Source organism: Paenibacillus sp. Y280, from assembly GCF_056786335.1.
On record NZ_JBXCIW010000021.1, the window covers coordinates 1 to 57,671 of the forward strand.

The 57,671-nt window shown below is 47.7% G+C and carries 51 protein-coding genes and 2 pseudogenes (1 of these 53 running past the window's edge); 41 read left to right on the top strand and 12 right to left on the bottom strand.

Going from position 1 to position 57,671, the window contains the following annotated elements:
- The first annotated feature begins 566 nt into the window (after window positions 1–566).
- The 3 genes from AC1TPC_RS21360 to AC1TPC_RS21370 all read left to right on the top strand — a co-directional run bounded on the left by AC1TPC_RS21360 (window position 567) and on the right by AC1TPC_RS21370 (window position 2,252).
- Window positions 567–1,109 carry a hypothetical protein gene (locus tag AC1TPC_RS21360; RefSeq protein WP_482068824.1) on the top strand — a complete coding sequence of 181 codons (543 nt, stop codon included), beginning with the start codon at window positions 567–569 and terminating at the stop codon, window positions 1,107–1,109.
- Between the two features lie 200 nt (window positions 1,110–1,309).
- Window positions 1,310–1,699, top strand: a complete 390-nt coding sequence (locus tag AC1TPC_RS21365) for a Crp/Fnr family transcriptional regulator (RefSeq protein WP_482068825.1) — start codon at window positions 1,310–1,312, stop codon at window positions 1,697–1,699.
- A gap of 19 nt (window positions 1,700–1,718) precedes the next feature.
- Window positions 1,719–2,252: a hemerythrin domain-containing protein gene (locus tag AC1TPC_RS21370; protein WP_482068826.1), complete on the top strand. Its 534-nt coding sequence runs from the start codon at window positions 1,719–1,721 to the stop codon at window positions 2,250–2,252.
- A gap of 96 nt (window positions 2,253–2,348) precedes the next feature.
- Here the strand turns inward: AC1TPC_RS21370 and nrdD are convergent, their stop codons facing one another.
- The 8 genes from nrdD to AC1TPC_RS21410 all read right to left on the bottom strand — a co-directional run bounded on the left by nrdD (window position 2,349) and on the right by AC1TPC_RS21410 (window position 8,764).
- Window positions 2,349–4,301, bottom strand: coding sequence for an anaerobic ribonucleoside-triphosphate reductase (gene nrdD / locus AC1TPC_RS21375; protein WP_482068827.1), 1,953 nt, complete (start codon window positions 4,299–4,301; stop codon window positions 2,349–2,351).
- Window positions 4,302–4,332: 31 nt separating this feature from the next.
- Complete coding sequence (locus tag AC1TPC_RS21380) at window positions 4,333–5,001, bottom strand: radical SAM protein (protein WP_482068828.1); 669 nt, start codon at window positions 4,999–5,001, stop codon at window positions 4,333–4,335.
- 17 nt (window positions 5,002–5,018) lie between these two features.
- Window positions 5,019–5,324, bottom strand: a complete 306-nt coding sequence (locus AC1TPC_RS21385) for a metal-sulfur cluster assembly factor (protein ID WP_482068829.1) — start codon at window positions 5,322–5,324, stop codon at window positions 5,019–5,021.
- A gap of 26 nt (window positions 5,325–5,350) precedes the next feature.
- Complete coding sequence (locus AC1TPC_RS21390) at window positions 5,351–6,583, bottom strand: hypothetical protein (RefSeq protein ID WP_482068830.1); 1,233 nt, start codon at window positions 6,581–6,583, stop codon at window positions 5,351–5,353.
- A 13-nt stretch (window positions 6,584–6,596) separates the two neighbouring features.
- Entirely contained in the window at window positions 6,597–7,145 is a 549-nt protein-coding gene (locus tag AC1TPC_RS21395) for a DUF2249 domain-containing protein (protein ID WP_482068831.1), read from the bottom strand.
- A gap of 19 nt (window positions 7,146–7,164) precedes the next feature.
- The gene (locus tag AC1TPC_RS21400; RefSeq protein ID WP_482068832.1) at window positions 7,165–7,485 is read right to left on the bottom strand and encodes a hypothetical protein; all 321 of its coding nucleotides are present in this window, start codon (window positions 7,483–7,485) and stop codon (window positions 7,165–7,167) included.
- Between the two features lie 23 nt (window positions 7,486–7,508).
- A complete protein-coding gene (locus AC1TPC_RS21405; RefSeq protein ID WP_482068833.1) occupies window positions 7,509–7,745 on the bottom strand; it encodes a DUF2249 domain-containing protein in 237 nt (78 codons plus the stop codon).
- Between the two features lie 98 nt (window positions 7,746–7,843).
- Window positions 7,844–8,764, bottom strand: a complete 921-nt coding sequence (locus tag AC1TPC_RS21410; protein ID WP_482068834.1) for a multicopper oxidase domain-containing protein — start codon at window positions 8,762–8,764, stop codon at window positions 7,844–7,846.
- A 255-nt stretch (window positions 8,765–9,019) separates the two neighbouring features.
- Between AC1TPC_RS21410 and AC1TPC_RS21415 the strand changes: the two genes are divergently transcribed.
- The 3 genes from AC1TPC_RS21415 (at window position 9,020) to AC1TPC_RS21425 (ending at window position 13,721) form a co-directional block, all read left to right on the top strand.
- Window positions 9,020–10,132: a TIGR04053 family radical SAM/SPASM domain-containing protein gene (locus AC1TPC_RS21415; protein WP_482068835.1), complete on the top strand. Its 1,113-nt coding sequence runs from the start codon at window positions 9,020–9,022 to the stop codon at window positions 10,130–10,132.
- Window positions 10,133–10,159: 27 nt separating this feature from the next.
- Window positions 10,160–12,415 (top strand): nitric-oxide reductase large subunit, encoded by a 2,256-nt coding sequence (locus tag AC1TPC_RS21420; RefSeq protein WP_482068836.1) that lies wholly within the window; start codon window positions 10,160–10,162, stop codon window positions 12,413–12,415.
- Window positions 12,416–12,491: 76 nt separating this feature from the next.
- Window positions 12,492–13,721, top strand: coding sequence for a hypothetical protein (locus AC1TPC_RS21425; RefSeq protein WP_482068837.1), 1,230 nt, complete (start codon window positions 12,492–12,494; stop codon window positions 13,719–13,721).
- A gap of 10 nt (window positions 13,722–13,731) precedes the next feature.
- Here AC1TPC_RS21425 and AC1TPC_RS21430 read toward each other — a convergent pair whose 3' ends face one another.
- Entirely contained in the window at window positions 13,732–14,445 is a 714-nt protein-coding gene (locus tag AC1TPC_RS21430; protein WP_482068838.1) for a Crp/Fnr family transcriptional regulator, read from the bottom strand.
- Window positions 14,446–14,701: 256 nt separating this feature from the next.
- Between AC1TPC_RS21430 and gltB the strand changes: the two genes are divergently transcribed.
- The gene (gene gltB / locus AC1TPC_RS21435) at window positions 14,702–19,306 is read left to right on the top strand and encodes a glutamate synthase large subunit (protein ID WP_482068839.1); all 4,605 of its coding nucleotides are present in this window, start codon (window positions 14,702–14,704) and stop codon (window positions 19,304–19,306) included.
- Between the two features lie 26 nt (window positions 19,307–19,332).
- Window positions 19,333–20,763 (top strand): annotated as a pseudogene (hemY, locus tag AC1TPC_RS21440) (protoporphyrinogen oxidase).
- A 107-nt stretch (window positions 20,764–20,870) separates the two neighbouring features.
- On the opposite strand, the gene AC1TPC_RS21445 reads toward hemY, so the two are convergent.
- Entirely contained in the window at window positions 20,871–21,950 is a 1,080-nt protein-coding gene (locus AC1TPC_RS21445; protein ID WP_482068840.1) for an Mrp/NBP35 family ATP-binding protein, read from the bottom strand.
- A gap of 99 nt (window positions 21,951–22,049) precedes the next feature.
- Between AC1TPC_RS21445 and AC1TPC_RS21450 the strand changes: the two genes are divergently transcribed.
- The 16 genes and pseudogenes from AC1TPC_RS21450 to AC1TPC_RS21525 all read left to right on the top strand — a co-directional run bounded on the left by AC1TPC_RS21450 (window position 22,050) and on the right by AC1TPC_RS21525 (window position 35,606).
- A complete protein-coding gene (locus AC1TPC_RS21450) occupies window positions 22,050–22,349 on the top strand; it encodes a hypothetical protein (protein ID WP_482068841.1) in 300 nt (99 codons plus the stop codon).
- 218 nt (window positions 22,350–22,567) lie between these two features.
- Entirely contained in the window at window positions 22,568–23,176 is a 609-nt protein-coding gene (locus AC1TPC_RS21455; RefSeq protein ID WP_482068842.1) for an SPASM domain-containing protein, read from the top strand.
- Window positions 23,177–23,388: 212 nt separating this feature from the next.
- Window positions 23,389–24,099, top strand: coding sequence for an iron-sulfur cluster repair di-iron protein (gene ric / locus AC1TPC_RS21460; RefSeq protein ID WP_482068843.1), 711 nt, complete (start codon window positions 23,389–23,391; stop codon window positions 24,097–24,099).
- Between the two features lie 137 nt (window positions 24,100–24,236).
- A pseudogene (locus AC1TPC_RS21465) lies at window positions 24,237–25,158 on the top strand (NAD(P)H-dependent flavin oxidoreductase).
- On the top strand, window positions 25,139–25,534 hold the full coding sequence (gene lpdD, locus AC1TPC_RS21470) for a prenylated flavin chaperone LpdD (RefSeq protein WP_482068844.1): 396 nt from the start codon (window positions 25,139–25,141) through the stop codon (window positions 25,532–25,534). Before AC1TPC_RS21465 ends, lpdD begins: the two are co-directional and overlap by 20 nt.
- A gap of 67 nt (window positions 25,535–25,601) precedes the next feature.
- Window positions 25,602–25,988: a cupredoxin domain-containing protein gene (locus AC1TPC_RS21475; RefSeq protein WP_482068845.1), complete on the top strand. Its 387-nt coding sequence runs from the start codon at window positions 25,602–25,604 to the stop codon at window positions 25,986–25,988.
- 394 nt (window positions 25,989–26,382) lie between these two features.
- A complete protein-coding gene (locus AC1TPC_RS21480) occupies window positions 26,383–26,853 on the top strand; it encodes a cytochrome c oxidase subunit II (RefSeq protein ID WP_482068846.1) in 471 nt (156 codons plus the stop codon).
- A 14-nt stretch (window positions 26,854–26,867) separates the two neighbouring features.
- Window positions 26,868–28,520, top strand: a complete 1,653-nt coding sequence (locus tag AC1TPC_RS21485) for a cbb3-type cytochrome c oxidase subunit I (RefSeq protein WP_482068847.1) — start codon at window positions 26,868–26,870, stop codon at window positions 28,518–28,520.
- A gap of 175 nt (window positions 28,521–28,695) precedes the next feature.
- Complete coding sequence (locus AC1TPC_RS21490) at window positions 28,696–29,736, top strand: hypothetical protein (RefSeq protein WP_482068848.1); 1,041 nt, start codon at window positions 28,696–28,698, stop codon at window positions 29,734–29,736.
- Window positions 29,723–31,897 carry a molybdopterin oxidoreductase family protein gene (locus tag AC1TPC_RS21495; RefSeq protein WP_482068849.1) on the top strand — a complete coding sequence of 725 codons (2,175 nt, stop codon included), beginning with the start codon at window positions 29,723–29,725 and terminating at the stop codon, window positions 31,895–31,897. The genes AC1TPC_RS21490 and AC1TPC_RS21495 overlap by 14 nt, the downstream gene beginning before the upstream one ends.
- Complete coding sequence (locus AC1TPC_RS21500; RefSeq protein WP_482068850.1) at window positions 31,894–32,457, top strand: 4Fe-4S dicluster domain-containing protein; 564 nt, start codon at window positions 31,894–31,896, stop codon at window positions 32,455–32,457. The genes AC1TPC_RS21495 and AC1TPC_RS21500 overlap by 4 nt, the downstream gene beginning before the upstream one ends.
- A gap of 13 nt (window positions 32,458–32,470) precedes the next feature.
- Entirely contained in the window at window positions 32,471–33,004 is a 534-nt protein-coding gene (locus AC1TPC_RS21505) for a Rieske (2Fe-2S) protein (RefSeq protein ID WP_482068851.1), read from the top strand.
- A complete protein-coding gene (locus AC1TPC_RS21510; protein WP_482068852.1) occupies window positions 32,994–33,182 on the top strand; it encodes a hypothetical protein in 189 nt (62 codons plus the stop codon). Before AC1TPC_RS21505 ends, AC1TPC_RS21510 begins: the two co-directional genes overlap by 11 nt.
- Window positions 33,179–33,508, top strand: a complete 330-nt coding sequence (locus tag AC1TPC_RS21515) for a hypothetical protein (protein WP_482068853.1) — start codon at window positions 33,179–33,181, stop codon at window positions 33,506–33,508. The genes AC1TPC_RS21510 and AC1TPC_RS21515 overlap by 4 nt, the downstream gene beginning before the upstream one ends.
- Window positions 33,509–33,529: 21 nt before the next feature.
- Entirely contained in the window at window positions 33,530–33,841 is a 312-nt protein-coding gene (locus AC1TPC_RS21520; RefSeq protein WP_482068854.1) for a hypothetical protein, read from the top strand.
- Between the two features lie 265 nt (window positions 33,842–34,106).
- Entirely contained in the window at window positions 34,107–35,606 is a 1,500-nt protein-coding gene (locus tag AC1TPC_RS21525; protein WP_482068855.1) for a nitrate/nitrite transporter, read from the top strand.
- Between the two features lie 94 nt (window positions 35,607–35,700).
- On the opposite strand, the gene AC1TPC_RS21530 is transcribed toward AC1TPC_RS21525, so the two are convergent.
- Window positions 35,701–36,420: a Crp/Fnr family transcriptional regulator gene (locus AC1TPC_RS21530; protein ID WP_482068856.1), complete on the bottom strand. Its 720-nt coding sequence runs from the start codon at window positions 36,418–36,420 to the stop codon at window positions 35,701–35,703.
- A 180-nt stretch (window positions 36,421–36,600) separates the two neighbouring features.
- On the opposite strand from AC1TPC_RS21530, the gene mobA reads away from it, so the two are divergent.
- From mobA to nirD, 8 genes are all read left to right on the top strand, one after another.
- Window positions 36,601–37,206 carry a molybdenum cofactor guanylyltransferase gene (gene mobA, locus AC1TPC_RS21535; RefSeq protein WP_482068857.1) on the top strand — a complete coding sequence of 202 codons (606 nt, stop codon included), beginning with the start codon at window positions 36,601–36,603 and terminating at the stop codon, window positions 37,204–37,206.
- Window positions 37,207–37,457: 251 nt separating this feature from the next.
- Entirely contained in the window at window positions 37,458–40,067 is a 2,610-nt protein-coding gene (adhE, locus tag AC1TPC_RS21540; protein WP_482068858.1) for a bifunctional acetaldehyde-CoA/alcohol dehydrogenase, read from the top strand.
- Between the two features lie 27 nt (window positions 40,068–40,094).
- Window positions 40,095–42,350, top strand: coding sequence for a formate C-acetyltransferase (gene pflB, locus AC1TPC_RS21545; protein ID WP_482068859.1), 2,256 nt, complete (start codon window positions 40,095–40,097; stop codon window positions 42,348–42,350).
- Window positions 42,351–42,374: 24 nt separating this feature from the next.
- Entirely contained in the window at window positions 42,375–43,118 is a 744-nt protein-coding gene (gene pflA, locus AC1TPC_RS21550) for a pyruvate formate-lyase-activating protein (RefSeq protein WP_482068860.1), read from the top strand.
- Window positions 43,119–43,254: 136 nt separating this feature from the next.
- Window positions 43,255–44,532, top strand: a complete 1,278-nt coding sequence (locus AC1TPC_RS21555) for a molybdopterin molybdotransferase MoeA (protein WP_482068861.1) — start codon at window positions 43,255–43,257, stop codon at window positions 44,530–44,532.
- A gap of 16 nt (window positions 44,533–44,548) precedes the next feature.
- Window positions 44,549–45,577, top strand: a complete 1,029-nt coding sequence (gene moaA / locus AC1TPC_RS21560; RefSeq protein ID WP_482068862.1) for a GTP 3',8-cyclase MoaA — start codon at window positions 44,549–44,551, stop codon at window positions 45,575–45,577.
- A 199-nt stretch (window positions 45,578–45,776) separates the two neighbouring features.
- Window positions 45,777–48,218: a nitrite reductase large subunit NirB gene (gene nirB, locus AC1TPC_RS21565; RefSeq protein ID WP_482068863.1), complete on the top strand. Its 2,442-nt coding sequence runs from the start codon at window positions 45,777–45,779 to the stop codon at window positions 48,216–48,218.
- A gap of 13 nt (window positions 48,219–48,231) precedes the next feature.
- Window positions 48,232–48,585, top strand: a complete 354-nt coding sequence (nirD, locus tag AC1TPC_RS21570) for a nitrite reductase small subunit NirD (protein ID WP_482068864.1) — start codon at window positions 48,232–48,234, stop codon at window positions 48,583–48,585.
- A gap of 90 nt (window positions 48,586–48,675) precedes the next feature.
- Here nirD and AC1TPC_RS21575 read toward each other — a convergent pair whose 3' ends face one another.
- The gene (locus tag AC1TPC_RS21575) at window positions 48,676–49,422 is read right to left on the bottom strand and encodes a Crp/Fnr family transcriptional regulator (RefSeq protein ID WP_482068888.1); all 747 of its coding nucleotides are present in this window, start codon (window positions 49,420–49,422) and stop codon (window positions 48,676–48,678) included.
- A gap of 291 nt (window positions 49,423–49,713) precedes the next feature.
- On the opposite strand from AC1TPC_RS21575, the gene AC1TPC_RS21580 reads away from it, so the two are divergent.
- The 9 genes from AC1TPC_RS21580 to AC1TPC_RS21620 all read left to right on the top strand — a co-directional run.
- Window positions 49,714–50,160 (top strand): GAF domain-containing protein, encoded by a 447-nt coding sequence (locus AC1TPC_RS21580; protein ID WP_482068865.1) that lies wholly within the window; start codon window positions 49,714–49,716, stop codon window positions 50,158–50,160.
- 82 nt (window positions 50,161–50,242) lie between these two features.
- A complete protein-coding gene (locus AC1TPC_RS21585; protein ID WP_482068889.1) occupies window positions 50,243–50,896 on the top strand; it encodes a response regulator in 654 nt (217 codons plus the stop codon).
- Window positions 50,889–51,992: a PAS domain-containing sensor histidine kinase gene (locus AC1TPC_RS21590; protein ID WP_482068866.1), complete on the top strand. Its 1,104-nt coding sequence runs from the start codon at window positions 50,889–50,891 to the stop codon at window positions 51,990–51,992. Before AC1TPC_RS21585 ends, AC1TPC_RS21590 begins: the two co-directional genes overlap by 8 nt.
- A gap of 329 nt (window positions 51,993–52,321) precedes the next feature.
- Window positions 52,322–52,684, top strand: a complete 363-nt coding sequence (locus tag AC1TPC_RS21595) for a MarR family transcriptional regulator (RefSeq protein WP_482068867.1) — start codon at window positions 52,322–52,324, stop codon at window positions 52,682–52,684.
- The gene (locus AC1TPC_RS21600; protein ID WP_482068890.1) at window positions 52,684–53,643 is read left to right on the top strand and encodes a lysylphosphatidylglycerol synthase transmembrane domain-containing protein; all 960 of its coding nucleotides are present in this window, start codon (window positions 52,684–52,686) and stop codon (window positions 53,641–53,643) included. The genes AC1TPC_RS21595 and AC1TPC_RS21600 overlap by 1 nt, the downstream gene beginning before the upstream one ends.
- Window positions 53,643–55,115 (top strand): alkaline phosphatase family protein, encoded by a 1,473-nt coding sequence (locus AC1TPC_RS21605; protein ID WP_482068868.1) that lies wholly within the window; start codon window positions 53,643–53,645, stop codon window positions 55,113–55,115. Before AC1TPC_RS21600 ends, AC1TPC_RS21605 begins: the two co-directional genes overlap by 1 nt.
- A 59-nt stretch (window positions 55,116–55,174) precedes the next feature.
- Complete coding sequence (locus tag AC1TPC_RS21610; RefSeq protein WP_482068869.1) at window positions 55,175–55,948, top strand: glycosyltransferase family 2 protein; 774 nt, start codon at window positions 55,175–55,177, stop codon at window positions 55,946–55,948.
- 25 nt (window positions 55,949–55,973) lie between these two features.
- Window positions 55,974–57,539 carry a nucleoporin-interacting protein gene (locus tag AC1TPC_RS21615; RefSeq protein ID WP_482068870.1) on the top strand — a complete coding sequence of 522 codons (1,566 nt, stop codon included), beginning with the start codon at window positions 55,974–55,976 and terminating at the stop codon, window positions 57,537–57,539.
- Window positions 57,540–57,559: 20 nt separating this feature from the next.
- Window positions 57,560–57,671: the beginning of a hypothetical protein gene (locus AC1TPC_RS21620; RefSeq protein ID WP_482068871.1), read on the top strand. 986 nt of this gene lie beyond the right edge of the window; the window shows 112 of its 1,098 coding nt (coding positions 1–112); it begins with the start codon at window positions 57,560–57,562; its stop codon lies off the right edge, out of view.

Genomic DNA, 57,671 nt, shown 5'->3' on the forward strand with positions numbered 1-57,671 from the left:
AATCCATGCTTGACGACGTTGTTCTCTCGTGGTCATGTGGCAACCTCCTTCATTGGGTTGCCTTCATTTTCTCATGAATGGTTTGGACGTTGAAGGTGGGCTGGATTTGACGCTTACTTTGAACAGGATGATAAGTAAATTAAGCAAACGACATTTACAAGCAAAAATATAAGTTTATTTCTCACAATCCACCTCCGCAGGTAATTTTCTGACTACGCATAAAATTTAAGGATTAAACTATCTTCCCAATAGTTCAAAGAAATAGGGTAAGAACGTTCCTGCGCCTTCACTTGAGCTTCGTCCTCCTCAATATATTACCAAATATTAATTAAAGAACATATGAGCGTAAGGTTGTAGTGCGCTAAACGTAATTAGATTTAGATATGGCTATATATGGTGCTACAAGATGTCAAAATGTCATCGATTTAGAGATGAATGCTATCACCAGACATATTTCTGTAACAACATTTGTGAAACTAATCACATACAAATGCAGTGACGATATTTATACTTAGCTTAAACGAAGAGATAAGTATATTATCCTTATTAATTGGGAGGGAATCTTTATGAATCTGACCGCAATAACGGATTATAACGAATCAGTTCCTGCTCATCCAACAGAATTCTATGATATGGTCGAACGCTTGAAAGCAGAACGGAAGGAATTAATCGACCTTCTGACTCAAATCGAAGAAAAGGCTCAAGCAATATCCGGTATATCGAATAGAGATGACCAGCTTCAGTCATTTAGAGATTTGCTAGCGGCCAATAATTTCTTATTTAAGACGATCAAAACCTATGCGAATCAGCAGAGGAAAGAGGTATATCCATTTTTGATCCAATATTTTAACATGAGCGCGGGTCCGAGTATACGTCTCTCCTTTTGGAAGTTGGAAAAGGATCTGGGGCTGGCTGAAAACGACATGGAATCTTTTATGGACTCGATCAATTCTTTAACCTTTACGGCTGATGCCAAACCGCTCAGCGTTATTTTGGTACAGTTAGCTCAGGCGTGCCGACTCATGAGAGAGTATCTCAGAGAGGACGATTTACTGATTACTCCCTTAGCGGAAAAGGTTTTGACTGATATCGATTATTTGTATTCTTAAAAACTTTCCGATTAGAACGAGAATTTGTGAAGAGAGGAGATTGGCAATGGCAAAATTAATAAACACGATGGATATTCAAAATCTATAATACGGATGAATATGGTCATGAGAATATTGTTTCCTATTTGAAAAAAAGCGATATGTTTCCTCATACTGCATTATGCGATAATTCGTTGTACCCCTCTTCGGCAGCGTGCATTATGCAGACAGTTTTATTGATTTTGCCCATCAAGCCGCTCGAAAGCTTTCTACTCAAAAACACAACGGCTGCTTTCAAGGTGATGCGTGTCTTATGCGAGCGAATAAACGATCTGCAAAGAGAGAAACAGCAGCTCACCGGACAAGATACGCAGCATCGTGGGCAAATGTTTTTGTTAAAACTCGCAGAAAATGATGGAACGCCTTTGAATGGTGGGCTTCGAATCGGTATTCCAATGTCACGTGAATATTTTGCCGATACGATTGGTGGCACAAGAGAGACAGGGAGCCGTTTTCTGAAGGAGCTGCAAAAGGAAGGAATTGCGGATATGAATCGTTCGGGATTCGTAATTCACGATGTAGAGTCGTTAAAGCATTGGAAGGAAACCTGACGCTTGGGAGGTTATGTAATTGAAAACGCTATTAATTAAAAAAGAAAATGCAGGGAAATCGGAAGCCGATTGGCAAAATCTATCCATGGTTGGATTAATCAATAAGGTTATGTTAGGCAATCACCTTTTTCTAAGAACCGAACTTCCGCTGCTCGGTGAATTAACGAAAAAGATCATGTGTTTGCACGGAAATAAACATGAAGAATTTATTGAGCTGCATCGACTTTTCTGCTGCTTGAAGCATGAATTGGAGCAGCACCTTTTTGACGAGGAAGAATTGTTTTTTCCTTTTATTATTAAGTATGAGAAAACGAACTCAATCGATGCCCTCGAACAAGCGCAGCTATTCATTGACAAACTGGAGACAGACCACAACCTTGTGAGTAAGATTATGAAACAAATGAGACAGTTAACATCAAATTATACGTTACTGGGAGATATTTGCCGAACCAGTGCCTTAACCTTTGCTAGGTTTAACAAGCTAGAGTCGAATATAGAAGATCATATTCATATAGAGAACCGTTATTTATATCCAAGGATCAAAAATTATTGACTGTACGTATAGGCCTGGCAAAAAAAATGCCGGGTTCTTCTCCTAAACAATTAATTGGAGGAACCCGGGCTATATGGGGTGAAAGTTAGCTTTGCGTTACGATTTCACGGTAGAGGAGAGGCTGCTAATTGCCTCTTCTTTTATTCGTTTGCGTGTATTCCAGTCAAATCGCCGCGCGTTGCTCCAGAAGTTGAATTCTCCTGTATAGTAGCCTTCCTTATCAACATGCAGCTTTTTGCGGGAAATCATTTTGACGTAACCGATTACGCGGCTGAAGGTAGCGATATCATCGCTGTCGCAAACAGGGCAGGCTTCTATGTTTTTCCCATCCTCCGCAACGATTTGCTGGCCGCAGTCAAGGCAGCTTGTCAAGGTTGGAGTCAACGTAATATATTGGATCGGCTTATCGAATATTTTTTTCAAATAATCGGACAAGCGTTCAGGCGAAAGCTTGCTTTCCAGGAAATGATGCAGAATGCTGCCTGAAGTCGCGTAGGCTTGAAATTCGGCGCTATTTTCAATTTGCCGCAGGAAATCGTCTTCGCTGAACGGGAGCATGCAGCCCGATGTCAAATAAACGTTTTCTCCAGTCCCTTGAACGAAAATATCCCGATTGTTTCGACTTGCCCATTTCACATCGTGTCTGGCCAACTTAATGGCCGCGTTCTCTCCGGGAGCATATTCAATCCCGCATGCGACCTTGTCTCTGACTATGAATTCATTGATTTTGTCGGTCATAAACTGCATGATCCGATGTGCCAGCCGCTTGCCGCTCTCGTTGCTCATGCCGCCTGAGTAACCGATATTAATAAGTCCTTCATGCATGCCGGTAACGGCAAATACGTTGAAATAGTTGGATAAATCCCGATTTAAGGCAAAAAAGGTCGGATAAAGTTCTTTATTCCGTTCAATCCACGCCCGTTTCGCCATATGACCTTCCTGCATCGTATTCATCAGCTCTTCGATTTTGGAAAATAACAATTGCTCATGATGTCCGTATTCCATCAGCACCCGGTTCAGGTTCATATTCAACACCTGCACGGCACCGGTTGAACCGGTTGAGCTGCCAAATATGCCGCTGCCTAGTCTGGACAGCACAGACAAATCGATTTGAAGTCTGCAGCATAAGCTGCGGCTAACTTCCGGATCCCGAGGTTTAATATAGGGATTGAGGCGGCGATAGGTTTCATTCTGGAACGGTTCCGTTCGGAAGTTTTCGAAATAAACCCCGCCCCAGCGGTACATGCCGTCCAGCATTTCGAGAAACAGCCTGTTGTTATAATCGAAATCGTCGTCGATGGGTACGGTTAGAAGCGGGAACGTGAACGGGAGGCCGGTCCCGGTGCCCTGCTTCATCACCTCAATTACGGCCTTATTGATTCTATCGAAGTACTCGGAAGGAATATCGCGGTAACAGATGTTAAGCGGCTCTCCGCCAATCACGATAAAATCATTCTTGATTTCGTCCGATGGTTTGCCGAATTCCAGCGTAATGTTGGTGAAAGCCGATTGCGATCCGCCGCGCAAAGGCATGTTCATTTCCCAAATGAGGCTTTGGAACATTTGCTGCAGTTCTTCGGCGGTGAAACGCCGTCCTTTAAGCGTTTCCTCGAAATACAAATAGGAAGCGGATATCGTGGTCATTTGCGACAACATAACGGCACCGGATACCTGCTGCGACATCAGTACAATGATGTTGCTGAAATGTCTGAGCAGTGTTTCAAGCTTTTTGGTCGGATGGGAGGACATCATATTTTTCGCAAGCGTAGGAATCCCGCTGGTAGCGATGTCTTTGCATGCCACGCTTAGGCAATAGGGACTTAATTGTTTATCATGTATGTAGACGACGCCTTCGCGGTACAGCTCGGTCAATTTAGCCGGCAGAATGTGCTGCAGTAAATATTCTTCTTCAGCAAAGTTGGTCAGATTGTGGCGCAATAAAGGCAATGAATAAACGTAGTTGCTGTTTTCCCGTTTTAAATAATCGGCTTGCTTGGATTCAGATGCGGAAGTGAAGGTTTCAATAATATCCGTGGACTGACGAAACATGATAATCCTCCTTCAATTTTCAATGAAATTGTTACTCGGTCTGCGTTGGGTGATAGGGATTCAGGCAATAGGGGACGATGCTGTTGTGCTTGGTTTTCAAATCATTGACATACGTTGATATTTGTTCGAAATATTCATCGCTAAGCAGCGGATAGCGAACGGTTCTTACTTGACTTAATGCGCTGTTGTGAAGGATGACGGTTTCCACAGACTCGAGAATATCGAGGCAAAAGCGTTTGGAAGGGACGACGCCGATAACCGCTTCGAACACCTCCGGTTCATCCCTTGGATCCAAACAATGAAATGGCAGTTTCATATCGATATGAACGCCGTCAATTAAGTCATTGGCAAGCATGCTCTTCATTTTGCGCGGGAATGTGCCATTTGTGAACATGATGATTTTCCCTTTAAAAATATGACGCAACTCTCGAAGAAAACGCTCCATTTCAGAACTGTCGTTCACCAGAAACTCTCCTCCGCTGAACAGCACGGCGTCGAACATCCCGTCGCAGCCGGTCAAGCGGCCGAGAACCTGTTCTGCCGTTAAATGACGACCATCCGGTTTTCTCGCAATCAGTTCGGCGTCGTTATGACAGCCATAGCAGCGCATATTGCACCCGTTCCAAGCATGAATGAGCAAGGAGAGATGTCCGGGCAAATCATCGAACGTACGAATAAAACGGGGGTGAAAGGCAAGCATTCGATTCTCTCCTGTTATTAGAAATATCCGAGCTGGTCTTTGGCCTCTTCTGTCATCATACCCGGCGTCCAGGGAGGTTCCCACACCACATTGACTTCGACCTTGTTAAAGCCCATTTGACCTTGCAGGACATGCTTGACGCCCCCGGCTATCGTATCGTGCATCGGACAGCCCGGCGTGGTAAGCGTCATTCGGACCGCAACTTCATCATCCTTCCACTTCACGCCGTAGATAAGCCCGAGATCGACAATATTGATACCGAGTTCAGGATCGTAAACTTGCCGCAGCAGCCCGCGAACGCCTTCTTCCGACCTTTCATCCATCGTGCACCGCTCCTCTCTTCAAAAACTTACCGAGTAAATACAAGGGCAATTAATGAAATATATCCAAGTGAAAACAGGGAAAAGAAAATCCCTCCGATTAGAACGAAGCTCTGAAGGCTGAACGTGAAACCGGCAAATAAAATCAATAGCGAGCATGCGATTGCGCCTAAACCCGCATTTACCCCTTTCTCGCCGAGCAGATCAGCCATTGTCGGTGTACCTGGTCTTCCCACTCGAGCTCCGTACTTATGCGTCCACCATAGAAACGGTGCAATCTTGGACAAATAACATAAGATCATGAAGGCTACCCAGCCTGCCAGATAGATCCATCCGGAGACCGTTATAAATTCGGCGGTTAGAAGCTCTTGCGGGCGCAGCAACAAGTAGATCAGCATGAGGACTGCAGAAACGGCGAGAGCGCGGCAACTGTACACAGACCATAAGATACCGGCACCCGGGTGCCGCTTGTGGCGGTGCTTAAACACCTGCGAAATGAAAAGGTTATACGTAATAATGGCTAGCGTTATAAACAGCAGTGCAATCCATTTTGTCCAGAAGCCCCACCCCAGCAGAAAGGAGGCTGCGCCGGTTAGCACCCCTAGATTCCATAAGCCAAGCGTCGCATAGCTCATTCGGACAGGAAACCCATGCGCCAAATAGAACATCGGCAGCATTTTGTAGCTGAAGCCGGTAATGAGCATACCAAACCAGCCGAGGGTCCCTAACCAAATATGCGCGCCGAACAATCTCTCGTGCAGCAAGTTCCAGTCGCCTAAAGCAAAGTTTAATCCCATCGCCATTCCGGAGAGACCCGTCAGAACCAAATACAAGACGGCACAGGCTGTACTGATTGTAATCGCGTTCCATTGTGCGGCGCGAAGCAAGGTGACGGCCATGTTCCAAGCGAATAATAAGATGCCTATCAGCGTGAGCGTCGCAAAGCCCGCAATCCAGGATACATCACCTCGTATGAACCCGTACAGCAATCCGGACACGCCGAGAGTAAAGGCCGCAAAGTGGAAATAGGCGAGCGTTTCGCTGTATATTTTCGATTGTAAAATGACGTGAATGAGCTGATATACGGCACCCATGGCAATCATCGCGGCCCATCCCAAAATAATTAAATGGATGTGAAACCAGCCGGTTGGACCGCGGAGATCACCATTCATCCATCCTGCAAGAGACACAAGGGAAGAGACATGGAACAATACGAAACCAACGACTCCTGTGAATATGAACAGAAAGGGGAGACGTGACATGAGCTTCGCCCCCTTATCGTTTTTGTATAATGACCTTTGCCGAGCCGTCAGCATGATCTTCAATTTGAAAAGGATAGCCGAGGTTTTTTAATTCCTCGATCAGAAAGACAGGTACTCTGTCATTGTGAATGATGATTTCATCGCCAGGCTCGCTTTTATCAAGCGCATTTAGTGTGCGAATCATAGGCTGCGGCGGTTCAAGCCCGCGGTTATCCAGCTTTATTGTTCTTTTGTCGCGGTCCTTCGGTGCTTCCGGTTTATGCTGGAAGTCATCCTCTTCAGCCTGCCCAAACGCTTTAACGGCCTCTAAACTTTTTTTGTTGCTCTTATGAACGAAGGTAACGATCCAATGATCTGTAGTTAACTGCTCGGTCTTATTCGCATACCCTCTCATCTTCAAGACACCCAGTAATGGAGTAGGCTTAAAGGTTGCATGAAGGACGAAAATATCATTTTTTTCCAATAGCTTAACTTGATCCATGATGACTTGAAAAGGTTCCAGCTTTTGCTGCAAATAAGGCCGCACATCCAGTTCGACTGTTCGTGGAGCGTTTGGCTGCATTTCATTTCACCTCCGGCTTCTAGACATATAGCTTGGCTTCCTCGTACAATCCCGTCATTCCTCCGTATAAGGCGTAAAAGAAAGAGTCTGGCGCGTCAAGCGAGAATGAGGTGTATTCCTTTGGGTCGATTCGAAGCATTCTCTCAAACAGAGCAGCGCTGTCGTACGCATAGAAGCAAAAGTACGTGTATTCGAACTCCGGCATTTTTTCAACTATCGTTACAATGTCATGAGCGAATTCGTTAATATGCTGCCGTGCATCCTTGATCATGGCAGTCGCGTCATCCAGCTTGACGGAAATCTTAATCGTTTTCTCATTGATAATCTCTATGCCGGCCATCTAACCACTCCCAATCTAAGCTGCTACAGCTTGCCGATTTTCACTTTGAACGTTTCCGGCCCTTTCTCGAGGTATTCCCAAGTGAACTGCTCTTTGTACATAGATTCAAACTGAAAACGCAGCGGCATGGGATCATGATCGTTGATTAAAAGCATAGCCTCGGATGGCTGCAGCTTATTAAAGGTTTCAAATATGACCTTGTGCTTCAATTGAGGCGGGTATTCTGTGGCATTGACGGAAGCGGTGAATAATGGTTGCATCGTGTATTCCTCCTGTGAAAGATGATTTTGATTACACCGTTATTATATAGGGATGAGGTAATCGGCTTTGTGACGCTCATCACAAATAGAAATATTTCTTAATGACCCCTAACAGCTTTACCATTGTCATTACCGTCATTAGTTACCCTCAAGATAGCAACAGCCCCTTTGGAAGCATGATTGAATTGATGGGTTACAATCGGGTAATCCCCCTCCTCGGTGACGGTTACTTCCACGACAGCACCGCCGCTGGCAGGGAGAATCAAGGTTTGAAGACCATAGAGCACATTTTTGGGATTCCCATCCAAATAGACACGGTCCATTACGGTGCCCGCGATATGAAGCGAACTTATTTCATTTGGGCCGGCATTGTTTACATAAAATCGAACCTTGTCTCCGACTTTCGCCAGAAACGGCTTTTCTTTTAATGTAAAGTCGTCTCCATTAAATACCACGTAGGATGGCTCGTCATTTAAGAACGATTCAAAGTCGTTTTCCTTGTACCATTCGCTTTGAACAATCGTGTACTCCCGATCAATCAGCTCGTCCGAAGGATAACCGTTTGTCGGCTCAACAATAATGATCCCATACATGCCGTTCGCGATATGCGACAAAACGGGCTTTGTTCCGCAGTGGTACATGAATACGCCCGGAGTATGGACCGGATACGTAAAGTTGCCCTTCTCATTTGGCATGACATCGATAAATTTGCTGCTTGGCGCAGCATGCACGGCGTGAAAATCCATCGAATGAGGGATCGCCGGGTCAAGATTTCTAAGCGTGAAGTTAAGCGTATCTCCTTCTTTCACCCGAAGAACAGGGCCGGGCACCGTTCCGTTAAAGGTCCATGCATTGTAATTGACGCCTTTCGAGATTTCGATATCCGTGATCTGCGCAGTCATTTCAATAGAAACGATGTTTCCGTCTCGCTTCACGACGGGCATTACTGGCGGTTGATTGATTTTGTGAATAACGGGGGTTGATTCAACCGTGACGATGTTTTCAGTGCCAGCGTTCATGCATCCTCCTAGAATCAAGATGAACGCGATCCATGCAAGGAGGCGTCTATTCCGTTTCGGCATTGCAATCATCCTTCCTTATTGAATAGGTGTTAATAAGTGAAAACATTCACAATATATCTTGCAGTTGGGGAACGTTGATAAATTTAATATAGGATAAGTCAGTTGTGTTAAGTGTGATGGTACTCACAGCAACAGCTTTATTTATTCATTAAGATGGTTTCAGTTTTTAATTGCAGCGAGAGGAGGAGTAGGATGAAGACTTTAATAACCGAAAGAGACTACAAGGAGAATCCATTCATCGTGATATGGGAAGTCACTCGGGCATGCGCCTTGAAATGTCTGCACTGCCGGGCGGAAGCGCAGTATAGAGCGGATCCGCGTCAGCTGTCTTTCGAGGAAGGAAAGAAACTTATTGATGAAATTGCCGGGATGGATCATCCTTTATTCGTATTTACAGGCGGAGATCCGCTTATGCGTCCCGATTTATTCGAGCTAGCCCAGTATGCTATCGAAGAAAAGGGGCTGCCTGTTTCGATGACGCCGAGCGCTACGCCAAAGGTTACCCGCGAAGCGATACGTAAAGCCAAGGAGGTCGGATTATCGCGGTGGGCCTTTAGTCTTGACGGCTCAAGCGCAGCCATTCACGATCACTTTCGCGGCACGCGGGGATCTTATGAGCGGACGATGAAGGGCATCGAATATTTGAAGGAGCAGAAGATACCCATTCAAGTAAACACAACGGTATCGGTTTATAATCTTCACGATCTTGAGGCAATTGCGGAGAAGGTCAAGGATATGGGGGCTGTGCTTTGGAGTTTGTTTTTCCTGGTGCCGACTGGACGTGCGTTGAAGAAGGATATGATCACTGCCGATCAGCATGAAGAGGTGATGAAATGGTTGTGCCAATTGGGGCAAAAAATGCCTTATGGCGTGAAAGCGACGGAAGCGCCTCATTACAGAAGGGTATTTTTGCAGGAGAGCAAGCGGTTAGGCGAAAGGATAGCCCCAGGCGGGGAGAAACGAATGGATATGCTCGGACGCGCTCCCAAAGGCGTCAATGACGGCGACGGATTTGTTTTTATAAGCCATACCGGCGATGTGTATCCTAGCGGTTTCCTGCCCGTTGTTTGCGGCAATGTCAGAGAGCGGTCTTTAACGGAAATTTACCGGGACTCCGCGGTTATGAGGCAGCTGCGCGACAAATCGCTGTTAAAGGGCAAGTGCGGGGTGTGCGAATTCAAGGAAATATGCGGGGGTTCGAGGGCTAGAGCCTATGCGGTTACCGGAGATTACCTGGAAAGCGATCCTTATTGCGCCTATGTGCCGAAAGCATTTCAACAACAAGGCAGTTTGCAGTCGATCTAACATGAATCTGATAAGGTGGTGGAAGGCATGCAGTATAAAAAGCTTTGGTTAGCATTATTCTTGGTGTTCGCAATTTCATTCGCGGTGCTGCTGTATTACGGAGGAGAAATTATTCAGGAGAAGCCTCCGATTCCGAGTCAAGTCATATCGGAGGAGGGAGATGTCGTTTTCACAAGAGATGATATTTTGGATGGACAAAATATATGGGAGCGAATGGGCGGTCAGGAGATCGGGAGTATTTGGGGGCATGGATCCTATGTCGCACCGGACTGGACGGCAGACTGGCTGCATAGACAGCTCGTTTGGATGACTGATCAATGGTCGGAAGAAAAGTATCAAATGCCGTATGACCAGTTGTCCGAGGAACGGCAGGCTGAAATTAAAGCAACGTTAAAGAGAGAAATCAGAACGAACACTTATAATGAAGCGAAAGATGAAATTGTCATTTCCGGCCTTCGAGCGGAGTCTATCGAGGTTGTGGGTGCGTATTATTCCAAAGTATTCGGCAACGATCCGTCCATGGCGGAGTATCGCGAGCAAATTGCGCTGCCGGCAAATACGGTCGGCTCTGCGCAAGATCGGGAAAAACTGATTGCCTTCTTCTGGTGGGCCACATGGGCGACTTCCACGAATCGGATCGATTCGGATATTACGTATACTAATAACTGGCCGGGCGAGCCTCTCATCGATAATGTGCCGACGAATTCGTCCATTATGTGGTCCATATTAAGTGTCATTTTGCTAATAGCCGGAGTGGGCGCTCTTGCTTGGTATAACGCCGTTCAGAAAAGCAAGGAAACGAACGAGCATGAACATATACCGGATAAGGATCCGCTGCTCAAAGTGAAAGTAACGCCTTCCATGCGGGCGACGCTCAAATATTTCTGGATCGTAACCGGCTTGATCGTCGTTCAGGTTGGACTAGGAGCGATCACCGCTCACTATGCAGTAGAAGGAAACGGATTTTACGGCATCCCTCTGGACAAATGGTTTCCTTACAGTGTAACGCGAACCTGGCACCAGCAATTGGCGGTGTTCTGGATTGCAACTGCATGGTTAGCAACTGGTCTGTACATTGGTCCCGCCATCTCTGGACATGAACCGAAATACCAGCGTTTTGGGGTGAATTTTCTATTTGGCTGTTTGCTGCTGATCGTCGTAGGGTCCATGGTTGGAGAATGGATGGCAGTCAAGGGCTATATTACGAGTGCAACCCATAATTTTTATTTTGGCCATCAAGGGTACGAATATGTAGATTTGGGACGCGCATGGCAGATTTTCCTGACGGTTGGCTTGTTCTTATGGTTCTTCCTCATGGTTAGAGCGATATGGCCGGCCCTGAAGAAGAAAGGGGAAAGCCGACATCTGCTTGTATTATTTTTAATTGCTTCGATTGCCATTCCCGCATTTTATATTCCCGGCTTAATGTGGGGGCCGCAAACTCACTTAACGATCATTACCTACTGGCGATGGTGGGTTGTCCACTTATGGGTGGAAGGTTTTTTTGAAGTGTTCGCCACGGTTGTTATTGCGTTCCTCTTCACCAGAATGGGTTTAATTCGAACGGCGTCTGCAACGGCGACAGTGCTGTTCTCAACCGTTATTTTTCTGGCAGGCGGCATTATCGGCACGTTCCATCACTTGTACTTCGCCGGCACGCCAATCGGAGTATTGGCATTCGGGGCCTCTTTCAGCGCACTGGAGGTAGTTCCGCTGCTGCTGATTGGATTTGAAGCCTATGAGAATATGAGGCATGGTCAAGCAAAGCCATGGGTAACGCGATATAAGTGGCCTATTTACTTCTTTGTAGCCGTATCCTTCTGGAATCTTGTCGGTGCGGGCCTGTTCGGTTTTCTGATTAACCCGCCGATTGCGCTTTACTATATGCAGGGGCTGAACACAACCGCTTTGCACGCGCATGCCGCACTGTTTGGCGTATACGGCATGCTTGGGATCGGGCTGATGCTGTTCTGCTTGCGTGGATTAACCGGGGAAAATGCTTGGAAAACAAAGCTGTTGAAGTTTTCCTTCTGGTCGCTCAACATCGGACTCATGACGATGGGTCTTGCAAGTCTGCTTCCGGTCGGTATTTTGCAAACCTTGGCCAGTATGGAGCACGGAATGTGGTATGCCAGATCCGCTGAATTTCTTCATACGAGCTTGATGCAGAACCTTGTATGGCTGCGGGCTCTCGGGGACACGATCTTTGCGCTTGGGGTTCTGGGAATTGCCTGGTTTGTCATCGGCTTAAAGACAGGCAAGTCGTTGGTCGGCGGCAAGTAGTAATCTGGTTTTCCAATCCGAATAGGCTGTCCGGTTATGTGCCGGCAGCCCATTCATTCAAAGGAGGCAGATGGAAATGAAGAAAGGCTGGGCACTGCTTACTGTTTTCTACTTCCTTGTCACTGCTGTCTCAGGCAGTCTCATGAGGAGCATAGCGATCCTTCCGCTTCCTGCGGTCCGTTATGACCACCTGTTGCACGCCCATTCCCATCTAGCTTTGCTCGGTTGGGCTTATATGGCGCTGGTGCTGTTGTTTCTCGCACATTTCTTTACCTATAACGATAGAAACGGTCGGACAATAAAATGGTTATTAGGACTGACGCAGCTGACCGTCGTAGGGATGTTTGTCTCGTTCAGCTTACAAGGCTATGCCGTTTTTTCGATCGGTTTCTCGACTGTTCATATCCTTTTGTCTTACTGGTTTACTGTAATCGCTTGGAGACAATTGCGCCTGCAAGCGTCTAATATGTCCCATAATCCGACTTCTATCCTGTTTGCCAAGGGCAGCTTGATTAGCTTATCCGTATCCTCTCTTGGACCTTGGGGACTCGCTGCGCTTAGTGCAAATCAGCTTCAAGAAACTCCGCTTTATGATGCGGCTATTTATTTCTACCTGCATCTTCAATACAACGGCTGGTTCACGCTTGGCCTTATGGCGGTTTTACTGCGGATTTTCGAAGAAAAACGAATAAATTATTCCATACGGTCAGCAAAAGCAATGTTCTGGCTGTACGCCTGTTCTTTGCTGCCTTCCTTTCTATTATCCGTCATGTGGTTCAAGCCGGATAAAGGATGGTATGTCGCGGCAGCGATTGCCGCAATTGTACAGTGGATCGCCACTATCCTGTTCGGTATCGTGATGTATCAAGCGCGTTCGTCCTTGAAATCGGTCTTCGAGGGATGGGCGGGGAGATTTTTGGCTTTATCGTTGGCTGTTCTGCTCATTAAGGCGACGCTGGAGCTTGGCCCTGCCGTACCGGGATTATCGGCAATGATCTACGATTCGCGCAGTGTGGTTATCGGGTATTTGCATCTGACTTTACTTGGGTTTGTCAGTTTGATGTGCATGGCGCTTTTTATTCAGCAGGGGTGGATGGATGGGAAGCGGAAAGCGGCAAAGATCGGATATGTCGTATTCCTCGTTGGATTTGGCGTTAATGAGCTTGTATTATTTTTGCAGGGCTTGTTCGATTGGATGGGACTTGGAGCTCTTCTCTACGGTAGAGAGTGGCTATGGGCAGCGAGTTCGGCAATGGCAATAGGCATATTCCTGTTCTGGAGGAAAGGAATGGCCGCACGCGGCTAGGGCGGCTGCCCTACTTGTGCGACCATTTTTTTAAAGCCTCGTAATCAAGAATCGTATAACCGGTTCGATTCGGCTCCAAGATGCCTTCCTTGCGAAGCTGATTGATTAACCGGTTAACGGTCTCTCTTGTTGTCCCGATCGTGTTGGCGAACTCTTGGTTGGTCATTGGCGCATCCACATGGACAACACCGTCTTTGACTATGCCATAGTTTTCAACAAGCTTCAATAAAAACAGCAATCCCCGATCCTGTACGTCGTGGCCCGTAATTTCCTGCAGCTTGTCCTGCAAGTCTCTGATTTTCCTGCTCATTACTCTCATGACCTTGATAGCGATCATAGGTGTATCCATAATAAGCTTCTCAAAGGACTGTATCGGGATGGCGAGCAGCTGGGTCGGGAGGATGGCTTCTGCGGTTGCGGGGTATGGAGTCTGATTAAAGAACCCGGTATGAGGGAACATGTCGCCCGTTCTAAGGAAAGATACGATATGCTCATGACCGTTCTGATCTGTTTTGAACGTTTTGACCAGCCCGTCTTGAATGAAATAGACGGCCTCCTTATTGCTTCCTTCCGTAAATATCGCTGTTCTTTTGCGGTAGCTTCTCTGGATAGAAATATCCCATATGCGCTCCAGCTCCTCCTGCGTCAAGTCTCGAAAAAGAGGAACCAGGCGCAGCGCTTCTATTTTTTCCTTCATTTTGTTAAGCGCATTTTTATTTGTCATATCAACACCTCCAACTGCACTCATTATACCAACGGGCATTTGGAATGAATGTGATTTCGGTCACTTTAACGGGAATGAAATCGTGCTACTTTAGAAGGGATGGCTAAGCTCTGGCATTTTGTTAGGCGGCTAACCTGGAAATCTAAAGCAGCATTTTAAAAAAGTGATAGGGCTCACAGTAGTGCTGAGGAGAGCTGACTATAATTGGCGTTATGAGGGTATAGTCAATAATCACCGGATAGAGAGGTTGCAGCCTATGGTTAAGACATATAGAGGTTTACCGCCAAAGCAAGGGCTTTATGATCCGCAGTTTGAGAAAGACGCGTGCGGAATGGGCTTTGTGGCCAACATCAAGGGTAGGAGGTCGCATTCAATCATACGCCAAGCATTAACCGTGCTGGAAAATATGGAGCATCGCGGCGGTCAGGGGAGTGAACCGAATACGGGAGACGGCGCCGGCATCATGCTGCAAATTCCGCATGCCTTTTTCAAACGCGAGTTAAGCAGGCAGGGGATAGTATTGGATGAGGAAGGAGAGTATGCCGTCGGCATGCTGTTCCTGCCGCAGGATGAAGCGGCTCGCGATATGCAGGAGCAGCGGCTTGCGAGTATCATTCGCGAGGAAGGCCAGATTTTGCTCGGCTGGCGTACGGTACCCGTGAATAACGGGAAGCTTGGCGATTCGGCCAAAGCCGCAATGCCGTATATTCGGCAACTGTTCATCAGGCGTCATCCGGAGCTGAATGACGAACTCGCTTTCGAGCGCAAGTTGTATGTGATTCGCAAGCGCGCGGAGCGGGACATCAGGTACTCGGCTATGGAAGGAAAGGATATGTTCTATTTTTCGAGCCTGTCCTCCAAGAAAATCGTTTATAAAGGCATGCTCACGACCGAACAGGTGCGTTCGTTCTATTCGGAATTAAACGATGAGCTGGTGGAGACGGCCATAGCGCTAGTTCATTCCCGTTTCAGCACGAACACGTTTCCGAGCTGGGAGCGGGCGCATCCCTATCGGTATTTGATCCACAACGGAGAAATCAACACGCTGCGCGGCAACGTAAATGCGATGCATGCGCGTCAATCGTTGTTTGCAAGCGAGCTTTTTGGAGCGGATCTGGATAAGATAATGCCGGTCATTCATCCTGACGGCTCCGATACGGCCATGTTTGACAACACGCTCGAGTTTCTGTACCTAGCTGGACGCCCGCTGAGGCATGCGGCAATGATGATGATACCGGAGCCATGGGTCTATGATGAAAGCATGAGCGAGGAGAAAAAGGCTTTCTATGAATACCACAGCACGCTCATGGAACCGTGGGACGGACCGGCCGCCATGGCTTTCACGGACGGCACCCAAATAGGCGCTATGCTGGATCGGAACGGCTTGCGTCCCGCCCGTTATTATGTTACGAAGGACGACCATATCATTCTAGGTTCCGAGGCCGGGACAGTTGAAATTCCGCCGGAAAATATTTTGTATAAAGACCGCCTGAGGCCAGGTCGAATGCTGCTAGTAGACACGAGGCTGGGACGAATCATTTCTGATGAGGAGGCGAAAACGAAGATCGTGTCCGATCAGCCTTACCTCAGCTGGCTTGGCGAGCATCTTATTGATCTAGGCGAGCTGCCGGAAGCGCCGGAGGTACCTGAGCCTGAGCATCACACGATAAGGCAGCGCCAGCTTGCATTTGGCTATTCATACGAGGGGCTGCGAAAAGTGCTTGAGCCGATGGCCCGCGGCGGTGCGGAGCCGATCGGGTCGATGGGCTATGACGCTCCGCTCGCGGTACTGTCGGAACGCCCGCAAAGGCTCTATAACTACTTTAGGCAGCTGTTTGCCCAGGTTACCAATCCTCCGATTGATGCTATCCGAGAGGAAATGATTACGTCGACGTATACGACTATCGGGCCGGAGCGAAATCTGCTCAATCCGGGGCCGGAGAGCTGCAGGCATATTCGCCTGGATACACCGGTCTTATCGAATGAAGAGTTCGCTAAGCTGCGGCATGTACGAAGACAAGGCTTTAAATGTATGACTTTGCCTATTTATTTCTCTACAAGCGATGGTGAAGCGAGCTTGCGGACGGCGCTGGCGCAAATGCGCGAAGCGGCCGATCGTGTGATCGCAAAAGGCCATAATATCCTGATCCTATCCGACCGCGGAATCGATAAGGACAATGCGGCTATTCCAGCCCTGCTCGCGGTTTCTGCGCTGCATCATCATCTCATTAAGCAGGGTACCCGGACGAAGGTCAGCATTTTGCTCGAATCCGGCGAACCGCATGAGGTTCACCATTTTGCTTTGCTTCTTGGCTACGGCGTGAATGCCGTTAATCCATATCTGGCGTTCGAGACGCTGGATGATATGATCCGTCAGGGAATCCTTCATTCTATCTCTCGTGAAACGGCAGTCAAAAACTTCATTAAAGCAGTGACGAAAGGCATTATTAAAATTACATCCAAAATGGGGATTTCGACCATTCAATCGTATCGCGGAGCACAGATCTTTGAAGCGCTGGGCCTTAAGAATGAGCTTGTAGATGAATATTTCACATGGACGCCGTCCCGTATCGGCGGCATCGGCCTCGATGTAATTGCGAAGGATACGCTGAAGCAGCATCTGCACGGGTTTAGCGTACGGGAAGGCCAAGAGACGGAGCTCGACTCAAGCGGGGAATATCAGTGGCGCAAAGACGGGGAAGCCCATATGTACAATCCGCAGACCGTTCATTTGCTTCAACAATCTGCCCGCAGCAACGACTACAAGATGTACAAGGAGTTCTCCCGGCTTGTAAGAGGGGAGGACAAACAAAATATGACGCTGCGCTCGCTGCTCAGCTTTAAATCATTGCGTCCACCGATATCCATCGATGAGGTGGAACCGGCCCAGTCGATCGTGACGCGCTTTAAAACCGGAGCCATGTCATTCGGTTCTATCAGCAAGGAGGCGCATGAAAGCCTTGCGGTCGCCATGAACCGGCTCGGCGGCAAATCGAATACCGGGGAAGGCGGCGAAGATCCTGCAAGATTCGTGCGCAGCGAGAATGGTGATTCGAAGCGCAGCGCGATCAAGCAGGTTGCTTCGGGACGGTTCGGAGTCACGAGCCATTACCTGGTCAATGCGGATGAAATCCAAATCAAAATGGCGCAGGGCGCAAAGCCCGGGGAAGGCGGACAGCTGCCCGGCAGCAAAGTGTATCCATGGGTCGCGGAGGTGCGCGGCTCAACTCCGGGCGTTGGACTTATTTCACCGCCGCCGCATCATGACATTTATTCTATCGAAGACTTGGCGGAGCTCATCCACGATCTGAAAAATGCTAACCCTCGCGCCCGCCTTAACGTCAAGCTCGTATCCGAGGTTGGCGTAGGCACGATAGCGGCGGGTGTTGCCAAAGGCCGTGCGGATGTTATTGTGATCAGCGGAAGCGACGGCGGAACAGGCGCCTCCCCGATGGCTTCCATCCGTCATGCAGGTCTGCCATGGGAGCTTGGGCTGGCTGAAACGCATCAGACGCTTATGCTGAATAAGCTTCGCGACCGGGTTACGATTGAAACGGACGGTAAAATGCTGACCGGCTATGATGTAGCGATTGCGGCCTTATTGGGGGCCGAAGAGTATGGCTTCTCAACGGCTCCGCTTGTCGTTCTTGGCTGCGTCATGATGAGGGTTTGCCATCTCAATACTTGTCCGGTGGGCATTGCAACGCAAAATCCCGAGCTCCGAAAAAACTTTAAAGGAGATCCGGCTCATGTTGTCCATTACATGCGGTTTCTGGCAGAGGAATTACGGGAGATTATGGCCGAGCTCGGATTCCGTACGGTCAACGAAATGGTAGGACGGGTAGAGCAGCTCGAGACCAAAAATCTCATTCATCATTATAAAGCAAAAGGCATTGATTTGAACGGGCTGCTATATGAGCCAAAGGTACACGAAGATGCTAAGCGCTACTGTATCCAAGAACAAAATCACGGTCTTGATCAATCGTTGGATATGCAGCGGCTGCTGCCGCTGGCCGAGCCCGCTCTGGAAAGAGGGGAAAGAGTTAGGGAAATGCTGCCCATTCATAATGTGAATCGCGTGGTCGGTACGATCCTGGGCAGCGAGGTGACCAGGCGTTACGGACTGCAAGGATTGCCGGAGGATACGATTCGATTCGACTTTGCCGGTTCCGCGGGACAAAGCTTTGGCGCATTCGTTCCGAGCGGGATTACCTTGTCGGTTGAAGGCGATGCGAATGATTATATCGGAAAGGGACTATGCGGCGGTAAAATCATAGTCGCGCCATCCAGCAAGGCAACATTTTCTGCCGAGCAAAATGTCATTATCGGAAATACGGCTTTTTATGGCGCTACTAGCGGCGAAGCTTATATTCGAGGAATTGCGGGCGAACGCTTCGCCGTCCGCAACAGCGGCTCGAAGATTGTCGTGGAAGGCGTGGGAGATCACGGCTGCGAATATATGACAGGCGGTTGCGTTGTCGTGCTAGGCGGCACCGGCCGAAATTTCGCGGCGGGCATGTCAGGCGGGATTGCCTATATCCTAGACGAATCCCGCGATTTTTATAAGCGCTGCAATCTGGAGATGGTGCTGCTAGAGCGTCTTGAGGACGAGAGGGACGTCGCTGATTTGCGCACCCTGATCGAACGTCATGTGATGTATACCAACAGCGAGCTGGGCTCGCGAGTTCTTGAGAAGTGGGATTCATCGCTGGATGCTTTCGTCAAAGTGATCCCGAAGGACTACAAACGGATGCTTGAGCAAATTCGCAAGGCAGAGCAATCCGGCTTAAGTGGAGATGACGCTCTTTTGGCCGCTTTTGAAGCGAATGCTAGAGAGCTCGCCCGTTCCAGGGGCAATTAACAGCATAAATAAGGGAGGGAAGCTGTATGGGGTGCATACGTAAAAAAGTCGTCATTGTCGGCGGAGGCATAACGGGATTGAGTGCTGCCTACTATGTTAAAAAACTGTTCGAGGAACATCATATGCCCTTTGATCTTACGCTCGTTGAGAAAAGCGACCAGCTGGGAGGAAAGATACGAACACGGCACCGGGATGGCTTTGTAATCGAGCAAGGACCCGATTCCTTTATGTCGCGGAAGCTTCCGATCATTGCGTTAACAAGAGAGCTTGGGCTTGAGGATGAATTAACGGCAACGAATCCTAAAGCAAAGACCAATTATATTTTGCATAAGAGCCGGCTCCACCGCATGCCGCCGGGGCTTATACTCGGCGTCCCTACAGAAGTGGCTCCCTTTATAAAAACGGGTTTAATATCCCCGATCGGCAAAGCTCGTGCCGCCCTCGATTTGCTGCTGCCGAGGAAAAAGGGGGGGAATGATGAATCGCTTGGCGCCTTCATAGAGCGGAGATTGGGAAAAGAGGTGCTAGAGCATATTACGTAGCCGCTTCTGGCTGGTATTTATGCAGGGGATACGGGGGCTTTAAGCCTCAAAGCGACATTTCCGCAGTTTCATGAGCTGGAACAAAAGCATAGAAGCCTCATATTAGGGATGCTGTCAGGAAAAAAAAGGAATCCTTCTCTGAACGAGCTGCCGGATATAGCAAGAAAAAGCATGTTTCTGACCTATAAGGGAGGATTGGAAACGTTAGTCAATCGCCTGATCGAGGTATTGCAGCCTTCGCAGCTTATTACGGGACAAAGGGTTGTCGGAATTGACAGAGATGAAGAACGGGGGTATCGCGTAAGACTTGAGCAAGGTCTGGAAATGAAGACGGACGGCTTGATTATGGCATCGCCCGCTTATCATACGTCAGAGCTGCTGCCGAATCTTCCGGCATTGAAGTGGCTGAAACAAATTCCTTATGTATCGGTAGCCAATATCGTTCTGGCCTTTAACCGCGAAGATATCGGTTTCCCGCTAAACGGCTCCGGATTTGTCGTGCCGCGCAGTGAAGGCCGCACGATTACGGCTTGTACGTGGACCTCTTCGAAATGGCTTCATACCGCGCCAAAAGGGAAAGTGCTTATAAGAACCTATGTCGGCCGTGCCGGAGCACAGGAATGGGTCCAGCTTACGGACGGACAGCTGCTGGAAAAGGTGCGCAGCGATCTGAAAGATATGATGAGCATAAAGGCAGAGCCTATTTTTCATGAAATAACGAGATTAATGCAATCGATGCCCCAGTACCCGTTAAGCCATCTTGAGCAATTGAAGAGAGTAAGGCATGGGCTCGAATGCGAGCTGCCGGGAATATTCCTTTGCGGAGCGGGGTATGAGGGCGTTGGCATTCCCGATTGTATCCGGCAGGGCAAGCAGGCAGCTGAGCAGATGTTCAACTATATGAAATCGCTGTAAGAAGCGATGCCGGTCGCAGGGCCAATTGTATGACGAGGCTGTCGAGGAGAACCCAGGCGCAGCGCTTCTAGGTTCTCCTTCATCATACCACTCCCATTGGGATTACATTATTCCATAATTTGATCGGCGATATCCAAATAGATTCGCCCGATCGAGCTATCTTCTTTATAAACGGACGGCGCATCTTTCGGTTCGTAAGAGCGGCCGCCTTGTACACCCAGCGGGATTTGCGCAAGCAGTTTGGTTTTCAGTTGGCTGGCAAGGTCCGCTCCGCCGCCTTGACCAAAAGGATACTCCTTGATTCCACACTTTCCGCACTCCATATAAGCCATATTTTCGATGACTCCCAAAATCTCATGGTTTGTTTTATTCGCCATCATTCCTGCTCTCGCTGCAACATGAGCAGCGGTAGCGTTAGGCGTAGTAACAATAATCTCTTTACTTTCGGGCAGCATTTGGTGAATGTCGAGAGCGATATCGCCAGTGCCAGGCGGTAAATCCAATAAGATAAAATCAATTTCCCCCCAGACCACGTCGGTAAAGAAATGTTCAAGCATTTTGCCAAGCATCGGCCCCCGCCAAATTACCGGGGAGTTATTCTCCACAAAGAAGCCCATGGACATGACTTTGACACCGCAACGTTCCACTGGAAGTATGGTGTTATCCACGGTCTTTGGCCGTTCTTTGATCCCCATCATATTCGGGATGCTGAATCCGTAAATATCGGCATCAATGACGCCGACCTTTTTCCCTCTTCTGGTGAGAGCTATGGCCAAGTTTACGGTCGCCGTTGACTTTCCTACACCGCCTTTGCCGCTTGCGATAGTGATAAACTGAACATCTTTTCTCTTATTCAGCGCTTGATCTTTCTCTTCTTGGACTGTTGCTTCCGCTGGTTCACGGCTTGAACCTAATTTCATTTCGATTTCTGAGCATTCCAATTGTGACATTATGCGAAATCGAATATGGACGCTCAGATCGCTAAATGGTTTTATAGCTTCAGAGATTTCGTTTTGGTAAATGGCCTTGATCTTTGGCGGGGTATCTTCAGGAATAATAACGGTTAGCATAACCCTATCTTCACGAATCATAATATCACGGATCAAGCTTAAGTCGAGCATGTTCCTATCCCATTTGCGATCTTTCAAATACTGTATGGCGTCCAAAACTTCATCTTTTGTTATCAATATCGCACCTCCCGTTTCACTCATTATATCAACAGGAATTTACAATGAATGTGATTTCTGTCACTTATTTAGAGCTGGAATTGTGCTACTTTAGAATGGTTGGCTCAGCCCAACCAATCTAATAGAGGAAGGAGAGCTGAACATATTATTAATATGAATGGACAGGTAGCAGACCTTAAGAGATGGGTTCCTTCGCGATTCAATGTGATTACATATTCAGATTGTAAGGAACTAATTGTTTACAATAGCTATACAGGTGGAATAGCAACTTTTTCAGATGAAGAAATACCTGTGGTTCTTGCAGCATTAAGAGCTTCAGGAGTAGAAGGGGAGTTGCCAGAGAAGCGTGCAATTTCAGATGTACATATTGCTATGAGTCATTCCTCAGAGGAAATATGACGGATGCGGCTAAATCCGGCTTGCAAAACTATGTGGAAAAACAGGCCGCTCATTACTATCTTACACAGCAAGTATTTCAACAGTTATTGAGCTGGAGTATAAAGAGATTTATGATCACGATTGATGGGCCCGAGGCTACACATGATGCCAGAAGGTTTCTGCGTAATGGAGGAAAGACCTTTTCGCGCATATTCGGTAATTTAAAGGCAATCCGCTAGTTGAGCGATGAGTTTGAAATCCACATCAGAATCAATTTTGATCAGAGCAATTTAGATGAAATAAAGGAGCTTGTGCGGATCATAAGCCAGTTATTTTCCGGGGACAAACGATTTGAAGTTTTTTTTCGGCCTGTCGGGCGATGGGGCGGCAACCATGTTGAACACTTGCCTGTCTGCGATCCAAAAAAGGCGAACTTAAAGATGTGGGAGTTTGCTGCATTTGGATTGGATCACAAACTGGCAATGAGTTCTTTTATTGAAAGCTCCCTGATGCCCGGCGGCTCGGTTTGTTATGCGGCTAAACCGCACTCCCTCGTCGTTGGTTCTAGTGGAAAGCTGTATAAATGTACCGTGGCTCTAGAGGAAGATTCGAATCAAATCGGTCATTTGCATTCCGATGGAACCGCTTACCTGGATTACGATAAGCTGGCGCTGTGGACTACCTCAGGTGAAGAGCAGGATGAACATTGCCGCAGTTGCTTTTACCGACCCGCTTGCCAAGGGAATCATTGTCCTTTGTACAGAATGAGGACAGGATCGCGACCGTGCCCTTTCGAAAAAAGACAAATCAAAAAAGTGTTAAAGCTAATCTGGGAAAATCATCGATAAGGGTTAGGAGGTTTAAACATGCGCGTTATTCGCCCTGCAATTTCTCCGGTTGGAGCAAAAAATACGGGAATACTGACTAAATCTGTACCGGGAAATTTAACCGTATAAGATGTGATGCCTATCACAGAGTCGATACATAGATCAGGCTATAATCAGAATATAAGCGAACGCTTAACAGGAATTTAGTTTTTGAACTCATTTGGAGGTGTGCGATGCTAACATCATTTAATGGTACTGAGAAGATCGGTGATATTGTAACAAGTTTCCCTGGTGCCAGTAACTTGTTTAAGGAGTACAACATTGACTTTTGCTGCGGTGGAAATCGTTCATTGTTAGAAGTGCTTCGACAACAGGATACGAAGGAAGATCTATTTCTTGAAAAGCTTAATCAGAATTACCGTGAGGCAAATCAAAACAAAGATCGCAGCGTGGATTGGCGCGAAAAGTCTTCTAGCGAATTAATGGAGTATGTGATAAATACGCATCATGCCTATCTGCAAAAAGAACTTCCGTTGTTAAGCGAATTTACGACCAAGATTCTTCGTGTTCATGGCTCTACACAGGGAGATGTGCTTTCCAGATTGCACAGACTCTTCCATGAAATGAAAATGGAGCTTGAGCAGCATTTAATTGCAGAGGAGGAGGTTGTATTCCCTCTAATCAGGCAATATGAAGAAAGTCCATCCGGGGATCTTCAAGAGCAAGCGGTCCAAGCTATTCATGATCTTGAGGCTGATCACAGCGGCGTTGGTAATATTCTGAAGGAAATGAGAGAAATAACAAATCAATATGAGCTGCCGGCTGAGGCATGCCGAACCTATACGCTAGCCTTCCAAAAGCTGAAGGAGCTCGAATTGGATTTGTTTGAGCATATCCATTTGGAGAATAACATCTTATTTCCTCGTTTGGAAAAAAATATATAAATGGAATAGAGCCGATCAATGGGTCGGCTCTATTCCATTTTTATCAATAAGGAATATATGGGAGGTAAAGGCAATTGAACATTCCACAAATGCAAATTGCACATATGAGACCAAAATTTCCGATTATCCAAGGGGGAATGGGGGTACGTATCTCCTTAAGCGGATTGGCATCGGCTGTAGCAAATGCTGGAGGAATCGGTATTATTTCTGGAACAGCAATTCCTATCGAGGAATTGAGAAACCATATCCGTAAAGCAAGGGAACTTACAAATGGCAACGGTTATAGGAGTTAACGTGTTGTTTGCGATGAATGATTTTGCAGAAACGATAAAAGCTGCCATGGAAGAAAAGGTGGATTTTATTATTTCCGGAGCCGGATTTTCCCGAGATATGTATGCATGGGGGAGGGATTATAATGTACCCATCATATCTATTGTGTCGTCAGCCAAATTGGCAAAGCTAGCTGAAAAATTAGGTGCCTCTGCTGTAGTCGTAGAAGGCTGTGAAGCGGGTGGACATTTGGGGACGGACAGGCCTTTGTTTGATATTCTTCCAGAAGTGGTAGAGGCCGTGAATATTCCTGTTATCGCTGCCGGAGGCATACTTTATGGACAGGATGTAGCCAAAGCCATTCAAATGGGTGCTGCCGGAGTACAGATCGGAACCCGTTTTGTCGCGAGCATCGAATGCGATGCGCATCAGTCAGTGAAGCAAAAGTATGTAGATTGTAATGAGGGTGATACCGTACTCGTGAAAACTACGGTTGGTTTGCAAGGTCGGGCGATTAAAAATCAATTTACGGCATTGATCAGCGGAGGTAAAAAGTTAAAGATTGCTAAGTGCTATGACTGCCTTAAACATTGTTCCTATCAATTTTGCACATTGGATTCCCTCATAAAGACGACCTTAGGGGATACGGATACCGGGCTGGTTTTTGCCGGCGCTAGAGTTCACGAAATAAAAGATATATTACCTGTACAAGTCATAGTTGATAATATTATAAAAGAATATGAGTTGGCTATTCATGGAGGACTCGAGAATGTTTGCCCAACAGCTTAGCTCGAAACGATCGGATACGATTGAAATCAAATTATCTGCTATGGGACAGGATATCGTGTTTCTTGTTACAGGGGGTGCAGCCCACATCGGAGCAGTAGCAACAGCGTATGTATCGGATGATAAGCATACCATTGTAAATGTTCTTTCGCTTCCCGGCCATCGTGAGGGGGACCTGGCGTCCGAATTGGCAGAGACGGCGGCTCTTGCCATAGGCCATACAGTTGCTGTATTGGTCGGTATCCATTTGGATTCTCCCGCAAGGGGGGACATTGAGGCCATCGTTGAAGAAGCTAGAGCGAAGATGAAGCAACTGCTTGATTGTAGTGAGTGGCAGTGTGATAAAGATCATAGTGAGAAGCGAGTCGTTTACTTATAATGAGGTTAATTCACAGACCAAGAAGGGCTATAAGCCTTCTTAGCTTAAATTACAGGAGGAGAACAGGATGAAGAAGTGGATGTTGGCTATGTGTCTAATCGTAGCAGTCGTATTGATTGTGTCAGCATGCGGCAAAGCGGAGGAGAGCAAGGGAGAAACGAATACAAATGCAAATGCTAACGTAAGCGGAGCGGTGAAGGAGTTTACGATCGATGCCAAAAATTTCGAATTCGATCTAAAAGAAATCAAGGTAAACAAAGGCGATACAGTAAAGCTGACCCTAAAAAACTCGCAAGGTAATCACGCCGTTGTAGTGGAAGGCTATAAGAAAGAAGTGCAAGGCAATAAAACCATTTCGTTTGTTGCCGACAAAACCGGAGAGTTTGCTTACATATGTTCGATTTTCTGCGGGGCGGGCCATAATAAAATGACCGGTAAATTAATTGTTGAATAAATAGCGTTGAAAGTGAGGACGCCGCCTTCCTGCATGTTTTGCCGCTTGCATGCCGATTTTTTAACAACAATAGCTGCTGTATACGTCTGCCCTCATCATGTTCGCGTGGTGGGGGCTGTTTTTTGACGGCAATCGCAATAAAAAAGACACAAACAATTGAGAGCATTTGTGATCATTATCACAGATACCGAGACATCGTTGAACGTACAATAATTACAACGAAAAAAAGTTGGAAACGGGGGTATACAGGATGGGAAAGAAACCGAAGCCATTGCAATCTCACGAAGAACATTCACTTAAGGGAACGTTTGTATCCGTAATGCTTTTGGGAGGTTTTCTTATCGTCACATGGCTTAGCGTATTTATATTATTTTTATATAGGGGGTAATGAAACATGCATATTCATCGGTTGGAGAAAATTTGGATCATGTTTGGGATCACGATGCTCATTGTGTTCCTTGGAGTAATAGGGGTAGGCGCATTTGCGATGGGCATGCAGCCACCGACCGGACATCACCATTCGATCGATCCGGAGAAAGTGGATGAAACGGCTCCTTTCGATAACCCTGGCTTAGAGAGGATCGGAGAGAACGAGTATAACGCCTACATGGTGGCGTTTGCATTCGGGTACAAGCCGGAAAAGCTGGAAGTGCCTGCAGGAGCGACAATTCATTTTCAAATTACGAGCAGCGATGTCGTTCATGGCTTTCAAATTCCGGGGACAAATGTGAATATGATGGTTGTTCCGGGCGAGGTCAACCATTTGAGCTATACCTTTGACAAACCGGGCGAATATTTGATCCTTTGCAATGAGTATTGCGGAGCCGGACACGAATATATGTCCACAACGATTATAGTGAAATAGAAGGGATGATCAAGATGCTTCAACAGAGTCTTACAGGCTTTGACCGCAGAGATTCGAATATTGTTCTCGCGCATCTCATTGTGGCGTTCAGCGCACTGCTTCTAGGAGGCATAGCCGGGGTGCTGCAGGGGTTAGTACGAGGCGGCATGATTACGCTTCCTGCCGGAATTGGCTACTACCAGCTGCTTACTGCGCATGGCGTTTTAATGGCGTTAATTTTCACGACTTTTTTCATTATTGGATTTTTGTATTCGGGTGTGGCTAAGACTCTGGGTGGAAAGCTTCTCCCTCTAGCGAGACGGCTCGGCTGGGCGGGTTTTCTACTCATGACGATAGGAACGGCGATCGCTACGATTGTAATCCTGCTCAACAAAGCGACGGTGCTCTATACTTTTTATGCTCCGATGAAGGCTTCTCCGTATTTTTATATTGCGCTAGCTCTCGTTGTGGTGGGCAGCTGGCTGAGCGGCTTCGGTATCTTTTATCAATATCGCTGCTGGAGAAAGAAACATCAGGGGAAACTGTCTCCCTTGTTTTCATTCATGGCCGTTGTAACGATGCTAATGTGGCTTGTTGCGACGATTGGTGTAGCGGCCACGGTGCTCCTGCAATTTATTCCTTGGTCGTTCGGATGGGTAGATAAAATAGATGTGATGGTCAGCCGCACCTTGTTCTGGTATTTTGGACATCCTTTAGTTTATTTCTGGCTGCTGCCCGCCTATATTTACTGGTATGTCATTATTCCTAAAATAATTGGAGGCAAAATTTTCAGTGATGCGCTTGCAAGGCTCTCTTTTTTGCTGTTATTGCTGTTTTCGATTCCCGTCGGTTTTCATCATCAGCTCATGGAGCCCGGCATTTCACCGCTTTGGAAATACATTCAGGTCGTACTGACTTTTATGGTTGTCGTCCCTTCGCTCATGACCGCATTCTCATTATTCGCGACATTCGAGCTGAACGGCAGGTCAAAAGGAACAAAAGGCTTGTTTGGTTGGCTTAAGGTACTGCCTTGGAAGGATGTGCGCTTCTTTGCTCCTTTTATGGGGATGCTGATCTTTATTCCGGCAGGCGCAGGCGGGATCATCAACGCAAGCAATCAGATGAACGGAGTCGTGCATAATACGCTTTGGGTCACGGGCCATTTCCATTTGACGGTTGCAACCAGTGTGGCGCTTACCTTCTTCGGTATTGCTTACTGGCTAATTCCAGCGATTACCAATCGGGTGCTTACGCCGGGAATGAATCGCTTAGGTATCATTCAAACGATACTCTGGCTCGCAGGCATGTTCTTCATGTCCGGCTCGATGCATACGGTTGGGCTATTCGGATCACCGCGGCGTACCGCGTATACGACGTATCAGGATCACCCCGACGCTTTATTGTGGATGCCTTATCACGTTGTGATGGCTATTGGAGGTACAATCTTATTTATTGCCGTTTTACTCATGATCTATAACGTGGTTGCCCTTTTGCGAGCTCCTAAAGGTTTTACGGAGTACCCGATCGGCGAGGCAATGGAAACCGCAGAGCAAACCCCAAAATTATTTGAACGGTGGCGGGTATGGATGGGATTGCTGATTATCTTGATCTTATTCGCGTATGCGATCCCGTTTATTGATATGTTGAACAGCTCGGGACCAGGCTCGAAGCCGTGGATCACCTGGTAGGAAGACAACAGGATCATGATCATCTATATATACAATTTCTTCTGATAGCTGAGGAGAAATTGTTTTTTTTTTTGAACACTAATCACGGATCGGCCTTGATGTGATAAACGTCACAGCGATCAAGGTGCGACGGTGGTTTAATGAGAATAGAAAATAAAGACGAGGAGAATTTGCTATGAAAATTGCCTTTGCAACAAAATTCGCGAAAATGTACTTTCTGACAATAGTTTCACTTCTTGTCCTAGTTTATAGCGGAACTCGGTTTTTCACGCATATCGATCTGGCGCTATATGGATATATGGTCGGTACAATCGTATTTATTGGCGGTTTCTTCTATCGTTTTATTGCCTGGGCGGAGAGGCCTCCAACCAAATTAATCATTAAGAAGGGCATCAAGCTGTTATTTCGTAAAAGCACTCCGCAAACCTCGGTCGAGCATTTGGCTACCTATCGTTTCATTTGGAATCGCGGTGTGTATCGTTGGACGCAGCATGTGCTGCTAGGCTGGGGCTGCATTCTCTCGGCATTCGTCACTTTTCCTCTGGTCTTCGGATGGATGTATTTCACGATGGATGACAACGGCATGTATACGGTTGTCGGTTTCGGACTCGATTTAATGAGGGTGAAGGCCGACGGGTGGATTGCCTTTCTCTTTTACAATGCTTTAAATATTACAGCGTTTATGGTCATTGCCGGCGTATGCATGGCGTTGTACCGCCGCATCAAAAATATGCAGGCAAGAGCGGAACAAACATTCGTTTACGACTTTCTTCCGCTATACTTGCTTCTGTTTATCAGTATTACCGGTTTAATGCTGACCGGCAGCAATATCTTCCTTCATGGATGGGGGCATCCGGTCATCACCTTGATTCACCAGTGGTCTGTCATCCTGACCCTGATTTATTTGCCTTTCGGCAAGCTGGCGCATATTCCAATCCGTCCACTCAGCGTGTTCGCTAAAAACTATCGCGAGCATTATGGCAAGCAGCAGATGAAGGCATGCAAGGTGTGCGGTACCGGCTTCGTTTCTGCGGAGCAATCGAGCGATGTCATTCAAGTGCTGAAGCAAAATGATATCGAGTTTGCCATGAAGGACGGTTTTCACCTGGCTGAGCTGTGCCTTCCTTGCAGACGCAAATACCGCATGTCGAGATTCGCTGGAGTCCCAACCCACCAGATCAAGGTCAAGGAGGCCAACCAGAATGCTAAAGGATAAATTTTACAAAGAAATACCAAACATCCATCATCCTAAAGAAAAATTAGTTCCGACTCACTGCTCATATTGCGGCATGCAATGCGGTATGAATTTAAGAGTAGATACAGATAAAAACACCATCATCGGTGTGGAGCCCAGATATGACTGGCCGGTGACACTGGGCAAAATGTGTCCCAAAGGCGTTACGGCTTATCAGCAGACGAACCATGATGACCGCTTGCTGCGGCCATTGATCCGGGATGACGCGTCGAAGAAAGGAACGAAGGAAGGGTTTCGGGAAGCAAGCTGGGAAGAGGCTTACGATCTGATCGTGCATAAATTTAAAGCGCTGCAGGCTCAGTATGGCAAAGATTCGTTATCTGTCTACAGCGGAGTGTCGATGACGAATGAAAAGTGCTATCTAACCGGAAAGTTTGCAAGGGTCGCCTTGCAGACACGCTACATTGATTATAACGGCCGTTTCTGCATGTCGAGCGCAGCGGCAGGATTTCTTAGAAGCTTTGGTGTAGACCGCGGTTCTACACTGCCTTGGACGGATATTCACGAAACGGATTGCTTGTTTATCGCGGGCAGCAACACGGCGGAATGTCATCCTACATCCATGTTTCGGGTTTGGGAGGTGCAAAATCGCGGAGGCTACCTGATTGTTGTAGACCCGAGGGAAACGCCGCTCGCGAGGCGGGCTGACATTCATTTGGATCTTAAGCCGGGAACCGATCTGGCTCTGGCGAACTGTATGGTTAATCTTCTCATTCAGAATGGTTATGCGGATGAAACGTTCGTTCAGGCCCATACGAACGGCTTCGAAGAAACAAAGGAGCTCGTCAGCAAGTTTACGCCGGAATATACGAGTGAAATAACAGGCGTAGCGCCTGACAAATTGATTCGCGCGGCAGAGATTTACGGAAAGGCGCCGAATGCGATCGTTATGTTTGCCCGCGGAATCGAGCAGCAGACCAGAGGATCGGATAATGTATCGGCCTACACCAATATGTGCTTGGTTACGGGGAAGATCGGTCGTCCTAAATCGGGCGTTGCTACGCTAACAGGACAAGGAAACGGCCAAGGGGGGCGCGAGCATGGCCAGAAGGCGGATGCGCTGCCGGGCTACCGCAAGATAACGAATCCGAAGCATGTTAGAGAGGTATGCAACGTATGGGGGATTGAGCCGGAAGAAATGCCGCAGCCTGGGGTATCTGCCTATGAAATGTTTGATTTAATGCAAAATAAAACGATCAGAGGCCTGTACCTGCTCTGTTCGAATCCCGCGGTATCGGCGCCTAATTTAAATTATGTCAAAGCGGCATTGAAAAATTTGGACTTTATGGTTTGTGCGGACATATTCTTATCCGAATCGGCCGAATTCGCCGATGTTGTGCTTCCTTCCGTCACATGGTCGGAGGATGAAGGAACGGTAACCAATTTGGAAGGCAGAATTATTAAAATCAACAAAGCCCAGGAGCCAATTGGCGAATCGAAGCCGGACTGGTTAATTGAGGTCGAGCTTGCGGAACGGCTGGGCCGTGGCAAATACTTCTCTCATCTAACGTCGGCCGAAAAGGTGGCGGAGGAATTCCGATTAGCCTCCAAAGGCGGATATGCGGATTACTACGGCGCGACATGGGATAAAATCGAGAAGCAAAATGGTGTTTTCTGGCCCTGCAAGGATAAAGACGATATGGGAACGCCATATATGTTCCTTGATCAGCAATATTACCATTCGGATGGAAAAGCCCTGATTTGCGCGCTTCCCTACCGTCCCCCGGCCGAGGAGCCTTGCGAGCAATATCCGCTTCGCTTAACGACGGGAAGGGTAGTCTATCACTATCTATCCGGGAATCAGACACGAAGAATACAATTCCTGCATGATATGTGTCCGGAGCCTTATGTGGAGGTTCATCCGGAAACAGCAAGGCAGTACGGCATCGAGCATGATGAAGTCGTGCGATTGTTCACGCGGCGCGGAGAGGCGCATTTTAAGGTGATGATAATAGAAGCGATCCGTAAGGACACTGTTTTCGTTCCATACCATTTCGGTCACGAGCAGTCGATTAATTTATTGACCATTCCTGCTCTGGATCCGATGTCCCGTATGCCTGAGTTTAAAGTTTGTGCGGCTCAAATTGAAAAAATCGCAGTTGGAGGGGAGGCAGTACGATGAAGAAATTACTTTATATCGAAATGGACAACTGTATTGGCTGCCGGAGCTGTCTGGCGGCATGCACGCAGTGCGGCGGCCATGATGAGCGCAACCGCAATTATGTATATGATGTCAATCCGCTGGTGAATCGGCAAACGATACCGCTTATGTGCCTGCACTGCGTTAATCCTGCGTGTGCCAGAAGCTGTCCGGCGCAAGCCATACAGATTACACCGGAAGGCGCCGTATTGTCCGCGATGGTAGAGAAATGCATCGGCTGCCAGAACTGTACGATTGCTTGTCCGTACGGTATCCCGAAATTTGACGAAGAGCAGAATTTGATGTACAAGTGCGACCTCTGCTATGACCGGACCAAAGAAGGAATACCTCCTATGTGCGCATCCGTGTGTCCGACAAATACGCTGCAATGGATCACAGAGGATGAACTGGCGATGAAACAAGAGCAGCACCGTCTTGGAAAATGGCTCTCCAGCCATCAGCCTTTCGATCCGCTGGAAGGAGAGACGAATGTGAAGATCAGTCTCCCCGGTATTTTGCAAGGTAAACAAAAGCTATTTTAAGGGGGATTAGCAAATGGAAAAGGATAAAGGCAAAAATAATAAGATTCCGTTTGATGAAGATAATTACACCCATAACATCCATAAACAGAATGAACGGCTTCTGGATCGGCGCGGGTTTATGAAGACGATGGTTGGCGCAGCGGGCGTATTCGCGGTTTCCACCCTGCCTTGGGGCGGATTGGCGGCCAAAGAACTGATGGGACTTAGCACAAAAAGCCATGCGAAAAAGAAGATTGTCGATATTGCTTCCTTGCCAATAGGCGAAGCGGTTGAATTTTCGTATCCGAGCGAACATGAATCCGCTTTGCTCATTCGATTGGGAGAAAACGAGTACAAGGCGTATCAGAATGCTTGTACGCATTTGAAATGCCCCGTCTTCTGGAGCGGCGAGGAAGAGAAAATGGTCTGCCCTTGTCATCATGGTTACTTTGATCCGAAATCGGGCAAGCCGACGGCAGGCCCGCCTAGAAGGCCGCTTCCCGAAATTGTTACAGCTGTAGAAAACGACGCCGTATTTGCAACGGGAGTGAAACGCTATGAAGCGTAGCTACAGAGGCGTCATATTGTTGTGTATGATCCTATTTTTAAATATCGTCTGTACCCAATATGTGGTCAATCATTATTTCCATCAAAAATACGAGCTGGTTATTTTGTTTTCGGTATTGAATATTGTTCTGTTCCCTATTGCTTTATACATTTATAAGAAGGAAGGTAAAGCAAAATGAACGCGGAGTTCTTTTTGGATTTATGCTTTATACGCGAACATGAACCGGAACCGGAACACCATTTCGAGCAGGCCGTTCAGCAGCAATTAGATCGTCTTTTTTCCGGCATGGGAAGCTGGTATACGGAAGGGAAGCAAGAAAATGATCAAGTAGATATTGTTGTAGCGGAAGTTAAAGGTATGGCGAAGTGGCAGTGTGAGGAGGATATCGTTGCTTATTTAGAAGCGAATGCAGGGCCGCAATTCATGGCCTGGCTGCAAGGCTACCGGATTCAGCTCGATATCAAAGAAGCTCATGAAAGCTGCAGCCATTGCGGCAAAAATTGAAATGGAATCAGAGGGATCATTATGGAATGGGAATGGGAAAAAGGCTTATCCTCGTATTTGGGACGTCCAATAGAGGTGTGGATTGAAGATCATTCGGGAGAAGAGCAAACGAAACCAAAGCCGTATCCATCCTTGTTTGAAGCGAGGGTATCAGACGACCGAAATTTCGTGCAGTTTTATTTGAAGCCTTCGCAGTTCTTAGCCGTCCCTGTATTCGATGAAAACGCAACAAAGCTGGAACAAAGCGGCGACGGAAGACATCATTTTGTTTCTCATGATCTCAAAGGCAAGCTAACCTATTGGATATTTTTTGAGGACGCTTCAGTAGAGTAACTCATTGGACTAGCTCAAGATTATATGGTCAAGCGCATCATCCAGGGGGAATTATTTAATTTCTCCTTTTTTGTCATTGCCAATTCCATTATTAGTTCATGCGACTAAAGATCGATCGTCTTCATTCTGGGCTAAATGGCAGGTTTCCGATTCAGCCATTCCCGTGTGATAAAGGTCACTGCGGCTTATGCGCTTTGGATGGTTTAATAAGCTTACAAGTCAGGTAAACAAAATTCGCATCTGCACAGAAGGGAAGGGATTAACCATGAACGGTAATAAACTTCAATTATCAGTTCAGACACTCAGTCTTATTCTAGGTTTTATGGTTTGGGTCATACTGTCTTCTTTGATCTCATTTATTAAAGAGGACATTTCATTAAGTGCCGGTCAGTTGGCCTGGGTTACAGCCACACCCATACTGTTTGGTTCCTTGTTGCGTATTCCGGTGGGTTATTGGACCAATCGGTACGGCGCTCGCAAGTTGTTCGTCATTAGTTTTCTGCTGCTGCTGGCACCGATATACTGGCTTAGCATAGCGGACTCCTTCATAGACCTGATTATGGGGGGGATGGTTCTAGGAATTGGCGGAGCGGTATTTTCCGTTGGGGTTACCTCTCTGCCGAAGTACTACCCGAAAGAGAAGCATGGGCTTGTGAACGGGATCTATGGGATAGGAAATTTGGGCACCGCGATAACCGCTTTCTCAGCGCCGGTGGTCGCAAATTATATCGGCTGGGAAAAGACAGTCCTTATGTATGGCTTGCTTCTTGGTATCTTTATAGCCATTAACTTTATCTTGGGGGATAAGAAGGAGCCTAAAATCGTCACTTCTTTGTCGGACCAGATTAAAGGGGTTTACCGAAACGAAAGATTATGGCTATTATGCTTATTTTACTTCATTACCTTCGGCTCGTTTGTCGCATTTACCGTCTATTTGCCTAACTTTCTAGTTACCCATTTCGAATTAACCAAAGTAGATGCAGGCATCCGCACAGCCGGATTCATTGTTCTGGCTACCATAATGAGACCTGTTGGCGGCTGGATGGGAGACAGATGGAACCCATTCAAAATCCTGATGATTGTTTTTGGTGGATTAACCCTGTCGGCCGTTATCTTATCATTTGCTCCGTCAATTGAAATCTATACGGTAGGATGTTTAACAATAGCACTGTGCGCGGGAACAGGGAACGGCACCATTTTCAAGCTTGTTCCGCTGTACTTCTCGAAGCAAGCGGGAATTGCGAATGGACTTATTTCGGCTATGGGAGGCTTAGGCGGGTTTTTTCCACCGCTAATCTTATCGGCGATCTTCAAATTGACCGGGCATTATGCGATCGGATTTATGGCGTTGTCCGAGGTGGCTCTGGCAAGCTTAATTCTTGTGATCTGGATGTTCTATCAGGAGAAGATGAGTTTAACCTTAAGCATTTTGGATCAAACATCCCAAGGAATAATGGTCACTGATGCTAAAGGCGTTATTCAATCTGTAAACGGCCCATTTACCGAAGTTACCGGATACATGGCTGAGGAGGCTGTTGGTAAATCGCCGAGCTTACTGAAATCGGGTAAGCAGGATGCTGCTTTTTACACGGGCATGTGGGCATCTTTGACAAATACCGGAAGCTGGCAGGGGGAAATATGGAACCGGCGCAAAAATGGAGAAGTATATCTAGAATGGCTAACCATTAATAGTATCCGTAACGATGCAGGTGAAATCAAATGCTTTGCCGCCATGTTCAGCGATATGACTAAAACAAGAAGATAGCCATAGGTGTGTGAAAACATCCCTTGCTTTATGCGCAACAGCGCATGGGGCAGGGGATGTTTTTGGAAGGGTGACTAACGTTTAGATGCGGTTATTACATTCTGCAAATATCCTTAGGGCATCCCTCGCAGTGACATATGTCGCGCAAGTATGAAAGGTCTTTTACAACAATGTGACCATTCTCAATCGCAATCGCATTTTCTCTACGCAATTCACTCAGGATCCGATTCACACTCTCCCGGGTAGCCCCGATCATATCGGCGAATTCGGTGTTTGTGTGAGTCTTTGATATCCAAATGTGGTTCTCATGTTCAACACCGTAGGTATTGGCCAGTCTGATCAGCAATGAACAGAGTGCGCCTTGCTTGCCGAACATCATTAAATCACGGAATTTAGTCTGGGTCATACGATGAACAAGCCCCATCCATTTCATGAATTCCACTGCAAGGTCCCCGTTTTGCCACAGCAGTACTTCCAAATCTTTCTGAAGGATAACTCCAACTATACTATCTTCGATAATGACTGCGTTAAACACATGGGAAGACTTGCGAAATGGATCTATTTGTCCGAACATGTCACCTTCCTGATACATATATAAGATGAATTGTCTGCCTTCATCCGAAGATTTTGTCATTTTAATTCTCCCGCTTTTAATAAAATACAACTTGTCGGCAGGGTCGCCTTCCCAAAATAAATGCGAACCGCTAACAGCTTTGGTCTCGTACATAATTTGCTGCAATTTCATGAGGTTGTCAGCAGAAAAACATTCCGTGTTCCGGACATTGGATTCAGTTGAACTGTTCGATATATTCATTGGCATGATCGCTCCGTTCCTAAATCATTAATAGTTAATATAGTATATCCATCTTTCCTATCTATCGATGTGATTTACATCACAATCACATTTGTCGGCAGTGTGACATTCTTCACTTACACAGTCCATTATTTTGTCTAATGTGAAACTATACGAATCAGAAAAGGAGAAGTGATGGCGATGCTTTCAGGAGTTGTTTTGGCAGGTGGAACAAATCGTCAAATGAAGGGAGAGCTGAAGGCACTCCTTCCTTTTGGCGGAAAACCAATGATTGCGAGGCAATTGGATCGTATGCGGGATTTATGTGACGAATTGATTGTTGTTACCCATGATCCTAAGCCTTTTTTAAATATAGTTAATCGATCGGTACGAATTATTACCGACTTTTATGAAGGTCATGGCCCTCTTGGAGGGCTGCACGCTGCATTGTCTCTTGCGAAGCACGCTTCTGTGTGGGTAGTTGGGTGCGATATGCCATTCATTTCCAGTAAAGCGGCGGAGTTAATGCTGGAAAGGAAGCGTGATGGTTTTGAAGCTGTAGTGCCTTTGATCGCTGGGGAGATTTATCCTTTACACGCCGTTTATGATCGGATGTGCGCCTCGCATATCGTTCCGCTTCTTCATCAGGGGGAAACGCAGATCTCTGCTTTGCTGAAGCATGTCTTTTGGAGCGAACAGGATGACCGGTTTTTGTACGAGAACGGTGTCGACTTGAATTTTGTGTCCAGTATAAAGTCGATTGAGGATTTTGAGGCAATGAGCCGGTGGGAAGCTTCGAAGCAGTAACAAGTGATTCGGTGCTTTTTTGGGTAAAAGCGGCGGCAGGATTGATAACTCAATCTGTCGCCCATCCTGGATAAGCCTCGTTAGAGGATTTCTCATCAATTATATTGTGAAAATATTCACAAATTGTTCATGAAGAACGGTTTCCAACTGTGACTTTAATCATAGTTTGGGATTTCGATTCGGCTTAAGCTAAAAGCATAACAACAAAGCATGGCAGCACATTTTTGACAATATAAAGGAGTGGATGGCGTTTGGCAACGAAAGAAGCGAAAGCAACCGAAAAAATCTCGGCCGGGGAAGAAGTCAATCAACTGGTGGCTCGAGCTAAACAAGCTCAGCAGCAATTTCTGAAGCTGGATCAAGCGCAAGTCGATCACATTGTTCAACAGATGGCGCTGGCCGGCGTCGATCGGCATATGGCACTCGCAAAGCTGGCTGTGGAGGAAACGGGACGCGGCGTCTACGAAGACAAGATTACGAAAAATCTGTTCGCTACGGAATACATTTATCACAGCATTAAAAACAATAAAACGGTAGGCGTTATTGAAGAAAACTCGTACGAGAACTATCAGATGGTTGCTGAACCGGTTGGGGTTATCGCTGGGGTAACGCCTGTCACGAACCCGACATCAACGACCATGTTCAAGTCGTTAATCGCGACGAAAACCCGGAATCCTATCATTTTCGCCTTTCACCCCTCGGCTCAACAATCAAGCGCTGCGGCAGCAGCAACATTGCTTGATGCGGCTGTGAAAGCTGGTGCGCCTGAGCATTGCATGCAATGGGTTGTACATCCATCCGTAGAGGCTACGCAGCTCCTGATGAACCACCCGGATGTTGCCCTGGTGCTTGCCACGGGGGGATCATCCATGGTAAAGGCGGCTTACAGTACCGGCAAACCGGCTCTGGGGGTAGGACCAGGCAATGTGCCGTGTTTCATTGAAAAATCGGCCAATTTGCAGCAGGCTGTCAACGATTTGATCCTTTCCAAAACGTTCGACAACGGCATGATTTGCGCATCGGAGCAGGCCGTTATTATTGAAGAATCGATATTTGTGGATACCAAAAAGCTGATGACTGAGCAAGGTTGCTATTTTTTGAACAAAGAAGAAACGGAAGCTGTCTCGGGGCTGGTGATTAACACTGAAAAATGTGCGGTTAACGCGATTATCGTAGGCCAATCCGCTGTGAAAATCGCCGAAATGGCGGGCATCAACGTTCCATCGGCAACCAAAATATTAGTGGCTGAATTAGCGGGCGTAGGCGAGGCCTTCCCATTATCGGCCGAGAAGTTAAGTCCTGTACTCGCTTGCTACAAAGTGAAGAATGCAGAGCAAGGCATTGAGAGGGCCGTAGAGATCGTCAAGTTTGGCGGAATGGGACATTCATCGGTCATTCATTCGCAGAATGAAAAAGTCATCGGGGCCTTCTCCGATAAACTGCAAACAGGACGCATTATTGTGAATTCGCCTTCCACGCACGGAGCGATCGGCGATATTTACAACACGAACCTGCCTTCTCTGACACTGGGCTGCGGTTCTTATGGACATAACTCCACGACTTCTAACGTCAGTGCGGTTAATTTGATTAACTTGAAGCGGGTCGCTTACCGGACCGTCAATATGCAGTGGTTTAAAATACCGCCAAAAATTTATTTTGAAAAAGGAGCAACGCAGTATCTGGAGAAAATGCCGGACATTACGCGGGTCATGATTGTTACGGATCCAATGATGGTGAAGCTCGGCTACGTAGAGCGGGTGGAGTATTATCTTCGCAAACGCCAGCTCCCGGTTTACATCGAAGTATTCTCGGATGTGGAGCCCGATCCGTCGGTAGAAACGGTTGAACGGGGCCGGGCGCAGATGGCCAGCTTTAACCCGGATTGCATTATCGCACTGGGCGGCGGGTCACCGATGGATGCTGCCAAAGCGATGTGGCTGTTCTATGAATATCCGGATACGAGCTTTGATGCACTGAAGCAGAAATTCATGGATATCCGGAAACGGGTTTACAAATATCCGCGGCTGGGGCGCAAGGCGAAGTTCGTCGCGATTCCAACGACATCGGGCACGGGCTCGGAAGTCACTTCTTTCGCTGTCATCACAGATAAGGAAAAAGGGAACACGAAGTATCCGCTTGCCGATTATGAGCTGACGCCGGATGTAGCGATCATAGATCCGGATTATGTATACAGCCTTCCGAAAACAGCGGTAGCCGATACGGGCATGGACGTCCTTACCCATGCGATAGAAGCTTACGTATCGGTCATGGCTAACGATTACTCGGACGGCTTGGCGATGAAGGCGATTGAGCTGGTGTTCCAGAACCTGGAGAAGTCCTTTGCGACTGGAGATCCGATCGCCCGCGAGAAGATGCATAACGCATCGACGATTGCCGGAATGGCATTCGCTAACGCTTTCCTTGGGATCAATCATAGCTTGGCCCATAAATGGGGCGGTGAATACCACACGGCGCATGGACGCACGAATGCGATTCTAATGCCGCATGTCATACGCTACAATGCTAAGAAACCGACGAAGTTTACTTCGTTCCCTAAATACGATCACTTTATTGCAGATCGGCGATATGCCGAGATTGCCCGTATGCTGGGGCTTCCTGCGAAGACGACGGAGGAAGGCGTGAACAGCCTGATCGAAGCGGTTCGCAAGTTGAACAAAACGCTTGGCATTCCCGAGAAGTTTCAGGACTTGGGCTTCCAGGCCGAGCAGTTCGAATCGCGTGTAGATTATTTGGCGGACCGGGCGTTCGAGGATCAATGCACAACCGCCAATCCGCGGATGCCGTTAGTCATAGAACTGGCGGACGTATACCGGAACGCTTTTTACGGGAAATTTGATTAAGTTCAAGTACATTCAGGAGGTGTCATCATGGCCATACAAGAAACTGCTGTTAAGATGGAAAGCTGGAGAGGCTTTGTCGGTGGCGAGTGGAGCAAGAGCATTGACGTTAAGGACTTTATCGATAAAAACATCACGGTCTATACAGATGATCATGCATTCCTTGCAGGACCTACGGAGGCGACGGCAGAGCTTTGGCGTATGATCAGCGTTCTCACCACTAAAGAACGGGAAAATGGCGGCGTGCTGGACGTCGATGTCGATACCGTATCCACGATTACATCGCACGCCCCCGGCTATATTGCCAAGGAGATGGAGAAGATCGTAGGACTGCAAACGGATGCCCCGCTGAAGCGTTCCGTTCAGCCCTACGGAGGAATCCGCATGGTGATCGATGCTTGCGATGCGTATGGATTCAAGCTTCCGCAAGAAATGATACAGGTGTTTACCGATATTCGCAAAACGCATAACCAGGGCGTGTTCGATGCCTACACGACGGAGATGAAGACGGCGCGTAAAGCGGCTATCATTACAGGGCTGCCGGATGCTTACGGCCGCGGGCGCATTATCGGCGACTACAGACGCGTAGCCCTCTATGGGGTCAATTGTCTGATCGAGGCGAAGCAGAAGGAGCTCCTTCAACTGGAGGTCGATTCGATAACCGAAGATATCATTCGGCTGCGCGAAGAGATTTCCGAACAGATTCGCAGCCTAGATGAGCTGAAGCAAATGGCCAAAACGTATGGCTGCGATATATCGGAGCCGGCTGTGAATGCCGCCGAAGCCGTACAATGGTTATACTTTGCCTATTTGGCGGCGACTAAGGAGCAGAATGGCGCGGCAATGAGCTTGGGACGCGTATCGAGCTTTCTCGATATTTACATGGAGCGGGATTTACGGGAGGGTACGCTTACTGAAGAAGCGGCACAGGAGCTGATCGACCATTTTGTCATGAAGCTTCGAATCGTTAAATTCCTTCGTACGCCGGACTATAACGAGCTGTTCAGCGGAGACCCTACATGGGTGACGGAGTCCATTGGGGGAATGGGGCTGGACGGCCGGGCGCGCGTAACGAAGAACTCGTTCCGCTTCCTGCACACCTTGTACAATCTGGGACCTGCTCCAGAGCCGAATCTGACTGTGCTGTGGTCGACAGCGCTGCCGGAAGGATTTAAAAAGTACTGCGCGAAGGTGTCGGCGGAGACCAGCTCGATCCAGTACGAAAACGATGACCTAATGCGCCCGTACTACGGGGATGATTACGGAATCGCCTGCTGCGTATCCGCGATGCGGATCGGCAAGCAGATGCAGTTCTTTGGTGCTCGCGCCAACTTGGCCAAAGCGCTGCTCTATGCGATCAACGGCGGGGTAGATGAGAAGCTTGGATTGCAGGTTGGACCGGAGCTTGCGCCGATTACATCCGAGGTGCTCGATTACGAAGAAGTCGCCGAGAAATTCGACATCATTATGGAATGGCTGGCGAAGCTGTATGTGAACACTTTGAACGTCATTCACTACATGCATGATAAGTACTGCTATGAACGTCTGGAAATGGCGCTTCATGACCGTGAAATTGTTCGTACGATGGCTACGGGCATTGCAGGACTTTCGGTGGTCGCCGACTCGCTAAGCGCGATCAAATATGCGAAGGTCCGTCCAATTCGCAATGACAAAGGAATCGCCATCGATTTTGAAATTAAAGGCGAATATCCGCAGTACGGCAACAATGACGATCGTGTAGACGCTATCGCCGTTCAATTGACCGAAACGTTCATGAACAAGATTCGCAAGCATAAGATGTATCGCGAATCCGTGCCGACGATGTCTGTATTGACCATCACCTCGAACGTTGTGTATGGCAAGAAAACAGGCAGCACACCGGATGGCCGCAAAGCCGGCGAACCCTTCGCGCCAGGCGCCAATCCCATGCATGGACGCGACCGGAAAGGAGCGCTTGCATCGCTCGCCACCGTAGCTAAGATTCCTTACGAGCATTGCCTGGACGGTATATCCAATACGTTCTCCATCGTGCCTAAAGCTTTGGGACGCGAGGAAGAGGCTCGCATCACGAATCTGGTATCGCTGCTCGATGGCTATATGGCGAATCAAGGTCATCATCTAAATATTAATGTATTCGACCGTGCACAGCTTCTGGATGCCATGGAACATCCGGAACAGTATCCGCAGCTTACGATTCGGGTGTCGGGCTACGCCGTAAACTTTATCAAGCTGACCCGTGAACAGCAGCTTGATGTGATCCATCGTACGTTCCACGGCACGATGTAAATGAATGAGAGGGGGTGCAGACCGATGAAAGGACGCATACATTCCTTCGATACGTTTGGCACCGTTGACGGTCCGGGCATCCGCTTTGTCCTTTTCATGCAGGGCTGCGCGCTGAAGTGCCATTACTGCCATAATCCGGATTCATGGGAAATGAATGCCGGCAGGCAGATGGATGTCGATGAGATTCTCCGGGAGGTGGAGCCGTTCCTGGAGTACTATCGCCGTTCAGGCGGGGGCATTACGGTAACGGGAGGAGAGCCAACGCTGCAGGCTCCCTTCGTGGCCCGCTTGTTTGCCGAGTGCAAACGGCGCTGGGGACTCCATACCGTGCTGGATTCGAACGGTTTCTGCGAACCTAGTCATGCGGAGGAGCTATTAAGTGCAACCGATTTGGTGCTGCTGGATCTGAAGCAGATCAATCCGGAAAAGCACATCGCGCTTACGGCGCAGCCAAATGACCGTATTAGGCGATTCGCGACTTTTTTAAATGAAAGGAAGAAGCCTGTCTGGATTCGCCACGTGCTAGTTCCCGGTTGGACGGATGACTATAAGGATTTATTTGAACTCGGGGAGTTCATCGGGGCACTTAGCAATGTGAGGAAAATGGAACTGCTGCCTTATCACAGAATGGGCGTTTATAAATGGCAGCAGATGGGGAAGGAATATCCGCTTGATCGGTGTCCGGAGCCGACAGACCGAGAGGCAGCCAGAGCTAGAATGATTATAGATCAAGGCATTGAAGCGGGGCGAAAAGCACTGGCCCAGTAAATAAAATACCACCTAAGCCGTAGAGCCGAGGTGGTATTTTTGCGCGTGCTTATAAATGTGACTAATGTCACATCTGTCTATGGCATAATGATTTATGATTCAACTAATAAGGGCTGGATGAAAGGATTGTTAAGCAATGAAAAACCGCAGCCAGAAATATGTCCGCAGAGCAGTAAAAGTTGATTACGCACAGCATGTAGTCAGTCAGCATATCCGGCAAATGAACAGCGAGTATACATCGATAGATTCATGTTTGCATAGAACAATATCGGAAACTTTGTTTTCGAAGGAAGATATGCCTCATTTCCCCAGGTCGGGGTTGGACGGCTATGCCGTTTTGAGTGAAGAGGCCGAGTTTGCATCTCCACAAGATCCAGCATATCTTAGGGTGATCGATGAAGTGCCTGCCGGATCCGTTTCAAATAAAACGGTGGTTCCCGGAACTGCGATTCGCGTCATGACGGGATCAGCGGTTCCGGGTGGCGCGGATGCTGTTGTCATGTTCGAGCAAACGGAGGAGTTTCAACAGGAGGGGCATGAGTGTATCCGGATTAAGCATAAAGTCGCGTATGGGCAAAACGTTGCCAAGCCGGGTGACGAGTTAAAGACCGGACAGCTGCTTATGGGCGCAGGCACTCGAATCGGCCCAGGACAAATTGCACTGCTCGCTTCATTAGGTTATGATAATGTTCCTGTTTACCGGCGCCCTATCGTGGGTGTATTAACGACCGGAAGTGAACTAATCGCAGTGGGGGAGCCGCTTCAGCCGGGGAAAATACGTAATAGCAATGCTTACATGCTTGCAGCGCAAATAGAGCAATATGGCGGGCTTGTTGTCAACTATGGCACAGTTCCGGATCATATAGATAAAGTGGCGAGTACGATTCATGCAGCGCTGGAGAAATGCGATATGCTCATTGTCAGCGGCGGGGTATCCGTCGGCGATTATGATGTCATGGCGGAATTTTTTGCTGCAACGAACGGGAACGAAGCCGAGCTGCTCTTCAATAAAGTGGCCATGCGGCCTGGAAGTCCAACCTCGGCTGCCGTCATGAATAAGAAGCTCGTCTTCGGTCTATCCGGCAATCCCGGCGCTTGCTTTGTTGGTTTTGAGCTGTTTGTGCGCCCCGCTCTGCTTGCGATGCAAGGTAAAGAAAATCCTCTCCCATCCAGTATTCAAGCGACTATAACAAACGATTACAATAAAGGATGTCCGCACGATCGATACATTCGGGGAAAAATGACATACTCCCAGGAGCAAGTAACGGTGAGTGTGTTGGAGAAGAACAGTTCAAGTATGCTAGTATCTATTCAAGATGCCAATTGCCTCATTCTGATCCCATCAGGATCCAAAGGTGTCTCAGCCGGTCAGATTGTTAAAGTGATCACTCTTCCTTATGAAATAACCAAGTAGTGAAGCGAGGTGGACAATGGAAAATCAGAACAAACAAGATTCCAAGGTCGTGGATGCTTTTCAAAGGCCTCTTCGCGATCTTCGTATATCGATAACCGACCGCTGCAATTTCAGGTGCCGCTATTGCATGCCGGAGGAAGTGTTTGGCCCCAATTTTCGGTTTTTAGGGCAGGATAAGCTGCTTTCTCCTCAAGAGATTGAGAGACTAACGCGTATTTTTGTTTCGCTTGGCGTTTCGAAAATACGGATTACAGGCGGGGAGCCCCTGTTAAATAAAGATATCGCCAACATTATTATGCGTATTCGCCGAATAGAAGGCGTCAAAGATTTGGCTGTTACAACGAACGGTTCGCTATTAAAGTCGAAAGCCAAGGCATTAAAAGACGCCGGGCTGGAGCGAATTACCGTGAGTTTGGATAGTTTGGACGATGACCGGTTCGGAGCCATGAACGGGAGAGGTTTTTCGGCAAAAAGAGTATTGGAAGGCATTGATGCCGCGGCGGCTGCCGGATTGTCCGTAAAGGTAAATATGGTCGTCCAGAAAGGTATCAATGAACAGGATATTGTTCCGATGGCCCGATACTTCCGCGAAAGAGGTCATAGTCTGCGATTTGTTGAGTTTATGGATGTCGGGAATAGCAATGGATGGAATTTGAAGCATGTCGTTCCGAGCCAAAGCGTTTACGAAATCATTCACAAAGAAATGCCTCTAGGACCTGCAGGATCAAGCTATTTCGGCGAGGTTGCGACACGGTATCGTTATATTGGTTCTCAGGAAGAGATCGGCTTGATTTCCTCTGTAAGCCAGGCGTTCTGCAGTTCTTGCACGAGAGCCAGGCTTTCTGCGGAAGGCCACTTGTATACGTGTTTGTTTGCTTCAGAGAAGACCGATCTGCTAGGTATGATCAGGGGCGGCGCCAGCGATGATGAGGTAAGATCGTTCATTGCTCAAATTTGGGGCAATCGTATGGACCGTTATTCCGAGACGAGACTTACACAGACAACTCCTAAGCATAAGGTTGAAATGTCCCATATCGGCGGATAGTCTGTTGTGCCGCACGATCAGAGATGATTGTTTTCATATATAGAAGAGCCCGTGGCGAATGGATGCTGCGGGCTTGTTTTTTATGCACGCGTAATTTGGAGGTTCTGTGATAAAATTCACATCCTTGCCGGACGATTCTCTTTATGATTAAAGCATAAGGATTAAGAGAATTGAGACAGCATTGCGAGGAGGAACTAATATGACTATCCATGGAGATAAACGTGAGAAGCTTATACTAATCGGCAACGGCATGGCGGGAATCAACACGATTGAGCAAATATTGAAGCTGGCGCCGGACAAGTACAACATTACGGTCATCGGTAAGGAGCCGCATCCCAATTATAACCGTATTCAATTGTCCTACCTATTGGAAGGCAGCAAGTCTTTCGATGAAATGATTTTGAATGATTATTCCTGGTACGGGCAGCACGGAATTACATTGTTCGCCGGGATCGAGGCAGCGCAGATCGATATCGACTCCAAGCAAGTGCAATTGAGCGATGGTTCATTCAGCGCCTATGACAAGCTGATCATTGCGACAGGATCCAAACCCGTTATGCTTCCGATTCCAGGTGTAGATAAAGAAGGGATCGTCAGCTTCCGGGACGTGCAGGACTGTGAGCGAATGACCAGCGCGGCGCGTACATGGAAGAAGGCTGCGGTCATCGGCGGAGGCTTGCTCGGGCTTGAGGCCGCGAAGGGACTGCTGAAACTGGGAATGGAGGTAACGGTCGTTCATTTATTCCCGGATTTGATGGAACGGCAGCTCGACCCAGCCGCCTCCGCCATGCTGCAAACGGAGCTTGAGGAGCAGGGGATTCGGTTCCTTCTAAAGAAGAAGACGGTGTCAATCGGCGGTGGAGCGCGTGTTGAAAGCTTGCAGTTTGAAGACGGCTCATCGCTCGAAACGGATTTCCTCGTGATGGCGGTAGGCATTGCTCCGGAGACCGCACTAGCTCGCGATTGCGGCATAGAGACAGCAAGAGGCATTATCGTAGACGACTTCATGCAGACAAGCGCGCCTGATGTATATGCGGTTGGCGAGTGCAATCAGCATCGTGGCGTCAGCTACGGGCTTGTAGCGCCGCTGTTTGAACAGGGAGCTGTGTTAGCCAAACAGCTGTGTGGTCTGCCTGTGGAGCCTTACCAAGGCTCGATCGTCTCGACCAAGCTGAAAATATCCGGCGTCGATGTTTTCTCTGCAGGGGAGTTTCAAGATGCTTCCGGGCTGGATGTTATCCGCATGCAGGACAATTGGAATAAGACGTATAAAAAGGTCCTTCTTCGCGATAATCGTATCGTCGGCTGTGTGCTGTTCGGAGATATTACGGATTCGGCCCAGCTGTTCAAATGGGTGAAGGCGCATGAACCGATGACGCGGGACATTCATGAACAGCTCGTGGGTTCGACGCATGCAGAGGGCACGGATCCGCTAGCTTTTGTTGCCGCTATGCCGTCCGATGAAATTGTTTGCGGGTGCAACGGGGTTACCAAAGGCATGATCATCCAAGCGATTGCGGATAAAGGCCTCACTACAGTAGAAGAAATCAAGAGTAGTACGGGTGCCAGCCGGTCATGCGGAGGCTGTAAACCGATGGTAGAGCAGATCCTTGCTCTGACGCTGGGTGATCAATTTGAGGCCAACCATCAAGGTGCCGAGTCGCTTTGCGGCTGTACGACCCATAGCCGGGAGGATGTGATAGCGGCCATTCGGGATAAGCGCCTGACCCATGTTCGCGAAGTGATGAACGTGCTGGAGTGGCACAACCCGGAAGGCTGCACGAAGTGCAGACCGGCGATCAACTATTACATCGGCATGGTTTGGCCGGAGGCTTTTGAAGACGAGAAGGATTCCCGGTTTGTCAACGAGAGGCTGCATGCCAATATTCAAAAGGACGGCACATACTCGGTTGTACCTCGCATGTACGGCGGCGTTACGACACCGGAGCAGCTTCGCAAAATAGCCGACGTCGCCGACAAATTCAAAGTGAAAATGGTCAAGGTAACGGGTGGACAGCGTCTCGATCTTCTGGGCGTGGAGAAGGAGGATCTTCCTCGCGTATGGGAAGAGCTCGGCATGCCATCGGGATATGCGTACGCCAAGGCCATCCGAACAGTGAAAACATGTGTCGGCTCTACATTTTGCCGATTTGGCACGCAGGACTCCATTGGTATGGGAATACTGCTGGAGAAGAAGTTCGAACGGCTCTGGATGCCAGCCAAGTTTAAAATGGCCGTTAACGGCTGCCCGCGTAACTGCGCCGAGGCGGAGATTAAGGACTTCGGCATCATCGGCAACGATGGAGGCTGGGAAATCTATGTAGGCGGCAACGGCGGGGTGAAGCTAAGAGCTGCGGATCTATTATGCAAGGTGAAAACGGATGAAGAGCTTATCGAGCTTGCGGGTGCTTTCATCCAATTTTATCGGGAAACCGGAAAGTACGGGGAGCGGACATCGGATTGGATCGAAAGACTGGGCCTGCCTGCGATTGTCCAAGAGATTGTCGAGAACAAAGAGCGCCGGAAAGAGCTCGTGGCTAGAATTGAACTGGCCTTGCAAGGGCTGCACGATCCTTGGGGTGAAGTTGTGGAGAGGGAAGAGCTGCGGCATCAATTATACGAGCACATTCATGTGAAGTGAGGGAGGCAACAGTATGGAAGCCATGAGGAGTAAAGGTAATGCGAGCTATTACCCGGTGGGAAATCTTGCGGATTTCCCACTGCATTTGGGGAAAGTCGTTAAGCTCGGCGGTGAACCGGAGATCGCCATATTCCGTTTGTCCGAACGCACCGTATACGCACTCGAGAATAGAACAGGACATAAGAAGGGAGGCCCTCTCGCCGAGGGTCTTATAAGCGGGGACTATGTATATTGTCCGCTTCGCGACTGTAAAATAAGCTTGTTGACGGGAGAGGTTCAGCTTCCGGACACCGGGCAGGTGAATACGTTCCCTGTACGTATAGAAGGGGATATCGTCCTTGTCGGTATCGAGCAGTCAGCTGAATAGCTGAATAGCTGAACCCATGAGATCTAGTTATGTACAGAAGGGACCCCGCTAACGCTGGAGTCCCTTCTCATATAGGAAAAACGTATTTCATTACATTCTGCATATTTCCGAAGGGCAATTTTCGCAACGACAAATATCGCGGAGGTAGGCAATATCTTTAATGACAATAAGTCCATTTTGAAATTCGACCACAGCTTCCTTACGCATATCGCTTAACATCCGATTTACGTTTTCACGGGTGGAGCCGATCATATCGGCCATTTCCGTATTGTTGATTTTATAATCGATCAGCACATGCTCGCCTTTTGGAACGCCGTAGGAGTTACTCATCCTGATCAGTAAGGAACAAAGAGCGCCTGGTTTGCCGTACATCATTAAATCGCGAAACTTTGTTTCGGTCATTCGATGAACAAGACCCATCCATCTCATAAATTCGATAGCTAAATCTCCATGCTGCCATAATAGAACTTCAAGATCTTTGCGCAAAATAACGCCTATTTCGCAATCTGCGGTCACTTCAGCGTTAAAACTTTGGACAGAATCTTGAAAGGGATCGATTTGACCGAATAAATCTCCTGCTTGATGCAGATACAAGATAAAGCTTTTACCCGTCTCCGACATCTTCGTGATGCGTACGCCGCCCTTTACGACATAATACAATCTGTCCGCGGTGTCGCCTTCCCAGAATAAATGCTCTTCTTTCTTTGCTTGCTTGAGGTACATAATACTCTTTAATTTATCAAAATTTGTTTCTGAGAAAAATGCCATAATCCCTTTATGATGAACGGTTCCTGATTTAGTGGTTGCTTTCTTTTCTTCTATTACCGGAATATTCATGGCCATGTGGACCAACTCCTCAACATTGTTTGCTACTTTTATGATAAGAGTTTTTACTATTTTTGTTAATCGGGAGTTCCACTGATCTTTTGCAGCGATATTCCCTACGAAGGTGTGAGGAATATCACAGTTCAAACCCTTACTTTCCCGAGCCTCCGATAAGTAAAAACCCTGATGCGTAAATCAGGGTTTTCCCTGACTTACAAGAAATTAATAATCGTCTACAATGGTTTGTGAGGGAGTTTGGCATGGCTTAAAAGATTGGAAGTGGCCGGGATGGGAAGCACTAGGATGAACATTATGGAAGAATTAGAACAGATACGAAAACTAACTTCGAGCGATTTTGTCGCATTGGCTCCTTTTATAGATAAAACCGCACCTTTGAAATGGAAGTACGCTGTGGGCAACAGCAACAATCGCTATCAGCATATGGTGATCAAGTCGGGGCAAGGATTGGCTGGAGCCGCGCTGCGCCTGGGCAGATGGGTGAAGCTCGATGATGCGAATCCGAAGCTTGTTCAAGAAAGACGCGAATGCCCGGTTATGTTAGCTGAACAATTACAAGCGGCAACCGTCTTTCCGTCAATCATTAACGATAGTTCCCTAATGAGAGGGTTGCTGTTTATCGGAAAGCGAACACGAGCCAGATATGAAGAAGATGAAATACGTGCAGCCCAGGAAAGCCTCCGCATACTGATGTCATATATAGAAGAACATAACGAAGATATGACGAAATGAATTCCATTAACGGAATTCATTTTTTTTGTTATGATTAAGACACGAGATGTGCGGAATGAGCCGCGTCGAAATGGAGGATGGAATGCTGAAAATTTTGGTAGTGGACGATCATGCTGTCGTAAGATCAGGACTTATGATGCTGCTGAACGGGAAACATAATATAGAAGTCATTGGGGAAGCGGCTGATGGCGAAGCAGGCATACAGGCTGCGCAATTGCTTAAACCGGATGTTGTATTAATGGATCTGAACATGCCTCTTGGCATGGATGGCTTAATGGCTACGGAAAAATTACGTCAATTGATGCCCGATTTGGCTATTCTTATTCTCACTATGCATGATGATGATGAGTACTTATTTAGAGCCATACATGTCGGAGCTTCAGGATATATATTGAAAAGCGCCCCGCATGACGAGTTGTTGACAGCTATTCGCTCTGTCGCAGCAGGAAATGCATATCTATACCCTACAGCCACCAAGAGGCTGATGAATGAATATATGGACCGGATTAAGAATGGTGAGAATAGGGATACGTTTGAAACGCTTTCGGAACGCGAGAGGGAAATATTGGCTCTCATTGCGAAAGGTTTTTCCAACAAAGAAATTGCTGAACAGTTGATTATTAGTGTGAAAACGGTGGAATCCCATAAAAGCAATGTTATGGAAAAGTTAGAACTGAAAACAAGGCCGGAATTGGTGAAGTATGCGGCAAGGAAGGGATTGTTGAACTTTGAATAAGGATCAGGAAAGCCACTATCCGGAAGTGATTGGCGAGAATGTTAACCAATTGCTAGCTCGTCTAGACAATCATATTTCGGAGACCGCGCTTCTTCAAGACCTGAAACAATCCCTTAAGCAGCTATCCGATGTGAAGTTTGCGCTTGACGAGTCTTCGATAGTTGCAGTCACTGACGCTAAAGGGAATATTCAATACGTTAACGATAAATTTTGCGAAATTTCCAAATATCCTCGTAAAGATCTTTTGGGGAATGACCACAGAATCATTAATTCCAGTCATCATGACAAAGCGTTTATGTCGGACTTATGGAAATCTATTTCTTCAGGCAGGGTGTGGCGCGGAGAGATCAAAAACAAGGCGAAAGATGGATCTTTCTATTGGGTAGATACAACGATTGTGCCTTTTGTCGATGCGGAAGGAAAACCATACCAATATTTGGCGATTCGTAATGAAGTGACGGAGCTGAAGCGGGTAGAGGAAGAACTGCAGATTATGATGTCGAAGGTGCTGCAAATTCAGGAAGAGGAACGTAGAAAGTTCTCTCGCGAGCTGCATGATGGTATTGGGCAGAGTTTGTTTTCCCTATTAATTCAGATGGACAGATTGATCATAGAGGAACCTGATTCGGAAATAGCGCAGCTCCGGCAAAATGTTTCCAGCATCATTGAAGAAGTACGAAGTCTTGCGTGGCAAATTCGTCCTTCCGTATTGGATGATTTAGGCGTTCTCCCTGCCATTCGTACTTATATCGAAAATTATACAGGCCACTATGGCATAAGTGTAAAACTGGAAAACAGCTTGCACAAGCGGTTAGGGGCTCTTGAAGAATCAACGATCTATAGAGTCATCCAGGAAGCTCTTACGAATATTGCGAAGTATGCAGACGTGTCAGAGGCCAATGTGGCCGTTCGCGACAAGGAATCATATATAGAGGTACGAATTGAGGATAAAGGGAATGGCTTTGCGAGAAATAGCAGTTCCAAAGGTGTCGGTCTCTTTAGTATGGAGGAAAGAGCCAAGAGCATTGGCGGCAAGATGGACATCTCTTCAGAAGTAGGGAAAGGCACAACAGTAGTTTTGACGATACCGAGATAAATATTATAACGAATAATAAAGCTTGTAACTGATCAAGCCGAGCAATCTAGCGCTTAGCAAACAATTAAATGAGATTATTACGATTACACGTCAAACATTTATTACATAAATGACGAAAATTTGATTATAAAAAGGCAAGTCCCGGTGAGTATTAAGGCATCGGGACTTTTTGTATTTCCGAGGGTTTATTTATAGATTATAAAAAAAATATTTTTTCACATCATTCTCTCATTTTCATTCGATATAATTGCAAATGACTTCGGAATGATAATCATTATCAAAACATAGTTAGACATGCCCGGAAGGTAAGCTTCGAAGGAGGTGGAGGGTTGAACGCTCAGACGCTAATCAAGGCCGGAAAGTATCAAAAACATGCACAAAGGAAACCACGTTCACAACGCAGCAAATACAGAGTTCTGGAAATCCTCATTGAAAGAGGAACGATAACGTCGGAGGAACTCGCGGATATTCTGACGATGACCGTACATGCAGTAAGCAAAGTGACTCAGAGTCTGACCGCCAGCGGCTTTATCGTGAGAGCAGAGGATGACGGTCAATATATGATGATTACGAAAACCGGATTCCGGGTCTGGGAGGAAGCGAAGCGCGAGCGGCTAAAGTGGCTGGAGCGCAACCCGAATCTCGATTTTGCCCAAGAGCCTAAGCGGTCAAATGGCGTCATAGTGGGATGATGGGGCGAAAACTCACTGGACTAGCCGGACTTTTCCTTTTCATTGTTTTTTTACTCCTGAGCTGGCGTTTGTTCGATCTACACCAACTGCTTGAACGGTTACACGTGGTGCTTGTTCAGCCGGGTTGGCTAATATTCATGTTTGTCGTTTATCTTCTATCCTTTGTTCTCAAAGCGGCAGCCTGGCAAGCGTACGCAGGCCGTGAACACGCAATCGGACTTTATCTTCATGGTATCTTTTACAGCCTGTTGGTCAATCACCTGCTGCCAATCAAGGTTGGTGACCTTGTACGGGCAGGTATTTTAATGAAGAAGGCGAGCATGAGATGGGATAATGCTCTCCATACAGTCGTGATTATGCGTTTGACTGACATGTTTGTGCTTGGAGCGATTGCTGCCTTTGGCATGTTGTGGCTAGGAATGGCTGTATCTTGGCTTGCGTTTGCTGTCATGGGAGCATTGGTCATTATTGCAGCAGTGGCCTTGAAATGGTTGCCGATTCGGCGCTGGCCATTTATAAATCGACACTGGGAGCAGCTCAAAGCAATCGTAATGTCAAAGCAAGGCCCTTATATCCTAGTCCTTGTTGCCGTGAGCTGGATACTGGAAGCAGTAATTTTGTTTGGTATTGCCCGCATGGGTGACATACCGTTAAGTGCGGCTTCATCGATTTGGGTTAATAGCGTAACCATCGCAGGCCAGATCTTTCATGTTACACCGGGTGGAATAGGAACCTACGAGAGTACATTAAGCGGTTCGCTCGCAGTGCTTGGCGTTAGCTGGGAAGAAGCCTACGCAACTGCTTTGCTGACACATGCATTTAAATTCGCGGTCGCTTTTATTCTAGGTTCTTATTCTTTGATCCGAATGCCAATTGGTCTGCGCGAAGCCAAGAAGTGGATTCAAATACCGCGAAAGCCTTCTCTAAATAAGAATCATGCGCGCGAAAGGACATTGTGATGAAACAGGCTTCCCCTTTTGAGATTGTCGCTGCTAGATGCTGGAACCTTCTAAATGAGGGCAAACCGTTTACGCCGATTTTTGCCGCATCCGTATTTTTGCTGTATCGGTCAGATCAATGGCTGGACAGTCGTTTCTGGGCTGGTGCGGGCTTAAGTCTGCTGCTCATATTACCTTTGTTCTTTTTATTCTATTATTTCGATTTCCCGCTTTTTCTCCGGAGCTATTTGTGGCTGCCTCTTGTAGCTGCACTGCTTTTATGGGAACCCCACAATCTTTCTCTACATGCGACGGCAATTGGATTGTATTTCTTCTTTACCGTGTTTTTCTGGGGAACGTTTTATTACCGAATGCGGATCGGTACGTCATGGTGGAACTTTAAGCGCTTCTGGAAGCTAGTGCTCAAGAACAGCGATTCGACTAGCGGCAATGCACAGGAACAGCTGCCTAAGCTGCTGCTGCTGCTGCTTCTGTGGAATTATTTTTACGGATTGCTGTATTTCTCTGGAGAGCGTCCTTGGCCTGCTGCCGGGTTCGCGGATGAGGTTGTTTTACTTGGCCTATTCACAGCTTGCTTATGTCTATATAGCTGGATTTTGCATGCTAACCTGTTCGATTGGAAACCAAAAGAGACGACTGGGTTCACAGAAGCGCCTGATAGGACGGGAAAGGCTGTGAATGAGAAGGTCATCGTAATTGTCATTGACGGCATGCGCAAGGAGCGCTTTGAAGAAGCCGATGCCCCTTTTCTCAAGAAGCTGCGGCTGGAAGGAACCGAGTACACGCAGATGGAGACGGTTTATCCGGCAAGAACGGTCGTTTGTTTTTCTTCCATGTTTACCGGAGCTCATCCTAAAGACCATGGCATTCGTTCCAATATGGTATGGAAGCTCGGCATTCGGGTGGAAAGTATTTTCGACTCGCTGCGGAAGGTAGGAAAGAGAGGTCGCTTGCTCGGTATCGCTCATCTGATCGACTCCATGGGCGACGATGTGGAGAGCGTAACGGCTGTTATGCACAATGACAAAGCCGACCGCAATATCATTGACCGCTCCAAAAAAATAATGGCCGAGCAAAATCCGGATTTATTCGTTGTTCAGATGATCGCTGTCGATCAAACCGGTCATAGCATGGGCGTATTATACGATGAATATTTACAGAAAATTGCCGAAGCCGATAGGCTGATTGAGGAGTTTGCCTTGTGGCTGACAGACCAAGGCATGATGGAAAATACAACGTTGATCGTATGCGCCGATCACGGGCAAGCAGACGGTATTGGCGGACATGGTCATCTGGATGAAGGAGAACGGTTTGTACCATTTTTCCTGCATGGTCCAACCATACGCCAAGGCTGCAGAGTCGATGAGAGACACTCCTTAATTTCTATGGCGCCGACGCTCGCCTATTTATTAGGCGCTCCTTATCCAGGCGCTAGCCGGGGACAAGTGTTGACGGATGCGTTCAAGCGTTAATCCGGGGCTTCACCTTAACCTCAGCCTCAAGGAAATGGCTTAATGAAAAGAGGAATGCTATGAAATCCACCCGTAACAAGAAGCTCATCGTATTTATACCTGCGCATAATGAAGAAGACAATATTGCGAGCGTCATTGAGCGCGTCCCGAGACACTTCCATCCGAGCTATGACGTGCAAGTCGTCATTATCGACGATGGATCGAAGGACCGAACAGTAGAGGTGGCTAGGCAGGCTGGAGCTGATTATGTATATTCTTTTGGAACGAACAGGGGATTAGGGGCTGCCGTTAGAGAGGGACTTAGGCAATGCTGCCTGCTGGATGCGGATATTGGCTTGATGATTGATGCAGACAACGAGTATCCGCCCGAGCAAATTCCTGAGGTTGTCGCTCCAATTATAGATAGAGTGGCAGACTACACATTCGGTTCGCGGTTTAAAGGGAGCATTGCAGGGATGAAGCTGCATCGCAGGCTAGGCAATTACTTGTTTACGCTGCTCCAGTCCGTGCTGCTGCGCAAATGGATATATGACGGCCAGTCCGGCATGAGAGGCTTTTCTCGGGAAGCGATGGAATGCGCGGAAATTATTCACGATTACAACTATGCCCAAGTGCTGACTTTGAATTTGCTGAGGAAGGGCTTCCGTCTCCAAGAGGTTCCTATTGCTTACAGGGTGAGGACACAGGGACAGTCCTTCATTAAATTTCGTCAATATGTCACTTCTGTCATACCGGCTATTTATAAGGAAATGAAGCGTCCTGCCCTTCGCGCCACCTATGTTGCACCGAACAGGCAAGTGCATGAAGCTCCGAGTCAGCAAGCGCTGCGGTAACCGGACTAGAGGAGGTCAGGAAATCGTGCATCGACTCGTCCGCCATTTATCGATAAGTGCAGCTTCTATTTTCCTTATTTTAATCTTCTGTTCTAATTTGTTTTTTGCCAGCCCTTTTGTACGCTCATGGGACGAAGTGGATTTTGTACTCGCGGTGGATCGGTACGACTTGCTCGCGATGCAGCCTCATTTTCCGGGGTACCCGTATTTCATTGCAGGAGCAAAGCTGGTTCATAAGTGGGTGACGGACCCAGTTCAATCCTTGATGATTTGGAATGCAGCATTAGCTTTAAGCGCAGCGCTTCCCATTACTTGGCTAGCCAGGCGATACATAGGGCTGGCCCCTGCAATCTGGACAGCTGTAGGTATTCTATCCTTGCCGTACTTGTGGCTTATGGGCTCGCGTCCCATGTCAGAATGTGCGGGAATCGCCGTGCTATGGTGGTATCTCTGGAGTGTGCGATGGGCGGCAGATCGCCCGCATTCCAATGCCCGCCTAGGGGCAGTGCTGCTATTATTTAGCATCCTAATGGGAATTCGATTATCTTACTTCCCTTTTGGCATTGCCTTGGTGCTGCTGCTAGTCTTCCAATACACGAGTCTTGCAGACAGCCGCACTAGGCTGCGAAGACTGATTATGGCGATTGCAGCCGCTGGAGGCGCCCAGTTCATTTGGATCGCAGGGCTAATCCAGTCCGAAGGCACGCTGCAGGGGTTCTGGAAGCTGTCCGTCGCATTTGTTTCGGGACATTTCTCCGAATGGGGCGGCGGGGTCGCAGACTTGAAAGTACCAATCGTCACACGATTTGTAACGCTCGTCACCGATCACCTGATTCGGGATGTATGGTTTAGCCGTTCGGCAGCATTGGCTGTGTTTTATATATTGTTTTTAGCTTTGACGGGTTTAGGGATGTGGAAGCTAAAAGGCGGCGTTGAGAATTCTTTTTCCGATAGAAAATTCGGCAAATGGCTGCTGGTTTGTCTGATTGCCTACGGCGTTTGGGTTTTATTAGGCCAAAATATTGAAAAGCCCCGCCATATTGCACCAGTTGCTGGTCCAATGCTTCTGGTCCTTTATGCTGCAGCTGTAAGAACGGCGCAATTATTAAGCAGAGCTTCGGACAGCATCCGAGGCTGGCAGTGGGGCAAGGCTGCAGCGGCAGCGATCTATCTGGTCTTAGCTGCCGTAATCGCCATTCAATTCGCGGTTGGAGCACAGCTGCTTAAGCTTCAAGCCGAGCAACAGCCTGCTGTCTATCAATTGAACGACTATATGGAATCGTTGAAGCAACCGCTCGTTCTGTACACTTGGGAAGAAACGCGGGTACTCCGCTACTTGCAAGCGAGCTATGAGCATCGGAAGATTTTGACCTTCGATTATTTTCATTCGCTAGCTCAGACGGGAACAAGGCAACGGGTGTTTTTGACGGATCATGTGTTGGAAGGTTTTGTGCAGCAGCATGAAGGTGCGGGCTTGCAAGTCATTCCCATTGCCGAATTTGTGTCAGAGGATTTATTTGACCCGGTCTATTCACGGATTACCCTTTATGAATGGATGAGACCGGGGGAGCAACAAATGAAAAACGAGTAAGACAGAAGGAGAGTGTACAAGTGTCAAAATGGTTTCGATGCGGGCTGGCGGTGGTTGTATTATTGCTATGGCTCTCACCGGCTCAGGTTTCGGCGTACTCCTATGGGGATGCCAATACGGAGGATGTTGCCG

Coding starts and splice junctions, on each gene's coding strand:
- AC1TPC_RS21610 (WP_482068869.1), top strand. CDS start 55,175: ATGAAATCCACCCGTAACAAGAAGCTCATCGTATTTATACCTGCGCAT.
- AC1TPC_RS21500 (WP_482068850.1), top strand. CDS start 31,894: ATGAAGAAATTACTTTATATCGAAATGGACAACTGTATTGGCTGCCGG.
- mobA (WP_482068857.1), top strand. CDS start 36,601: ATGCTTTCAGGAGTTGTTTTGGCAGGTGGAACAAATCGTCAAATGAAG.
- AC1TPC_RS21390 (WP_482068830.1), bottom strand. CDS start 6,583: ATGTCACGTCTCCCCTTTCTGTTCATATTCACAGGAGTCGTTGGTTTC.
- AC1TPC_RS21400 (WP_482068832.1), bottom strand. CDS start 7,485: ATGGCCGGCATAGAGATTATCAATGAGAAAACGATTAAGATTTCCGTC.
- AC1TPC_RS21530 (WP_482068856.1), bottom strand. CDS start 36,420: ATGAATATATCGAACAGTTCAACTGAATCCAATGTCCGGAACACGGAA.
- ric (WP_482068843.1), top strand. CDS start 23,389: ATGCTAACATCATTTAATGGTACTGAGAAGATCGGTGATATTGTAACA.
- AC1TPC_RS21420 (WP_482068836.1), top strand. CDS start 10,160: ATGCAGTATAAAAAGCTTTGGTTAGCATTATTCTTGGTGTTCGCAATT.
- AC1TPC_RS21495 (WP_482068849.1), top strand. CDS start 29,723: ATGCTAAAGGATAAATTTTACAAAGAAATACCAAACATCCATCATCCT.
- pflB (WP_482068859.1), top strand. CDS start 40,095: ATGGCCATACAAGAAACTGCTGTTAAGATGGAAAGCTGGAGAGGCTTT.
- AC1TPC_RS21575 (WP_482068888.1), bottom strand. CDS start 49,422: ATGAATATTCCGGTAATAGAAGAAAAGAAAGCAACCACTAAATCAGGA.
- AC1TPC_RS21520 (WP_482068854.1), top strand. CDS start 33,530: ATGGAATGGGAATGGGAAAAAGGCTTATCCTCGTATTTGGGACGTCCA.
- AC1TPC_RS21515 (WP_482068853.1), top strand. CDS start 33,179: ATGAACGCGGAGTTCTTTTTGGATTTATGCTTTATACGCGAACATGAA.
- AC1TPC_RS21415 (WP_482068835.1), top strand. CDS start 9,020: ATGAAGACTTTAATAACCGAAAGAGACTACAAGGAGAATCCATTCATC.
- pflA (WP_482068860.1), top strand. CDS start 42,375: ATGAAAGGACGCATACATTCCTTCGATACGTTTGGCACCGTTGACGGT.
- AC1TPC_RS21395 (WP_482068831.1), bottom strand. CDS start 7,145: ATGCAGCCAAACGCTCCACGAACAGTCGAACTGGATGTGCGGCCTTAT.
- gltB (WP_482068839.1), top strand. CDS start 14,702: ATGGTTAAGACATATAGAGGTTTACCGCCAAAGCAAGGGCTTTATGAT.
- AC1TPC_RS21505 (WP_482068851.1), top strand. CDS start 32,471: ATGGAAAAGGATAAAGGCAAAAATAATAAGATTCCGTTTGATGAAGAT.
- lpdD (WP_482068844.1), top strand. CDS start 25,139: ATGTTTGCCCAACAGCTTAGCTCGAAACGATCGGATACGATTGAAATC.
- nrdD (WP_482068827.1), bottom strand. CDS start 4,301: ATGTTTCGTCAGTCCACGGATATTATTGAAACCTTCACTTCCGCATCT.
- AC1TPC_RS21365 (WP_482068825.1), top strand. CDS start 1,310: ATGCAGACAGTTTTATTGATTTTGCCCATCAAGCCGCTCGAAAGCTTT.
- AC1TPC_RS21385 (WP_482068829.1), bottom strand. CDS start 5,324: ATGGATGAAAGGTCGGAAGAAGGCGTTCGCGGGCTGCTGCGGCAAGTT.
- AC1TPC_RS21580 (WP_482068865.1), top strand. CDS start 49,714: ATGAACATTATGGAAGAATTAGAACAGATACGAAAACTAACTTCGAGC.
- AC1TPC_RS21510 (WP_482068852.1), top strand. CDS start 32,994: ATGAAGCGTAGCTACAGAGGCGTCATATTGTTGTGTATGATCCTATTT.
- AC1TPC_RS21475 (WP_482068845.1), top strand. CDS start 25,602: ATGAAGAAGTGGATGTTGGCTATGTGTCTAATCGTAGCAGTCGTATTG.
- AC1TPC_RS21585 (WP_482068889.1), top strand. CDS start 50,243: ATGCTGAAAATTTTGGTAGTGGACGATCATGCTGTCGTAAGATCAGGA.
- AC1TPC_RS21480 (WP_482068846.1), top strand. CDS start 26,383: ATGCATATTCATCGGTTGGAGAAAATTTGGATCATGTTTGGGATCACG.
- AC1TPC_RS21555 (WP_482068861.1), top strand. CDS start 43,255: ATGAAAAACCGCAGCCAGAAATATGTCCGCAGAGCAGTAAAAGTTGAT.
- nirD (WP_482068864.1), top strand. CDS start 48,232: ATGGAAGCCATGAGGAGTAAAGGTAATGCGAGCTATTACCCGGTGGGA.
- AC1TPC_RS21425 (WP_482068837.1), top strand. CDS start 12,492: ATGAAGAAAGGCTGGGCACTGCTTACTGTTTTCTACTTCCTTGTCACT.
- AC1TPC_RS21600 (WP_482068890.1), top strand. CDS start 52,684: ATGGGGCGAAAACTCACTGGACTAGCCGGACTTTTCCTTTTCATTGTT.
- moaA (WP_482068862.1), top strand. CDS start 44,549: ATGGAAAATCAGAACAAACAAGATTCCAAGGTCGTGGATGCTTTTCAA.
- AC1TPC_RS21525 (WP_482068855.1), top strand. CDS start 34,107: ATGAACGGTAATAAACTTCAATTATCAGTTCAGACACTCAGTCTTATT.
- AC1TPC_RS21430 (WP_482068838.1), bottom strand. CDS start 14,445: ATGACAAATAAAAATGCGCTTAACAAAATGAAGGAAAAAATAGAAGCG.
- AC1TPC_RS21605 (WP_482068868.1), top strand. CDS start 53,643: ATGAAACAGGCTTCCCCTTTTGAGATTGTCGCTGCTAGATGCTGGAAC.
- nirB (WP_482068863.1), top strand. CDS start 45,777: ATGACTATCCATGGAGATAAACGTGAGAAGCTTATACTAATCGGCAAC.
- AC1TPC_RS21380 (WP_482068828.1), bottom strand. CDS start 5,001: ATGCTTGCCTTTCACCCCCGTTTTATTCGTACGTTCGATGATTTGCCC.
- AC1TPC_RS21490 (WP_482068848.1), top strand. CDS start 28,696: ATGAAAATTGCCTTTGCAACAAAATTCGCGAAAATGTACTTTCTGACA.
- AC1TPC_RS21360 (WP_482068824.1), top strand. CDS start 567: ATGAATCTGACCGCAATAACGGATTATAACGAATCAGTTCCTGCTCAT.
- AC1TPC_RS21410 (WP_482068834.1), bottom strand. CDS start 8,764: ATGAACGCTGGCACTGAAAACATCGTCACGGTTGAATCAACCCCCGTT.
- AC1TPC_RS21405 (WP_482068833.1), bottom strand. CDS start 7,745: ATGCAACCATTATTCACCGCTTCCGTCAATGCCACAGAATACCCGCCT.
- AC1TPC_RS21485 (WP_482068847.1), top strand. CDS start 26,868: ATGCTTCAACAGAGTCTTACAGGCTTTGACCGCAGAGATTCGAATATT.